The following is a 57671-nucleotide window of genomic DNA, read 5'->3' as shown; positions in this document are numbered from 1 at the left end:
ACAGCAGCGGACATAAAGCCGCACATCCTGCTATCGGATGTTGAAAGAGAAAGTGGCCAATGATGTTTGCCTGCCAGCAAAACGAATCCATCCCGCAATAAATGCCGCACTCGCACAGTGTATCTGCCAGGGTCAGCCCTGCCGCGTAGACGCCTTATTTTGGGAAAGGAGATCCAGCCGCAACAGTTCAGTGGCATACCCGCCGAATTAAGAAGTAATGCTGAATGATACCCAAAATACAGCGGCGGAGGGGTTAGGGCTGCCCGGCGTAAAAAGAAGGAAAGAAGCACAGGATGCAGAAGGCCTTATAGTACTTCACTACAACCCGCGTGAAGGATGGCAGCGGTAGCCCGCAGGCCACAGGCCGAGGACTACAAGCGAACAGCCTGACCCGAAGGGACACGCCCTGATAATAAAATAGAGGCAAAAACACCTGGGACAACCTTGAAGGCCTGTGCCATGGACAGCCTGGGTAAACATGATCTACGATCAAAGAGACCGCCAGGTCTTCAGCCAAGATGGCAATATGAGGGCAAGGAATCAATGGATGACGACAATGTACGATGCATTGAACCGCGTCACAACCACCGGCATGATCACCTATAGCGGGAACCCAAGCCAGTTGCAGCAGTACGTCACTACCCATACAGGCACTGGCACCAGCGGTACGGTGACCGTCAATGGAACGACCCCTTTTTCCCTCCCCCAGGACGTCAACCTGGTGGATCCGGCAGCCACTGGTGATTGGCGGGCGCTGAACTCCATCACGCTGGATAATGGTTTTGAAACGCAGAACACCGTGGACTTTACGGCTGAGATCGTCACGGGCACCACCACCGGCAATGCTTTTAGCAACACGCTGCCAGTCCTGGATAATCCCTTGCCCACAAACGCAAATTTCATTGCCCTGACGATGACTTTTTATGATGACTACAGCTATACTCCGGACAAGCATTTTACTTCCTTTTACAATTCTTTTCTGGATGCCGGGACCAATCAACACGCAGAGCTGCTTCCCTCCACGAGCGATCAGGCAGCCGTCCAGACCATCGGGCTTGTGACAGGGAGCAAGGTGCGCGTGATCGAAGACCCTAATGATCTCACCCAAGGGCAATGGCTGACGACCGCCAATTTTTACGATGATCGCGCCCGGGTTATCCAGACCCAGACTGACAATTACAGGGGTGCAACAGATAAGGTTACCAACCGGTATAATTTTACGGGACAAGTAATTTCGAGTTTCAATCATCATCAAAACCCGGCCGCCCTAACCAACAGCAACACGCGGATCAAGACCAACCTCAATTACGACCACGCGGGAAGGCTGTTGGAAGTCTACAAAAGTATCAACGAGGCCGACAGCACCAAAAGGCTGATTGCCCGACACGACTACGACCAGATGGGGCAGCTGAAACAAAAGCACCTGGGGCAACTTCCTGCGGATGGCAGTTTCCTGGAGACACAGGACTACACCTACAATATCAGAGGCTGGTTGAAGGGGATCAATAAGGACTATTCCAATAATGACAATAGCCACGGCGGAAACAATCGCTGGTTCGGGATGGAGCTGAGTTATGATTGGGGGTTTGGGTCCAATCAACTGAATGGAAACATTTCTGGTAATAAATGGCGCAGCAAAGGAGACGGGCAACAGCGGGCATATGGCTTTGGTTATGATGCGGCCAGCCGTTTGATGTTTGGAGACTTTAACCAGTACACGGGCAGCTCCTGGGATCGGAGCTCCGGTCTCGATTTCTCCACGGTGATGGGCAATGGCACCGACCCGAACACCGCATACGACGAAAATGGCAATATCAAGGCAATGCTGCAGTCGGGCTGGCAACTGGGGGGTAGCCATCCTATAGACTCGTTGAGCTATACTTACTATACCAATAGCAATAAGCTGAAGAACGTCATCGACGGCCGGAACGACGCGCAGACCACGATGGGCGACTTCCGCACTTCTTCGCTCAGTCCCTACAATACAGGAAAAACCAATACAGCCATCGACTATGTATATGACATCAATGGCAATATGACCAGGGACATGAACAAGGACATCGGCAACCAGTCTACGGACGGCATCATTTACAACTACCTGAACCTGCCTTGGCAGGTGAAGGTTCGCAGTGCTACAGGCACAAAGGGGACGATCACTTACATCTATGATGCGGCAGGCAATAAGATAAAAAAGACGACGGTGGACAGCGCAGGCAGTATGCAAACGGTCACCACCTATATTGGACCATTCCAGTACCAGGGCAAGCGGGCAACAGGCGAGAATAACGGCGCTCCAGCTGACACGTTGCAAATGATCAGCCAGGAGGAAGGACGCATAAGGGTCGCTTCCGATACTGCGGGCGGACAAGCAAAGACTTCTTTCAAATACGATTACTTCATCAAGGATCACCTGGGCAATATCCGGATGGTGCTGACAGATGAACAGCAAAACGATCGGTACCCAGCTGCCACCATGGAACCAGGCGCCGCGGCTACGGAAAATTTATTTTACAGCAAGCTGGATAATACCCGGACAGCTTTACCGGCGGGATACCCCTCCGATACGACAACCAACCCGAACCAAAATGTAGCACGGCTGAATGGCGGCACTACGGGACCCAAGATCGGACCGGGCATCACACTAAAGGTCATGGCAGGCGACCAGTTCAGCATCCGGGCCAGCAGCTGGTACAAGCTCAATGGTACTTCTCCCGGAACACCCGCCAATCCACTATCTGACCTACTGGCGGCGTTGATCAGTGGAGTAGGCGCTCTTCCGGGTGGGGGCCATCCTTCTTCGGCCGTGTTACAAGCCAATAGCACTCCGTTGAGCGATAATATTTCGGAATTCCTGTCAGATATGAACGCCTCTACCATTAGTACCCGTCCCCAGGCTTTTGTGAATTGGGTGCTTTTCGATGAGCAATTCAACTATGTCGCAGAAGGCAGTGGTTTTGAGCAAGTTGGTAGTGATCAGGAATTTAAGAAACACGTTCGCCTGAATCTGCCGGTCACAAAGAGTGGATATTTGTATATTTACCTTAATAATACCACACCCAATATTGATGTGTTCTTCGACAACTTACAGGTGACGCATACGCGAGGGCCTCTACTCGAAGAAAATCACTATTACCCATTTGGGCTGACGATGGCAGGGATTTCTGGTAAGGCCATTAAGAGCAACTACGCGCAAAATAAATTTAAGTACAACGGTAAGGAACTGCAGAGTCAGGAATTTTCTGATGGGACTGGACTGGAGCAGTATGATTATAGTAGTCGTATGCAAGACCCACAAATAGGCAGATGGTGGGGAATCGATACTAAAGCTGATCAAATGCGGCGAATGTCACCTTATAACTTTACATTTAATAATCCGCTTCGATTTATAGATCCTGATGGAATGTCTCCAACGGATATTGTTTTAAATGGAGATAAAAAGGGACAAGAGGCGTATTTGGCAATGCTTCATAACGCCACTGGAAATATTTATTCAATTGATGAAAATAATAAACTTATTAACAATGGGACTGATGCAGATTTTAAAGGAACTAAGTCTGCAATTTTAAGTCAAATAATCCAAAAAGGTATCGACTCGAAAGATACTTATGCTCTGAGTTTGGTAGGCAGCAATGGTGATGATAAAACTGTATTTATCGACAGTTATAGCGACAAGAAAATCGATGTTTCAGACCTAGGAAAATTAGGTGAATCAAGTACTGCTTTCCAAGGAGCTGCTATAGGACATTATTTAAACGAAGTGCAGGATGCGTCAGGAGATTTAACTTCTGCACACAAAGCCAGCTTAGTAACCGAAGGAAAAATTTATGGAGAGTTGAGCGGGGACAAGACCATAACTTCAAGAACTGAATATCCTACAGGTGCCGCAAAAGACGGATACCAGGGTGTAATTTATGAATATAACGATGCCAATAAATTTGAGCTTCAGCAAGGTGCAGTATCGAGAACAGTGACTACTAACGAGTTTAATGGCGTAAAAGTCCCTTTCCCAGTCAAAACAGTCATAACAGAGCATACTGGAGAATTGAAATCAGTTAAAAAAATTCCATAATGAAAAAAATAGCTTTCTACAGTGCTTTGACACTAATAGTTTGTAGTTGCAAAGGGCAACTGCAGATTAAGGGACGGTATGAAGGGAATGTTTATAAAGAAACCTTAAATGACAGCTTTATTAATAGTGAGCTGCGCTTTATTAATGGTAGTGATACCGTAAAGCTGAACCTGAAACTTCCTTTTGACCGGGATAAACGCCAAGTGAATGACAGGGGGATCTTCTATAATTGCCATCTTAAAAAGGATACGGTGTATTCTATAACCCTTAAGACAATCTGTGCTGCGGACATAGTTGATGTACCGGTTTGTTATTATAAGATAAATACTATTCCTGACGTGAAGGAATGTTTCCGGTTTACCGAAGTGGCGAAGACGACAGAATATAGAGATATCGGGAATTACGGTAAGTATGTAGATATGGGAGGGGTGTTGTATGAGATTGTCAGATTGAGTCCAAATAGCAGCTGCTATTTCCAACATTAATAAGCCATTTGACCTTAAGACAGGAGCCATGTGACAATAGTCTTCCCTGCATCGTGATTCGGACCGTTGGGGGCATGACAAGCAATGATGATGTTTTGGGAACGGGACTAGGAAGACATGAGTATCGGGCTGCATTTTTTGAGAATCGGATTAGAGAAGGATTGGGCGAAAAGTTTCGTTCTGATTATAGTTTCAAACGGCCGATCCACAGCGACCGCAAGGAATAGCGCATCTATTAAATGAAAGTGGCTACCCGATTTATGTGCCTCCAATCGCTATTCCCACTTCGTTAAAATATTTAAATATAAATCTTATCTGTTAATGAAACACACACAAGCTATCTTTTTCCTTTTCATGACAATTCTAGGTTGTCAAGGAACAAAACGAGTATCATAAAATATATATGTGGACGAAAAAAATAGACTTAATTACAAAATGGATATTCCTAAGGGGTACGCTATGCAAAATGTATATTATCCTGACGAACACAGGGTGACCAAAATGTTTGTATAACCGGATAGCATAGGTCTATACTTCTCTGATAATGTTAGCCCTGGTCCCGGCGCATTTTACCCTGACGCGTACAAAAAATATGGACGAAATATAGGTCTTGTTTTTTCATATGCGGATACTTTCACAATTAACGGTATCGACGAAAATGGACGGCTGTGGGAGGATAGAAAGTTGAAGTATGTCGTATATGGTTATCGAAAGATGCCCGTCAACAAGAAACAACAATTTAACAAAATACTAAATAGTATTAGCATTAAGTCGTTCTGAAGGTATTTATTAACGAGAGAGCAATTTGGTGTTTATCTATACCATCTTGAAAAAAGGATTGGCGTTATTTAGATAAAATATATACAGTCTCATTTTAACTGGTGTTAGATTGGTAATGTGATCAACCATTTCAAAACAAGGATCGCAGAAAAAAAGAGAGAGCTGTAAATCTGACGTCTCTGGTTTGAGTCATCAGGATAATAAATTATACAAGTTAACTAATTCTAATAAATATGTATTGTAGCAGACACTTTATCCGGCGTGCTCGTGTATTCAAAAACAATACCGCACTTTACATAATATTACTGATTTTCTTTAAAGCAAATGCTCAGCCCGATACAGCGCAGATCGCACACGTTAATAAAACAAATGAGAGCTACCTCTCCTTTGTAACTTGTGAAAATAAGGCCTTCGTTACAACTAAGAATGGGAAAATAGTCGTCTGGGATCTAACCTTACAGGATACAATTCATTTTGCTCCTCATGATACATCAGATTGGTTTACATGCCTTGCCCTAGATAGACAAAACCAGGTGTATGCAGGCACTAGTAGAGGGGAAGTTTACCGAATTAACACATCATCGTTAACGCCAACTTTAGTATTGAATTCAAAATACTTTGTCTTCGCCATTTGTTTCAATTCCAATAACAAAATGCTATTGGCTGTGAAATATGCTATCTATGACCCGTACAAACGTAAAAGTTGGAGCGGCTTTACAAGTCATGCTAGTGGATTAATTTATAGCAGGCAGAAGTTTTTCTCGGCACCGCAATTCGACTTTCATGATAGCAAAGATAGATGGTGGCTATGTGCAAGCCATGGGGAGTTTGGAGGGGATGTTCAAATATTTGATACAAAGAACGAGAAGATATATGATAAGAAAATTGAGAGTATAGTATTTCCGAATCTTACCCCTAAATCAGTCTTCGAAGACACTAGTGGCAATGTATATATCACATCCGGGTTACAGCACTTTATGAATTTTGGAGAAATTTATCGAATTGGGAATGACGATGTCGCAAAGAAAATATTTGACAGTGATGTTTATGCTAAAGAAGAAAAGGAATCGGACTCTGTTGGAGGGTTATTCATAGGGCCTGGGGTTTATAATAAATTTGATGGAAATATATACTTGTACACTTCAAATGGTATTTACAGGGCCATGATGTTTTCAGATGGATCGATAAAAAAGCTTGAACCTATATTGAACCCTTCGTTGCATTGGAGTAGGGAACCTCTTGCAATAGGAGTCGGCATGGCTGTTCATCAAATGGCTGTTACTTCTGATAACAAATTAATCTTTTTGACGGAAAATGACGGATTGGGAATATATGATTGGAAAAGACTAACGCTGTTGAGATAGGGAAATAGATATTTACTCTTTTCTCCGCAGCTGCAGGGACTAATTATACCCTAGACGCTAAGGGCGGATACCAAGCCTAATTATGAAAATAACGATGCTAGTATGTTTGAGCATCAACATTAAAAGCAAAATTATGAGACTATTATTTGCGGTAGCAATATTATTGACCGTCACCAGGACGAGAGCTCAAAATGATACACTAAGAAAAGAACCCGCTCCGGATTTTAAGAATGCCGGAGAACAAGAAGATTACTGGGCTAAAGAATTGTTTGAAAATAGCTATGCAAAGGAAAACTTTAGTAGATATACCGGGAAGATTGTTATTGTAAATGATAATACATTCGGGTATGGTGATAATATCATAAAAGTACATAGCACAAGCGATGAACTAAAAACCATTTTCAAATTAGGTATTATCAATTCGGCCATTTTTGGGGGCGGGGAGAATGTAAAGAAACCCAGTATTGATTCCATGACAATAGCGGAGAGAACTATTTACGGCCTTATAAGGAGTGACACTTTAGCTATTTCGGATGTGGAAGAATTAAAATTCCTTAACACTTCGTCTCAAGTTAAAAGATTCAGATTTTTGCTATGGAGACCTGGATTCGCAAATCCAACGCTGTACTTTTTTGAATTGACAAACGATAAGGCGAATAAAAAAACAGGATTGGTGAATTTTATAAGAGGATCGCAGCTGACCCTTATTAAAATGCGTTCAATATTGATTTAACGCCTGTGGTGCCAGGAGGAACGGAACAGCCACCGTCGACTCACAATTCATCCTGATCTATTTTCTTTATCGCTAGTACAATAGACCTCCAAACGTGTTTCTAATACCTCGTGTGTCCAAGCATCAGCAACTTATAGCCAGTCTATAAGGTAATGGAATTTGCCTCCGGAAAGGCTAAGAAGTAACTTCCAAACCCTTTGTTGCAAGTACTGCCGAAAAACCCTTCCACCAAATTTTTATAAGCAGATTTACCATGCCGTGATCAATAAAACGATCCGAAAGCCGTCCTACGCGCGTTTTGGATTGTGGAGCCAGGCCCGCGCTCAACATTGCTCTAATGTGGCATTAAGCCACGTCATTGGGAAAATCGGCAAGGAGCAAGTATTACAATTAGTAGACGAACCAACGCCACTCTGAAAGAACTCGTCACCAAACTATGCCACGAGCTGGCGCCCATTGCATTGATTATACGCAACCGGATAAACCCGTCGGAATGCACGGATTTTCGAGATATATAAATTTGATTTTGTACAGATATGAAAACTTATTTTAAAAACTTTGACGGTATCCGATGGTATGCTGCGGGTATCGTAATGTTCTTTCACATCTTTGCGCTTAAGCATTCTACATACGCGGGCATAGAATCTCACATTCCAATGGAAGGCATGGGAAAAGCTGGAGTGAATATTTTCTTTGTGCTAAGTGGTTTTCTTATAAGCTACCTGCTGTTGGACGAGATAGATACAACGGGGAAAATTTCGTACAAATCATTCTATATGCGCAGAGTGTTGAGAATATGGCCACTTTACCTGGTCGTTGCCTGCGGATATGTACTCTTGGCGCCACTGGTTTGTAGTCGGCTGAATGTCCCGTGTTCTACCAACTATGCGAGTGTTGTCGCTAACATGCGCTTTGTGCTAATGTTCGCCGTAAATATACAGATGATGCTGGCAGGAAGCAGTTCTGGAAGCATTCACGAGATAAACTGGTCGGTCTGCGTGGAGGAGCAGTTTTACCTGGTGTGGCCTTTCATGCTGTTTGCATGTAGAAAAAGACCTTTATTCCTCTTCATTTTTGCGGTAGCTATTGCATTTATTTCAGCAGGGATGACCAAATTGATACCTGTCATTATGAAGCACCCGCTAACGAGCGAGTCACTAGCATACATGTACCGTCTGTCAGTAACAGGCAAGATGGCGTACTTCGGTGTAGGTTTCCTAATGGCATATATAAGAAAGAGAAATGTGCCGTTGGGCTCTTTGTTTAACAAAAAATATCAGTGGATGGCCATAGGCTTGATACTTGCACGCAACTTTTATTCCAGGCTTGATATGCTCGATGCTTTGCTGTTCGGCTACCTGATCATGGCCGCATCCTCGGAAGGTTTTGTTCTCAACCTTGATAGAGTTGTGCCCAGGTATTTGGGAAAAATATCGTATGGCATATATCTGCTGCACCCTGTCATAGCGAAACTTATATTGATCTTGTATCTTAAGATGGGCATAGAGTCAACGGCGTGGAACTATGATTTCTGGTACCCCGTAAGTTGTATAACAATGTCAATATGTTGCGCATCCTTATCATACACGTTCTTTGAGAGCTACTTCCTTAACAGGAAAGCTAGATATGAAGTCGCTAGGTTCGGTATGCTGAAAGCATAGGTTCAACTAAAGACGGCACTTTTGTAATGAAACGCGCCAATGGAAAAATTAAATCAGCAAAACACTAAGAAACCGTACAAGGGCAGGGTATTACTCATACGATAGGGTGCGAGCATAAAAGCCGTCCTTCTACCCGGAGGGATTCTACGATTCATGTATAAGCCGACTATCCATGCGTACAGCGGAAGTGGCAAATGTATTGTTGAGTAGCCAGCCATTGAGCTGGATTGATCCGATATTTTAGTTAATATTCTTTCGTATGAAATATTTGTCTATAGTTCTCTTCTTTTTATCCTTTCAACCCACTAACAGGGTGATCCGGGGTAAGTTGATAGCCAACCAACCAAAATATAGCGTTGATCGTGTAGAAGTGTTATTCTACAGTCAACAGCATTGCCTCATTAGCCAATCACGCACGGATGAACAGGGAAATTTTACCTGCCCTATTAAGAAAATATATAAAGAGGTTTATATTTCCTACAAAAGAATAGGAGTTGCTGAAACATATCTATCCCGCTGTCCTGAAGTAGACAGCACATTCATTATATCCTTGCCAGTACCTTTTAAACGGGACAGCCTGGGGAAAGCAATCTGCCCTTTGTGTCTCCGGTCGGACAAAACGAAAAGGATTTTACCCGGAGAATCCGTGCAAATAGTAAGGTCAAGCTTTTCCAAGGCGCCGAATTCTGAGGATAGTGTATATTATACAGGTACTTGCGACTGGACCGAATTTGACCCTCACTATTATTGCGAAAGAGACCATATCAAATTTGGTTGCGAAGGGGGCCATTGAGGACCTATCATATTCCAACCGGCAGATATGGGACAAGGCAAAATCCACGGAAGAAAACACTCAACCCATCCCACCTGTACTGCCACCATTCGGCCCGGTGGAGACGAAGGTTTCCACTATTATATAAGGGAAGGGCGCGCGGACAACACCCAGCACCGGACACAAGAGGCTGAATGATGAGCAAAAAGATCATCAGTCTTGTTGGTTATTCCAGTTTTTTAAATAACTTAGCAACTATAAGGAAGTCACTTCCTTGTAGTTGCTTGCTGGTTCCTCAACTGTGTCTTTCCATCCTTTCATGTCATTGTCAGTCCTTGCGATTGAAGGATTTCCATTTTAAATTTAAATAGACGTCGATGTATATTAAATCATCGTAGGAGGGGTTTAATCATTTCATAAATGCTGGAGAACAAAAAGACTAATGGCTAAAAGTTCCAGGATCACATACTCGAATAAGGAGCGGCAGGCATCGCGGGACTCAAAAATGAAGCATAAATTCAATTCATTGCGAAATGAGTTGGAGGGAGGAAAGATCAGCAGCTTTGACCAGGTGTTTGCCATTGTCAGCGAGACCAGGTTGGCTACGGAATTGAATATATCCTTTTATACTTTCAGAAAAAAGATCGACGACCCCGGGGAGTTCACTATTACGGAAATGATGAGGTTTGCGGCGCTGATCGGCATCCAATATGAGATCATTCATGCCTTTATCATGGAACGGGTCAGGGCGAAGGGTAAAGTGAAGGTCTTCAAGGAGTGAACGGTGAGCTATTTAGGTTGTCGGGGGCTTTACTTCCTCAATTCGCGCAACACCTCCTTCGACACACCTAAGTAGGCCGCAATATCCCCAGGCTCCGCCAGTTTCAGCACCCAGGGTTGTGTGGCCTTCAAATGATCATACCGTTCCTGGTCGGACATGGTTTGCAGGCTGCGCAGGCGGTCTTGTACCTTCTCGTGGTACAAGCGCCGCATTTCCCTGTAATAGACGTGGCTCTCGGGAAATTTCCGTAAGGTCTGGATGATCATTGTATGGGTGAAGGTATTGCCGCTGACCTTATCCAGTCCTTTTAGATTTGAGCGGGGATGGCAACGCACCGCAAATTCGCCGGGGCCGAAAAATAGAGGAATGATCACTTTGCCGGGGACCCCAATGTCCAGGACCTCCATGATATGCCCTTTTTCGATAAAAAAGGCGGTAGGCGTTGTAGGTTTCACAGATGATCCTGGTTTTTTCCCCTGGATAAAGCCGGCCATAGAAATGAGAGTGTCACTAAGTGTTGATCGAAGCATGATAAGGTATTTATGAGCTGCATATTAGCAAACCGGGCACTCAATAATCATAAGAATTCTTATGTTTTTTTGCCTGGTAAGAATTGCTTAAGGCAGAAATGATTAGCTGAATGAGATAAGGATTTGTATTTATCCAAAATAAGGAATACGCTTACCCGGCATAATAATTTTTTGGAGGTCATTGGCTGTTCTTTATTTTACGGAACTGTATAATCGAATTAATACCTCCCTGATCCATAACCGTAGTTGTACTGACCGTTCATAGACAATCCTAATTAGTATAACCAAAGCCTTATTCAACATGGATCAACTATTCCTCATTTTTGACAATATTAAAAAATTGTCTCCCGCCCTAAGAGCCTACCTACAAAGTTGCCTGAAAAGAAAAGAAGTAAAAAAAGGCGAGATCATTCTCCGGGAGGGCCAGGTCGCCAAGCACATTTATTTCATCGAGGAGGGGATCGTAAGAAGCATCCGGTACAAAAAAAACAAGGAAAGAACGCTCTGGATCATGAGAAAGAACGACCTCTTCGTATCTGTCAGGAGTTTTTTTTCGCAAAAGCCGGCGATAGAGACGATTGAAGCGTTGAAAGATTGCGTATTACACTACATCTCTTTCGAGGAGCTTGAAAAAGCCTACGACGATTATCCTGAATTCGACCGGCATGGAAGGAAGATCCTGCAAAATTATTATGAACTGAGCGAGGAACGGAATGACATGAGGGACCAGTCCGCCTATGACCGGTTTGTATTCCTGATGACACATCAGCCGGAACTGGTGGAAGATGTCAGTGATTTCATACTGGCCAGCTACCTCTCCATGACCAGGGAGCACTTTAGCGTACAGAAGAGGCTCTATGCCAAACGGAATAAGAAGAAATAAACGTTCCTCCCGGTGCTAACGCTATCCCGTTAAGAATGTAAGAAATCTTATTTGCCAGGGATGTAACAATTAATAATTTCAAATCAAGCAAATTTTTAATTCAATTTAATCGCTTGATCATGGAGACGTTTGTTGCATCCCTGCAAAATGAGGTGCGGGATAGGCTGAATAATATCGGTCCAGAAGTGGACCGCCTGCAAGAGTATTATAAGAAAATGGAAGTGGTGGCGCATGCCATCAAGAAGCTGAGGCATCATGTTGCCCTCCATCCTTTTACAGACAAGGCTACTGAAATACAATATTTCAAATCCTGGTTACCTAGATTTGGGAAGCAATATGTCTATTTCCTGGCCTTGTTCAAGCTGGAGCATAACAGAGATATAAATGATAGCGACGACTTCCTGGAATACCTGCAAAACGAAAAGGAATCGATAGCTGAATTTTTCAGGAGCAACGGGGAATTTCACGCCTATTGCCATTCCGGAAGCAACAGGAAGGACGATGTTTTGTTTAGTCAAAATTATTTGCCGGGCACGCCCGATCTTTGGATGGTAGACGAATATTATTGTGAGGCCAGCGATATCCTGGCGCAGCTGCTGGCTTTTGAAAAATATAAAAACGTTATCAACCATGAGATCCGCCTGCTTACAGGGACAGACGAGCGCAGCGAGCCCGATGATGAGCAATGGTTGGGGACAGAGGCGGAGATCGTAGAATTGATCACCGCGCTCGTTGCCGCGGGACTGGTGGGTTCCGGGGGAAAGCCTGTTACGATGGCCCAGGGCAAGATCTGGGCAGAAAGGAAATTTAATGTTGAAATCAAAAATTTCAATGTCACAGATAACAACAACCGGAATCGGAAGAAGTCAGCTACGCCCCTGTTTGATAAATTGATCCGCGCGTATAACGACCGCAAGGATCGGCTTGACCCATAGACGATGCGATATTTTTTAATCCCTTCTTTTACAACTCTCTAAGAATCTATTTTGCTTTAGTTAAGCCTTAACTAAAGGGGTATACTCCACATTACTGCCCACATTTGTCTTGTCGAATTTATTTGATCATTAAAAAGGCAAGCAAATGTTGGAACAGATTTCCACTCAAACATTCGCCAAAGCGATCCTGGTATTGATGGGCTTTTTCTACGGCTATGTGCTGCTACTATTCCGGAAAGAGATAGCGGAAATGCTGAAAAGGAAGCGTAGGATCAATAGCAACCAGGATAATCGTGAACCGCCTTAAGTTCTTGCAGTGATAAGGTTTAAAAGGTTGAGGTTTTCAATGAGGAAGTAGCATCCTGTGTCGCTGGCGGCCGCCCGTACTTAAAAAAAAGGAGGTAGCTGAAAGGGCTGCCGGCCAGTACCAGGATCAACAGCAAATTGTAAATTTTTAAAACGACAAACACACAATGAAAAAATGGATTTCTCTATTCGGGGCTTTGATGGCGGCGCAAGTCCTGTTCGCACAGACCGCAGATGGGAACAATGGGATCAGCCAGGCCAATACGATGGTCAGAGGGTATTTCGATACGGCTACGCAGCTGATGTATGCAGTGGGTGCGATCCTGGCATTGATCGGCGCGGTGCGCGTGTACCAGCTCTGGGGCTCTCACCACGGGGAGGCGGGGAAGGCGGCTGCCGGCTGGTTCGGCTCCATGATCTTCCTGGTCGTCGTGGCTACTGTGATACGATCATTCTTCGGTCTATAATAAACAAACCATGCCTACCACTTACATCATCAACCGGGCTGTCGACAGGCCCATCGAATTTCGCGGCCTGAAAGCACAGTATATCCTGTACGCGGGCGGGATACTGGTGGGAGATATCCTCCTGTTTGCCATCCTGTACATCTGCCGGGTAAATTCCTGGGTCTGTGTCGGTGTCAGCTTCGGACTGGGCGGCGGCGGGATCACGATGTTGTACAAGTCCTGTAAAAAGTATGGCGAGCATGGTCTGGCCAAAAAGAGGGCGGCGGGAAAAGTGCCCCCATCGATCCGGTGTCATAGCCGGAGTTTATTTACTGATTTAAACAAATAATTATGCAACGAACATTAGAACAATTATTTCCCCTCCTGGAGGTTGCGGACGATTGCATCGTGTCCAGGACGGGGGACTATACGGTCGGCTATGAGCTGACGAAGCCGGAGATCTTCACCTTGTCGACCGAAGAGCTGGACGCGATCCACCAGGCCTGGGTAAAGGCCATCGGCCTGCTGCCCGTGGGCGCCATCTGTCATCTCCAGGATTGGTTCTACCAGTCGACCTATGAGTCGGACACGGAAAGGACGGACGGCAGCTGGCTGGCAAGCGCCAGTGACAAGTTTTTCGACGGAAGGCCCTACCTGGAACATAAGGCGTATCTATTCCTTACGCGGAGGGCAGGACGAAAGGCCCCCGCTCCGGCGCTGAGCACCCTGCTGCAAAGCAACCTGGTGCCGGAAGAATGCCTGGATGAGGCGGCAGCGCAGGAGTTCCTTCACCTGGCGGGGAGATTTGAAAGGATGCTGACGGATAGCGGTCTCTTACAATGCCGGCGGTTACCAGGGGAGGAGCTGTCGGGGGACGAAGCCCGTACGGGCGTCATCGAGCAGTATTGTATGCTGACGGGTCCGGCAGGGAGTCTCCGCCCCAAGCTGATACGCGACATCTCTTTCCTGCGGGGAGTGGAGATCGGAGAGCTGAAAGGCGTGCTGTATACGCTGGCCGACACACAGCATTTACCCGACCGGTGCAGCAGCCAGAGCCGGTATGCGCGGTACGCTACCGAGCGCTCGAATATGTCAATCGGTTTTGCCAGCGCCCTGGGACCTTTGCTGCCCTGTAACCATGTCTACAATCAATACGTATTCGTCGAGGATGTGACGATCACCACGGGAAAGCTGGAGCTGAAGCGCCGTCGTCTGCAATCACTGTCGGCCCATTCCCGGGAGAACAGCCTTACCCGGCAGGCAGTGGACGACTATCTCAACGAAGCGATCAGCGCTCAAAAAAAAATGGTGAAAGCTCATTTTAACGTATTCGCATGGACGGAAGATACACAGGACGTCGCAAGCATACGCAAACATGTCGCGGCTGCGATTTCCCAGATGGGCGCCTGTCCGCACGTCGAGGCGGTCAGCGCCCCGCAGATCTGGTGGGCCGGGATACCGGGCAATGCGGGTGACCTGCCTTTGAACGAGCGCTTCACCACGTTTTCCGAACAGGCTGCCGCGTTTTTTCTGCCGGAGAGTAACTACCGGAGCTCCTCCAGCTCTTTTGGCCTGCGGCTGGGAGACAGGATCACGGGGGTGCCCGTGCATACGGATCTCAGCGATGAGCCGATGCGGAAGGGATGGATCACGAACAGGAACAAGTTTGTGCTGGGAGGCTCGGGCAGCGGCAAGTCTTTCTTCACCAATCACCTGCTGCGCAGCTACCATGAGCAGGGCGCCCACATCGTCGTCGTGGACATTGGCAATAGCTACCAGGGATTGTGCCAGCTGGTGGGCGGCCATTACTTCACCTATACGGAGACGACTCCCATCCGCTTCAATCCATTTTGGCTACCGAAAGGCGTAGCCCTGGATACGGAAAAAAAAGAAAGCATCAAGACGCTGTTACTGGCGCTATGGAAAAAAGAGGAGGAGTCCTTCCTGCGATCGGAGTATGTCGCGCTCTCCAATGCCTTACAGCAATACTACGAAATGCTGGCTGCGGACGAGAAAATGTTTCCCTGCTTTGACAGCTTCTATGAGTTCCTGCAGGATAGGTTCTCTACGAAAATAAAAGACGAAGGGGTGAGGAATGAACATTTCGACCTGGACAATTTTCTCTATGTGCTGCGGCCTTTTTACAAGGGCGGTGAGTATGACTACCTGCTCAATGCCACTGAAGAGCTGGACCTCCTGCAGCAAAGGTTTATCGTATTTGAACTGGATACCCTAAAAGATCACCCCATCCTTTTCCCCGTAGTGACCATCATCATCATGGAAGTTTTCATCAGCAAGATGCGCAAGCTGCCGGGCATACGCAAAGTCATCTTAATAGAAGAATGCTGGAAGGCCATTACCCGACATGGGATGAGTGAATATCTCCGGTATTTGTTCAAGACGGTGAGAAAGCATTTTGGCGAGGCCATCGTAGTCACCCAGGAGCTGGAGGATATCATCTCCAGTCCGATTGTGAAGCAGGCCATCATCAATAACGCGGATTGTAAGATCCTGCTGGATCAAAGCAAGTTCATTCACCGCTTTGACGTGATCCGGGACGTGCTGGGCCTGACGGAAAAGGACAAAGCGCTGGTGCTGTCGGTGAACAGGAGCAATGAAGAAGGGAGGAAATACAAGGAGGTTTTTATCAGCCTGGGCAATGGGCATTCCAAGGTCTACCGGACAGAAGTCTCGTTAACCGAATACCTGGTGTATACGACCGAGGAAACGGAAAAGCTGCGGGTGCAGGCGTACGCGGCAAAATATGGGGACATGCAGAAAGGCGTTGCCGCCCTGGCCGCAGAGCTGGAAGGGAAACACTAATTCATCAAAGTAAAATGAATGTATGCAAAACAAGCAAAAATGGGTGATCATTTCTGCCGGGAGCGCGATGGCCATCATGATCGCCGCGGGGGTGATCGTATGGGATCAAAGGGACATTCCGCAAAGGAAGCCCCTCTTTCTACCGGGCGTCTACACCTGTGTGGCGCAAAATGAGTTCTGCCGGATCGCCGATACGCTTACCATCCGGCGCATGAACGTCGAGGAAGACAATTACGCAGTGACGCGCACGAGCTGCTTTACCCGGATCAGGACGGGGAAGGACGGCCCTCCGGAATACCAGCAACAAAAGTGGACGGGCCACTATGTGTTTGGAAAGTACCGGCTGGTGTCGGAGGATGGGGCTGATACCGTTTGGTTCTATCCAAAAAAGAACAGGGTGAGCAAGGCGAGTTTTTATTATGAAAAGATCGAGTAATGAAAAGGATCATCATGGCAGGGGCGGTCTGTGCAGGATTGCTCCTGGTGCCGGCCGGAAAAGCCGAAGCGCAATTCAATATCATCGGTGAGATCCTGAAAAGGGTGATCATGGCCATCGACCTGAAAATCCAGAAGGAACAGACGAAGACCATCGTCCTCCAGGACGCGCAAAAGCAGCTGGAAAATAATATGCAGGAGACAAGGCTGGCGGAGATCGCCGGTTGGGTGCAGCAACAGAAAGCGCTATACGACGAATACTATCAAGAGCTGTGGCAGGTGAAGAACGTGCTGCGCTATTATTCAGCCGTGAAGGGTATCATCGGGAAAGAAGCGCGACTGATCGATGGGTATAAACGGGCCTATGCGGCCGTCACCGGGGATACCCATTTCAGCGCGGCGGAAGTCGGGCAAATGATCTCGGTCTACAAAACGATCCTGGATGGAAGCGTGACGCTGGTGGACGAGCTGCAATCCCTGATCAATGCCTTTGTCACGCAAATGGATGACGCGGATAGGTTGGATAGGATCAACGAGCTGTCGGCAGGGATCGACCGACAATACAGACAATTGCAGACATACACACAGGAGAACATCCTCCTAAGCCTGCAAAGGGCCAAGAGCGAAGGAGACATGAACATGATAAAAGCATTGTATGGGCTATAGAACCTGGATGATGGGCTTGTGCCTGCTCGCTATGCAGGAAAGCCAGGCGCAGGGCAAGACGATCAGGGTGATGCTGCAACAGCTGGCGGCGCTGAAGGGCTATGCCGGCACGGTAGAGAAAGGCTACCGGCTCGCAGAAGATGGCTTACACCTGGTGCGGGACCTTAAGTCCGGGGAGTTCCACCTGCACCAGGTCTTCTTCGGGTCTTTGCAGCGGGTGGATGAGGCGGTACTGCGCTGGCCGGAGGCAAGTGCCTGTTACGAGAAAGCGGCGAAGAGCAAATCAGCTTTTGATGAAGCTGCCAGCATATATGCCGTCTCGGGTTGGCTACACCCCGAAGAGTTAACCTATGTCGGGCAGATCAGGACGGAGGTTGCCAGGAGAGACCAGGACGACCTGGAAGCATTGAAAACACTGACAAGTGACGGCGCGCTTGCCATGACGGATGGGGAAAGGATCGGGCAGATCGAAAGAGTAGCGCAGACCATAGGGACGCGGTTTCGGAATGTCCAGGTCTTCCTGGCTGGGCTCTCCTGGCTGATCGCACAGCGTCAAAAAGAAATGGCTTTTACGGGAACTTTAAAAAAGATGTATGGGTTGGATTAAAAAAACAGGAATGCTGCTGGCCGTTGCCTTTTGTCTCTCTGCCAACCACGCCGGGGCGCAATCGGTCGCGCAGCTGTTGGAGCAGCTAACCCTGGACATGCAAAAGCTGTCCCAGCTGAAGGCGACCCTGCAGGAAATGTATAAGGGCTATATCCAATTGGACAAAGACTATTCAAATATCCGGGACATCGTCCAGGGCAATTTCGATCTGCACAAAGCTTTCCTGGATGGACTGCTGGCCGTATCGCCGACGGTTCGACAATACCATAAAGTAGCGTCGGTCATGGATAAGGAAAGAAGCCTAGTGACGGAGTACCAGGCAGCCAGTCGTCGGTGGACGTCCAGCGGGCTTTTTTCTCCTGGTGAGCTGGATCATTTCCGGCAGCTGTATGGGACGGTGTCAGACCGGGGCAGTAAATGCCTGGACAGGCTCCTCATGGTGATCACGGCAGGGCAGCTGCGGATGTCGGATGCGGAGCGGATGCAGGCTATTGACAGGATCGATGCGGACGTAGGCGGGCTGCTGCAGGGATTGCGGCAATTCAATGACGCGCTGTCGGTGCAGGCGCTGCAACGGGCGCGGGAACAAAACAATATTAACAGTTTAAAATCTATGTATGGTAACAACCCTTGATGTGGCCGGGGACATCGGTAGCCTGCAAACGGTGCTGAAGCAGGCTTATGATACGATGATCCGGCATTGTTCGGAGCTGATCGGCATCGGGCAGGCGATCGCCGGGTTTGCCGCCCTTTGGTACATCGGCTCCCGGGTGTGGCAGCATATCGCAAAGGCGGAGCCGGTGCAGGTCTATCCATTGCTGCGGCCTTTTGGCATCGGCATCGCGATCTTTCTTTTTCCTTCGGTCATTGGTTTGATCAACGGCGTAATGCAACCCACGGTCTCAGGGACAGCAGCGCTGGAAGCAAATGCCAATCAAGCCGTGACGGTGCTGCTACAGCAGAAGCAGGAGGCGCTGCGGCAGTCCAATGACTGGCAAATGTATGTGGGGCCGGACGGGAGTGGCAGCGTGGACAAATGGGAGGAGCTATCGGGTGACGCGGATTCGGGGGTATTCTCGGGGATCTCTAACCGTGTGAGGTTCCAGATGGCGAAGGCGGCGTATAACATGAAGAATTCGGTAAAGGTGTGGCTGTCGGAGATCCTGCAGGTGCTGTTCGAATCGGCGGCATTGGCCATCAACACCATCCGGACCTTTTATCTGATCATCCTGGCCATCTTCGGGCCGCTGGCATTCGGGCTCTGTGTCTTCGACGGGTTTGGGCATATCATACGGGACTGGCTGGCGCGATACATCAACGTGTTCCTGTGGCTGCCGGTGGCCAATTTGTTCGGCACGCTGATCTCCCAGATCCAGCAGGAGATGATCCGGCTGGACATTGCACAGGTGCAGGCTTCGGGGCAGACGAGCTTCGGCCCGACGGATACAGCCTATTTAGTTTTTCTCATCCTGTCCATCGCGGGGTATTTCACGGTGCCTGCCGTCACCAACTATATCGTGTCGGGCGGAGGCATCGGCCTGCGGCGCATAACAGGCTCTATAGGTATTCAAAATTAACAACATGTTCAACAAGACAAGAAATATCGAGCGCGCTTTTCAGCTGGTGCGCCTATTCTGCCTCGTGGTAGTGCTGGGATGCCTGGTGACCACCGCCTTTATCGTGACCAGGAGCATACGGTCGGTGGAGAGGGCGCGGCAGACAGTGTATGTGCTGTCGGCCGGTAAGGTACTGGAGGCAATGGCCAGCGACCGAAAGGAAAATATCCCCGTGGAAGCGAAGGACCATATCCGTGCCTTTCATCAGCTGTTCTTTACCCTGGCCCCTGATGAGAAGGTGATCGGCGCCAATATCACCCGGGCCCTATACCTGGCAGATGCATCGGCCAAGAAGCTGTACGACAACCTGAAGGAGAACGGCTACTATGCAGGGATCATTGCGGGCAATGTAAGCCAGTCTATCCTGGTAGACAGTGTTTCCCTGGACATGACCGCCTATCCATATTATTTTAAGTGTTGGGCCACACAGCAGATCGTGCGGCCTACCAGTGTCGTGACGCGCAGCCTGGTGACGGAGGGATGGCTACGCAATTGTACCCGGAGCGAAAACGATCCGCATGGGTTCCTCATCGAGCGATGGAGCACGGTGGAAAATAGGGACCTGAAGGTGGCGGACCGGTAATGATCACAATTAAAAACTCAACAATGACCAAGCAAGGAAAAACAAAATTCGAGCAAAGAAGGAAATTCTTATTGGTGCTGCCTTTATTCGTCATCCCCTTTTTATTCGCCATGTTTTATGCATTGGGCGGCGGAAGGGGTGATAAGGCGCAACAGCCTGAGCACGGCTCGGGGATGGGATTTAATATGGAGCTGCCGCCGGCTGTCTTTGACAAGAAGGAGGCGGCAATGGATAAGATGGACTACTACAAGAAAGCAGACGCCGATTCCATACGCAGGAGGGAGCTGATGCAGCAGGACCCTTACCGGCGGCATGACAAGCAGATGGAATTGGTGCTGCCGACAAGACCTGCGAAAGATACGGTGGCGGATGGGCTGATGCGGAGACTGGATCTCCTGCAAAAGCAGATGGAGCAACCCGCGCCGGTGAAGCGTTATGTAAATGCAAAAAGACCAACTCTTGTGAAACATCGACAAGAGGCGCTGCCAGTGCTGAACGCGGCAAGACCCGATACGACCCCGCCGGCTGTCGACCCGGAGCTGGAAAAGTTGAGCGAGATGCTGGATAAGATCGCGCGACTGCAGGGTGTGGAAGAAACAGGGAAAGAGCATTTGGAATCGAAGCCGAAGGAACCGCCCGCGGATAAAGAACGGCAGACCATACAGGCGCCTGTTATGGCCGTGCCGGCAGTGGTGGAACGGGACCAGGAACTGGTAAATGGAGCCACCATTGCTTTGCGATTGACGGCGGGCGTAGTATTTAATGGACTGACGATCCCCAATGGGCAGCTGGTGTATGGGGTGGTGTCCCTGAATAATGACAGGATGCAGGTGAATATACACTCTATACGCTATGGTCAGTCGATCCTGGCCACCACCTGGCAGGTATATGATATGGACGGGCTCATGGGCATCCATATTCCGGAGGGATTAGGCCGGCAGGTTGCAAGGCAGTCAGCAGACCAAAGCATCGGGTCCCTGAATTTGGCGGCTTATGATCCTTCTATTGGAGGACAGGTGACGAATGCGGGGATCCAGGCCGCCAGGAGCTTTTTCAGCCGTAAGGTAAGGGCTTTGCGGGTGCTGGTGCCGGCGGGGTACCAGGTGTTGCTGCGGGATGCGAAGGCGGGTGGCTCGGCATTGCGGGTTTTACGCGATACGACGGCTGGGTCATTAGATGATTCAATGGAAGTGCATGCCATTGTACCACCTTCCGTGGATTCGCTGGAACCTTTTCTGCATGAAACGGTACGGGAAGGGAAGGTGAGTGTAACGTTACGAGGGATCTACCAGCGGGAGGGGGTGATGTGGTTGTACCTGGTGGTGCGGAATAGGAGCGCTGTGAATTTTTCTCCGGATCATCTGCGGTGCACCATCCAGCAGGGAAAACATATACGACGGATGGCGGTGCAGGAGCTGCCGGTGCAGCCGCTGTATAGCAGTTTGCCAGTGTCAGTAGCAAGTGGCGCCGAGGAAGTGGTGATGGTGGGAATGAAGCCTTTCCTGCTGGCGAAGGATAAGCTGTTTGTCCTGCAGATGGGAGAAAGAGCGGGCGGGCGGGAGCTGCTAATGAACATCCATGCTCAATTAATCTTACAATCAAAACAATAATATGGCACGAGTAAGAAAAGTAATCTTTCATAACCTTAAGGTATCCATGCCAGAGACGGACTACCTGCGATTAAAAGAAGAGTGCTCAAAAACCACATGCAGATCTTTAAGCGAATACGTACGGAAGCTCATTTTCGGCAGGCGTGTATCCGTGTATTACCGGAATCAATCCTTTGATGAGTTTACAGAGGAAAGCATTCAGCTAAAAAAGGCGTTGATCATTTTATGTGAACAGGGGGATACCAAGGCCCTCGAAACCGATTGGTTAAAACAGAAGGTGCAGGAAATGCAGGCGATCCTTAACAAAATTGCAGACGCATGTTCGCCAAAGTAAGAGGGACTTACAGCATACCGGTCAAGCTGCGGTATAATTTGAAAAAGGTCCTTATCGGGAAGGCTGAATGTATATACGCGGGCAATTTCCTGAAAGACCTGGATCAAATGAGTGAAAAGGATAAGCTCAACCGGTTTGTACAAAGGACCAGTCTGAATGACAGAGCGGAGAAGAACGGCGTATCCATTGCCGTAGGGTTTAAGCCTACCGAAGAACTGTCCACAGCAAGGATGATCATGCTTGCCAGGCATTATATGAAAGGGATCGGGTTTGAAGATCAGCCCTACCTGGTTTACAGGCATACTGATGTGTCGCAGCCTCATTTTCATATTGTGTCTACCACTATCCGGGCGAATGGAGATAGGATAGACTTGAGGCCGATTATATTCCATACATCGCGTGAGGTGACTCAAAGCATGGAAGTGGAATTTGGCCTTCAAAAGCTTGAAAGGGCTGAAAAGCAAAGAGAATCGTTCAAGGTGAAGCAGGCACAAACGGTGGTCTACGGCGAGTCACCGACACAAAGGGCCATAAGCGATGTGTTGAATACGGTCGTAGACCATTACAAATATACTTCGCTGAAGGAATTGAATGCCGCGCTGCGAGAGTACAACGTAATTGCGTGGCGTGGAAAAGAAACCTCTCAGCTGTATAAGTCGCGGGGTATCCTATACCAGGTATTGGATGAAAGGGGCCACCGGATCGGCTCGCCGATCAAAGCCAGTCGCTTCTTCCTCAACCCGACGCTGGACAACCTGGAAAAGAGGTTCAAGTTGAACGAGGAGCTTCGTCACGAGCATCGCGAACGTATTACGACGGCGATCGAGTGGGCTTTTGCGGGAAAAGCGCCAGACTGGCCGGGCTTTCAGCGGTCCATGGAACGGGAGGGGATCAATATTGTCGTGCAGGAAGGCAAGGATGGAAAAGATGCGGATGTTTTTTTTATAGATCACCGGGAAAAGTCGGTGGTCTCCGGGGAAAGCCTGGGGGACCGTTGGAGCCTGGGCGCCCTGCAGGCAAGATGTGCCCGGCAAGAACAATTGCAACAAGAGGAAATACAACGACAACAAATACGGATAAGATTATGAATACAGGAGAAGATGTATATGGCATGCGAAAGGTCCTGGACCTTAGCAGGTGGATCAGTCTCATGGTATTGCTGCTCCACTTTTACTTCACTTGTTATGGAGCTTTCCGGGAATGGGGATTAACGGCGCCACTGTCGGATCGGATCCTGGACAATATTGCGCGGACGGGATTGTTTGAAAAGGCTTTGTTATCTAAGCTGGTGTCATTGGTTTTCCTGGGACTGTCCCTTTTGGGTGTGAAAGGCCGAAAGGATGGTGAGTTGGGTTATAGAGGCGCTCTGGTGCTTCTATTTTCTGGGGTGCTGTTATTTTGGGGGAGCGCTGTCGTGCTTGAGCGGGAGGACGATATCGTGAATATCGCGTGTTTGTATATGGGCAGCTGTTTTTCGGGATGGCTGCTGGTGATGTCCGGGGGAACAAGGCTTTCCCGGGTGCTGGCATCTTCACTTCGCAAGGGATTCTTTCGGAAGGAAGAGGGGGGATTTCCGCAAGAAGAGCGGTTGATCGAAACGGACTTTTCTATCAACCTAAAGGCGGAGTACCGGCTGCAAGGACATTCGCGCAACAGCCATATCAACATTATTAATGCCCGGCGGGGCGTGCTGTTGATCGGGTCACCCGGATCGGGCAAGTCCTGGTTTATCATCGAGCCGGCCATGGAGCAGCTGATCGCAAGGGGATTTTCGATGCTGGTATTTGATTTTAAATACGACACCCTGACAAGGCATGCGTATGCGCTGTTCTGTAAATACCGGAAGCGTTACCCGGCTTCGGCCCGATTTTACTCCATCAATTTCACGGATGTGTCGCGTAGTCACCGGTGCAACCTTCTCGATCCGGCGACTTTGGGAAACCTGTCGGACGCCATTGGCGTGAGCCGCACGATCATGCTGGGCCTCAACAGCAGCTGGGCACATAAGGGGCAGGGCGACTTTTTCGTGGAATCGCCGATCAATTTCCTGGCGGCGCTGATCTGGTTCCTGAAGAAATATAAAGGCGGCGTTTATTGTACGCTGCCGCATGTGATCGAGCTGGCGCAGGCGCCGTATGACAAGCTGTTTACCATCCTAAACGCCGAAGCGGAGATACAGACATTGGTCAATACGTTTATCCAGGTGTACCAGAATAAGACGATGGAAGTGCTGGACAGCCAGATCTCATCCGCCAAGATCCCATTGGGTCGATTGGCCTCCCCTGACCTGTATTATGTACTGACGGGAGATGACCTTTCCCTGCAGATCAATGATCCGGCACATCCCAAAGTGTTATGCCTGGGGGGTGATCCGGCCCGGCAGGAGGCGCTGGCCCCTATCCTATCGTTGTATATCGACCGGCTGAACAAGCTGATCAACCAACCAGGACGCCATCCCTGCGCCCTGGTGCTGGATGAGTTTGCCACGGTGCGTGCGGCAAGTGTGTTAAATACGATGGCCGTGGGGCGATCGAATGACATAATCACTATGCTCGTTGTGCAGGATATCAGTCAATTGCGGATGTTATATTCCCATGCAGAGGCAAGTACGATCATGAATATGACGGGCAACCTGATTTGTGGCCAGGTGGGAGGCGAAACGGCCCGCTGGGTGAGTGAGCGGTTCCCGGCGGTGGAGCAATATAAGACGACGGTATCCGTGAACAGTATGGATACTTCTGTCAGTAAGTCGGAACAGTCCAGCCCTGCAATTTCGCCGGCCACTATTGCCACCTTGTCTTCCGGGGAATTTGTGGGTATCCTGGCGGATGACCCGGGAAGGACAATGGAATTGAAGGCGTTCCATGCGAAAGTGCTGAAGGAGGATAGCGGTGTTTCCCAGGGGGCGCTGCCGGTGGTGCGGGAGATGGGCCCGGGTGAAATTGAGGAGAATTTTCAAAGGGTGAAAAGGGAAGTGGTTGAGTTGGTGGAAAGTGAGATGAAGAGGATTGTGAGGGATCCGGGGTTGAAGGGGAAGGTGGTGCAAGCGGGGTAAGGCGACGGTTCAATGTGCATCGGCTAGAGGGATTTCTTCAACCGGCACAGAGACAGTGTTCTAAATAAAGAACCTGATGTCGACTTTAAGCTATTTGACATAATTTGAATTAAATTATATTTGTACCGGAATCAAATTAGGTATGGTTTGATTGGGAAAAGTTATTTGACATACTGATGGCCAGGGAATAGGACAAGGAGGAGCGGTTATGGTTTGATTGGGGAAAATCTATTTGAGGTACTATACCGAGCGCTGTCACATAATACGCAATAGTTGTGTTTTGCTTGGGGAAATCTATTTGACATACTCGTGCATGTTGAGGCTGCATTGTCCGAACAGTTGTGGTTTGATTGGGGAAAGCTATTTGACATACTTAACTGCAACCCCCACACTAATTTTTATACGTTGTGATTTGCTTGGGAAAAGCTATGTAGCATACTGCCCTGCACGGGATCGACAAAATTAACAGGGTTATGGTTTGCTTGGGAAGAGCTATTTGACATACTATAACAGAAGCATCCGTGCTTCCTCTCTAAGTTGTGTTTTGCTTGGGAAATCTATTTGACATACTGAGGCTGAGCGGAAAAGCGAAGGCGGCCAGGTTGTGGTTTGAATGCGAAGAGCTATTTGACACACTTTTTGCAGCAAAATACGCAAAACTTGTCCAGTTGTGGGTTGGTTGGGAAACGCTATTTGACATACTCGGCTTTTTCATTTAAGTACGCGATAACGGGTTGTGGTTTGCTTGGGAAAATCTATTAGACATACTAGAGCTGCCAACCGTTCTCCGAAATCGTCAGTTGTAGTTTGATTGAGAAACGCTATTTGACATACTGCCAATATAAGGCACGGCATATCTATGCAGTTGTGGTTTGCTTGGGAAACGCTATTTGCCATACTCTCTTGCTATCCAGGACGCGATAAGAGCAGGTTGTGGTTTGATCGGGAAAAACTATTTGACATACTGCCGGCTCATGTCTATGTGCCGCCTTTTTGGTTGTGGTTTGCTTGGGAAAATCTATTTGACATACTCGACGAAGCTGAGAGTAAGGCCTTGATCAAGTTGTGGTTTGATTGGGGAAAGCAATTTGACATACTCTTTCGATATCCAAAGCGATCTCTTACAGGTTGTGGTTTGCTTGGGAAAATCTATTTGACATACTTGGTCTCGCTGAATTGAGTAGTCATATCAAGTTGTGTTTTGCTTGGGAAAAGCTATTTGACATACTTATGCAGGGACCGCCTGGGGGACCGCCGTGATGTGGTTTGATTGGGAAAAGCTATTTGACATACTGTCTCGCCAGAGAGTAGAGTAAAAGAGAGGTTGTGTTTTGCTTGGGAAAAGCTATTTGACATACTCCCAGGCGAAGCATCGGCATGAAGACAGTGGTTGTGGTTTGATTGGGAAAAGCTATTTGACATACTTTCCAACAAGTAATAAGCAACGCCACAGCAGTTGTGGTTTGATTGGGAAAAGCTATTTGACATACTCGGAGACACATTCGACATAGACCTAGACTGGTTGTGGTTTGCTTGGGAAAAGCTATTTGACATACTGCCAGAGCGCTTCAATGCGTCCAGGACCCCGTTGTGGTTTGATTGGGAAAAGCTATTTGACATACTGCCGAGACCTGCGCCGAATTAATGGGTATGTTGTGGTTTGATTGGGAAAAGCTATTTGACATACTATTTGATTCAAAATCAATAAGATGGCCAGGGTTGTGGTTTGCTTGGGAAAAGCTATTTGACATACTGGTAGCTATTGTATTGAACGGGTTCGGGGGGTTGTGGTTTGATTGGGAAAAGCTATTTGACATACTGTACTTGTAGTATGGGAAGATAGTACCAAAGTTGTGGTTTGATTGGGAAAAGCTATTTGACATACTTGGGATGATAATTCCACCAATCCCACCAGGTTGTGGTTTGATTGGGAAAAGCTATTTGACATACTGCTTCCCCACGCAATTTCCGACCTGTTCAAGTTGTGGTTTGATTGGGAAAAGCTATTTGACATACTGTTTCCCTTAAACCATATAAACCTGTGAGAGTTGTGGTTTGATTGGGAAAAGCTATTTGACATACTTATCGGTAATTTCAAGCCCCTCCAAATTGAGTTGTGGTTTGATTGGGAAAAGCTATTTGACATACTCGCAATAAGAGGATAGTAATACCAATGCGTTGTGGTTTGATTGGGAAAAGCTATTTGACATACTCCCATCGCTGGTATCCTGGATCTCTTCATGGTTGTGGTTTGATTGGGAAAAGCTATTTGACATACTCCGGCAGCTGGGTTGCTACCTCTCGGATGAGTTGTGGTTTGATTGGGAAAAGCTATTTGACATACTCGGATCACTCGCTGGGTGGGCCTTTCGCAAGTTGTGGTTTGATTGGGAAAAGCTATTTGACATACTAGAGGAACATGCTTAAAGTCATAAGTCAAGTTGTGGTTTGATTGGGAAAAGCTATTTGACATACTATTGGATAATGTATATACTTTAGTATTAAGCTATTAGCCACTATTTATGATGAGAAAACCACTGGAAAAGACGACAACATCACTTCTTTTCCTTAAAAAAACCATTCCTAAAACATCTCTATTTGCGTGGGCCCGGCAGGCAGGGGTTTGTCTTTGGCGCCCCAAATGTTGATGATGTCACCATACTGTCTATCGGTGATTTTAATTATGCTGACCTGGCCCTTTTCCGGGGTGACCGCCTTGGTTCTTTTGATATGTACCTGAGCGCTTTCATCGCTTGCACAATGGCGACAATACACACTAAACTGGAGCATACCAAACCCGTCCTTCATCAGCGCCTTACGGAAATCGCTTGCCGCCTTTCGCTCTTTTTTTGTTTCGACAGGGAGGTCGAATAATACAAAAAGCCACATAATGCGATATGCGTTTAGCCGTTCTTGCCTTATCATGGTTCGGGCAATTCGGGGTATTGTAATTTTTTAGCCGATCCTTCAAAGCACTTGGCCAGGTTAGCTGAAACCGACTCGATTGCGACATCCAGCGGACTCATTTGCTTGTTCCAGATGCAGTCGGTGTGCAGCAATTGAAAGAATTCGTTCTTTCTTTCGCTGGTGAGGTTATGGTAATCAGGAATGGTTCGGATCTGACGATGAACGAGCCAGTCGTTGAAAGGGCGGAAAGGTTCCATGATGTCATCGGCCAAAGCGAAGCTGTTGTATTTATTATGATGATGGATACCAGTGGTGACCAATAGTCCGCTGCCTACGAGTGCTCTTGCCACCGACGCCCGAAGGATAGTGTATCCATAGTTGAGAGAAGGGTTTGGTGGCGGCCCTTCCCTGTATCGTAAAAATGTTTCTCCGAATAGCTGCTTGAAATAGATTCTGGCTGCCTGCGCCTCACAATTTGTCGTATCACCACTTGTAACCCTTTTGGCAAGATTGAGCAGCGCTATCGATCTACAGCCAGCGAATTCCAGCACTTTTGCCTGATTTAGGATCTTCGCTTTGATCGTCTGTTGCCATAATTGCTTTTTTAATGGTTCGCTGGCATTCACCTGTGCCTTAAACCTTTCCGCCTGAATGTGATGCGTATCCAGATGCAGCAACATGCTTGACGGATGATGCTTTGCATCGCAAAAGACGACTGCTATATTAAATTCAGCCAACACTTGCATGAGAGCCGTTGTAAATGTGACCTGCGGATGATCAATAATTACATAGCCAATGTCCTCTACAGATCTGGTGATCTCATCCTCCGTCTCTTTATTGAAAATCACCAACTGGCCGAGTTTGGCGCTCAGGTGATAAGGATTCGAGAAAGACAGGATGCGCTTGCTCATTTTTCTTCATTTTCAACAAACACAATAGCTCCTATAGGGGATATATAAAAATCAATCCCTTCGATCAGGGCATTGAGTTGGTTATGGTTCATTTTTCGATACGTCTTACCATCGCCAAATCTATAATCGCCGTCCTGTATTTTCATTTCACTAAGCGGCCGGGCTTCAAGATGATGTATCATCTGGATTATTCCATACTCGTAGCTCTTTTGAATCCTTTGAATGCTGAGTCCCTGGACTTTAAATAACCGGTCACTCAAGTTTTTTGTAGAAACATCTGAAAATATCTCTTGTGGCGAAACTTCGAACAGAAGCAGCTTAATACCTTGAGTTAAAACCACGTCCTTTTTATTTCTACGCAAGAGGGGTACCTGTACTGGTTTCCCTTTGATTATTTTTTCCTTATATGGGAGATACAAACCTTGTCCCTGGCCAACCAATCCAGCCAACTCGAATGTATTGACAAGCATAAAGTCCTTCTCTTTTCCATTATCATATAATGCCATCAAGTAGTTGCCATCGGTCTGCGAGTAGTACCATTTCTTATGATCTTTTACCGCGCCCGGATGCTCCTTTACAAGTATGGGGTTTTGCAGGTTGTCCGCAAAAATCTTCACTTTAAAAACTTTAGTGGCCTGCGCATTCTTATCACGTTTTTTTCTTTCTTCGCTGGGGGGTATCTCAAAATAACCCTGCTTATGTATTGTTGCCGCGCCTGTTTGGCGCGCCAGCATTCGAAGTCTGTCGTCTACGATCTTTTCGATATTCTTTTTAATTTCGTCAGCTGTACTACCCCGAAATACGAAACCTGTGCGGTATCGAATCTGGTCGTTATCTTTTTCGCCTTTTTCAAGGATAATCTGCCCGTCGGAATTGAATTTGAACTTGCCGTCTTCTTTTACCGGAACTTTGATCGCGCCATAAAAGGTGTCTTTATGCAGGCTTGCCCTAATTCCCCGACCGCGTTGGTAAATGGGCATCTTTTTGCCAGTAGCATCCAACCGGTGAGTACCATCTTCATTTTTCAAATACAGTATATCGCCTTTGTCCCGCTGTTTTTTACGTGTTTGTTTGAGGACGTTGTCCCTGTCGGCGTGACAGATGATGATCCCGTCGGCCAACTCTTGTATCGCGCTATAAAAAGCATCCGGCTCCAAATTCCACGGATTTGGAAGTTTGGGTTCTTTCCACCGGTTGTCTTCTGCTTCACGGTATGATTCCGCCAGAAGGTTGTAAATGTCCGGTCTATTCTTTTCTTTATGAAGCAATGTTTGTATGATTGCATCGATGGCATGGTGGGTATGCCGAGTCCTATTCTTTTTTTCATCACCACCCATGGCACCCCATACCCTTTTGATCTTGTCAGTGATCGAACCTTTGGTTGAACGGACACGAATGAAGAGGGTTTTAAGGAAAAGCACGCCATATTTTGCAATTAATTGTGTGTCTACCAGTTGACTATTCTTGAATCCTTCTGTTATCTGGGTGAGGGTGAAACGCTCCAGTTTACTTTTCCAATATCGGCGATGCATTTCGTAATAATGCCGGTCCTCAATCGCCTTGTCTTTAACCTCCTTTGTCGAGGCCAGGCGGCTCCGTTTTTTTGCATATTCGATCTTGTTCTCAAAATCCTCAACCAGCTTCTTCCAGTCGGACAATCTGGGCTCAATGGCAGTATACTCTCCTGTATCCTCGGAGTAATTGGGCAATTGGGAGGGGAATAGCTTATCTTTTACATGGTTGTTATAGAATTTGAACGCGATGGTTTTATTCTCCAGGCTGTCTTCGAAGGTCAGGCTTCTTGGCAAGGTATGTTCTATATCCGTCGTAAATTCGTCGAAGAGATCCGTGTCACTTATGGTTCTACCGGTATACATGCAGACATTTCTTGGTTGCTCCTTTCTCAACCGGTACCGTTCGACGTAGGTGGTCATATCGCCGGGCAGTGTCCTTCCCTGCTCAGAGAATATTTTTCTAACCTCGCGTTCATATGCATCATTTTCACGCTTACGGTCGGACTGATACCTTTCTATAGCCTTTCTCCGGTTGGCATCATTCAGCTCTCTGGCCATTTCGACGATCACATGGGTATATTCGTCAATGATATCTTGCTTGATGAGATAATTGATCAGCTTTCTTAACTCATATAAGGCTCTCATGGCCATTGGATTCCTGATACTTTCCGTAATCGGGCTATTCAGTAATTTCCTGCCTGTGACATGGCCGGTGAAAGTATCGACCTCTTTGAAAGCGGGAAGAAATGAATCGATATCGCTGGGATGGAACAATTTGTTCAATACTTTGCTGCCAGGGTCAAGATGCACGACCTGGCAGATCACGTTTTTTATGTTTTGATCCAGTCGAGGCGGCTTCAGATAAGTGAGTTCGCTGCCTTTCGCGCCTGAAAGTGCAAGCTGGTAGAGTTGTTTGACCCGCTCTTCATACGAGGATCGCGTTTCCGGGGAGAATTCCTTCCATCTGGCCTCACCAAAATAATTCAGGATCGCGGAGTTTATGTCATTTTGATCGTCCTCATCCAGCAGCGTATATTGGTTATCGCCCGCAAATCGGTGAGTGTAGGGGAGATTGTTGTAATGGTTTATCAAACCATTGGCGATGTCCGTGCAATTCTTTTCCCGACCGACACCGTCTATGGCCTCCTGAATGGCGTTGATTAATATTTCCTGATTGGCTTTCCAATCCTCGTGATTCAGGATATAAGGAACGTTTGCCAGGAACACCGCCTTGTCATACTTTTCTCCCTGCTCCAGCCAATGATTTATTTTCCGGATCGCTTTTAGGCTGAGGCTGCCATACCCTTGCTTAATGGGTACGCGTACGAATTTATCGGCGTCATTTTCGGAAAAACCCAGCTTGGCGGAGACTTTATGCCGAACAATCGCCTGATCTTTATCATTGTCCATAGCAAAGAGCCAATGCCATAGGTCATACAAGTCAATCTGTTTGTCAGGATATGGAAGCGCGGCTGGACCCTTTTGGGACTCTTCCCATTTTATTCGTTTCACGGCGGCTCCCCTCATTTGCCAGGTTCTTTCCTCGCCCAATAGGAAGATAAGGCCAGCCAGGGTGGGACAGCCGGCAATCGTTTGCCCATTCTTGTAATTAAACACCCTGTTCGGGTGATGCTTCATGAAAACTTTGCTGATATCGGAGAATTCGAAGGTCGGGCTTGATCTACGAAAGAATTTTTGCTGAGCCAACTGCCTTTCTGCAGCATTCAGCGGTTGCCAGGTCTTTCTTCCATCATCGGAGTATTTTATGTTATTGAGAATCTGCCACATCCGATACAGTTCATACTCTGGGTGGGAAACCGGACACCGTGGTTTGTCCTTTTCGTAAATGCATTTACCAATCGTTCCCTTTTGAGATCGCAGAGGACGTTGGTCGAAAATAATCCTGCGGATCGCTTCGGTTAGCGTTGTTGAAAGCCCCTGATACCCGGCGATCTCCAGGAACTCGCTTTGAAGTGTGATCCTGCTTATATTGGTGCTTTCCTCTTTCCGTCTCCTGCCTCTGCCCCCTTCGGCAATTAACTCGGATAATTTCTGGCCAATCGTTTTTCCAGCGAGCGTTTTTTCAAGTTCTCCGATCGCGGTGGCTACTTTTCCCAGTTTCTTCGGTCTTGTTGCCTTATCCTCGGCATCATTGTCTGTCGGCACTATCTCAGCCGTCTCCTGGGCTTTATCGCTTCGATTGCTGAGGTAGCCCCTCCGTTGATTTATATGATAGGCGATCCTTCCAAGTTCATGCAGAGATAGCTTTTCTTGTAAAGCATTTGCGCGCAGCTCAAAAGGATTGGCGTAGTCCGCCAGTCCGTCGTTGTTGAAATCAAGGCGAAGCCAGTTTCGAAATATGTTACTTTCCGGATATTTTTTTTCTCTGTTTCCCGCCGGCGTTTTCCATTGTTCAAGTTCTTCCATAGAAAGAGGGCACATGTTGTTCTTGATCAAGATTGCCAGGAGATCGATCTTGCGCCATCTCCGGCGGCGGTTCTTTTTTCTTGCGGACTTGTGTTTTGTTCTTTCGGCTGCCCGGGAAAACTCTATACCCTTTTCCTTTCCGACACCTTTTTCAAAAATCACAACCCCTTTATGGGTGATTTGGCTCGGATCATTATTGCCTTCAGTGTCGCGGATTGCCCAGCCAATACTGTTGGTGCCAAGGTCCAGACCTAATACTTTACTCATTTGTTGTTATGGTTTGGGTTAGAAATATGCGGTAATACCAAATAGATTGAAATAGAGGATAGCAGGAATAGACAGGTACTAATCAAGGAGAGCCTTCACCCGAGAATTTTCGCTTTTCAACGAAAAGTTGGATAAATATAAAATTTTTATTTTCTTTGTGCAAAGAGATTGTTTTTCCCAATCTTATCACAATAAGGCTAAATGCCGCAGGTGAAAACCTTTGGCCCTGCTTCGGTAGGGCCTTTTTATTCCCCTCATGCAAATGATCTGCTTATTGGATTATGGACGAGAAAACCGATCAGCAGGACAAGGAACATTATAGACATTATGAACCCCTAATTTTCTCGGACAGCCCGGCGAGAAAATTAGAAGGGAAAAAAATCTCACGTACTCCTAAACAGACAAGAGTTAAAAAAAGACGGGTTATGAAAACCCGTCTTCTATGATCAATGGCAAATCATGAAACTTTGCCAGGACGTCCAGAGCTGAATTCCCTTCGACCAGGATCTGCTGGTCATAAAACAGCCGGAAAAGGACTTCGTCTTTCGGATGAATGCGCATGATGTGTAATTCATTCCCTTTTTTGATCAGAAAGTACAACATACATAATTGTTTTAGTGGTGAAAAAATAAATCCCCTCGCACAGCACAGGAGGGGTTTGTTTTTTTTACCACGACAAATGGATTATACTTCCCAAAAAAGGAATGGCACATCGCAGTCTCCGAAAGACATTCCGGCTTATATGACCAGCTGGTCGTTGCTGCATCTACCGCAAATTACCTGGGGTACTTAACAGGTCTCCGCTGCCTTATTTTACCGCAGCTCGGAAGAGCACAAACAGAAAATCATTGCGGGATAACCGAGCGAAGCGAAGGTTACGAGCGAGGAAGAGCGAGGTACGCAGCTCTGACGAAGTTCTCAGCAGCGGGGCATTAGGTCCCACATCGTGCCATCGGTCGGAGAAAAGGAATGCAGCCGAAGAAGGTTTCTTATATCGATAGCAATCTATCCCGGAATGAATATCCCACCTGCGCACAGTATCTGCCAGGGTCAGCCCTGCCTTGGAGCCGCCTTATTTTGGGCGAGGAGATTCAGCTACAACCGCTAAATAGAAAACTCGCAGAGTAAAGAAGAGATGTTCAGTGGTACCCAAAATACAGCGGCGGAGAGGTTAGGGCTGCCCGGCCAAAGAAAAAGAAAGAGGCACAGGATGCATAAGACGTTTAACGCATAATTTTCCCTCGCGTGAGGGATGGCAGCGGTAGCCCGCAGGCCAAAGGCCGAGGACTACAAGCGAACAGCCCGACCCGAAGGGGCACGCCCTCAATACTATACTCTCTGCCTTGGCAGCGTATATAAGTTGCCGGCCAAATTTTTGTTGAATGGCTAAAAGTTCCAGGATCACTCACTCGGATAAGGAGCGGCAGTTAGCGCGGGAATCGAAAATGAAGTATAAATTCAATTCGTTGCGAAACGAGTTCGAGGGGGGCAAGATCAGCAGCTTTGACCAGGTGTTTGCCATTGTCAGCGAGACGCGGCTGGCCACGGAATTGAATATCTCTTTTTACACGTTCAGAAAAAAGATCAATGACCCCGGGGAGTTCACCATTTCAGAAATGCAGAAGTTTGCGACGCTGATCGGCATCCAATATGACATCATACATGCCTTTATTATGGAGCGCATCCGGGCGAAGGGCAAGGTGAAGCTGTTCCGGGGATGACGGCAGTCCGATCTACAGCCGATGTGTTTTCAAAAAAGCGTACAGGGTTTCGTTAAAAGCTTCCGGGGTCTCCATATTGGGGAGATGCCCTGCGGCCGGGATGACGGCCAACGCAGCCCCAGGAATCCTGTCGCTCATCAGCCTTGCGATGGGCGGGGGTGTAAAATAATCTTCTTCACCTACCACGACGAGCGTGGGGACGCGAATGGATGGGAGAAAGGACAGGTGGTCCCTCCTATCGGCCCTTCCGCGATGGGCGGCAGCGGCGCCTTCGGCTGTCGTGCTGCTCATCATGTCATAGAGATGCGTGTAGACGGGCGGGTTATTCATGGAAGCCGGAGCGATGTACTGGTGGATCGTCTCGTCCGTATGCTGCCGCATGCCTGTTGCGATGATCCTGTCGGCTTTCTGCAGGCGTTGTTGACGGCTGTCGGGGGTTTCTCCCCGTGCATCCGAATCCACGATGACCAGGGCTTTTACTTTGTGCGGGAAGATCCTGTAGCATTCCAGCACGATCTGGCCTCCCATGGAGAGGCCGCAGAAGACGGCATTGTCGATGTGAAGCGCATCCAGCAGATGGAGAATGTCCAGGGCCATTTCATCCAGCATTACTTTGCCGGGCGTGACGTCGGTGTGGCCGTAGCCGCGGAGATCGGGCATGATGAGGCGGTGTTCCGGCGCGAAGCGGGGCAACTGGTATTTCCACATCGTATGATCGAAGGGGTGGCCATGGACAAAGACGATGGGCGAGCCCTCTCCCCTATCGTCATAGTGAAGCTGTATTCCCCGTATGGATAGCTGCTGCATTTTTTGATTGTAAAACTAGCGAGAAGGGCGCGGTGAAAACAGAAGCAGATGCGGCAATTCGGGGTGTATCAGATGGGAGGCAGAAAAAAATTTTGCAACGGATAACAGACAATTAACAAAACTTCCCTTACTTCGCATTAAGTAATTTCCCTTATCCTTGGAATCCTTTCTTTCTTTTCAACCCACTTTGATTAGTTAGTAGCAACAACCGTAGACGTATGGGCCATGCCCTGCGCAACACCCTTAAACCGGCTTCTTATGCAAGGACCCCGGAGCGCAATCCTATTGCTGCTCTTCTTTATATCTTATTCCTCTTATGCGCAGGACCTGCCTGACAAGGCTGCTGCTGTCACCAATTTTCCTTCCCACTTCTTCAGCAAAATAGAGAACAGGATCGCCGGCCTGGACGACCAACTGACGCACCAGACAAAAAAATACCTGGAGCGCATGCGCAAGCGTGAACAGCGCATGTATAACAAATTATATAAAAAAGATTCGGCGGCGGCAAAGACGTTGTTTGCAGGATCGATCGGGCAGTATGATGCGCTGTCCCGAAAGCTCGTCAGTGATACTGGTGGCGGGAGCTTGCATATTAATGGGGAATACCAGGCTTATACGGATTCATTGCAGGGGATGTTGAAGTTCCTGAAGAATGACGGGGCTGCCGGCTCTCTTTCTCAGCTGAGGGCATTGGAGGCAAAAATGCAGGACGCGGACCAGATTAAGGAATTCGTCCGTCAGCGCAAGCAGCAGATCTCGCAATATGTCCAGCAGCATAGTGGTTTGTCCAATCTCCTGGGTAAGGACTACCAGGGGATGAACCAGGACATTTATTACTACTCGCAGCAGGTGCGCCAGTATAAGGAGATGTTGAATGACCCGGACAAGCTAACGAAGCAGGCGCTGGCGATCCTCGGCAAGCTGCCGGCTTTTCAGGCTTTCATGAAACAAAACTCGCAATTGGCGGGGCTGTTCAATTTGCCTTCCAATTACGGCGATCCAGCCAGCCTGTCTGGCTTGCAGACCCGCGACCAGGTGGCGGCCTTGATCCAGCAGCAGGTGTCGGCAGGTGGCGCAGGCGGTGCGGCGGCTTTACAAGCCAACCTGCAATCAGCACAATCGCAGCTGGATGGGTATAAGGACAAGCTGAGCAAGCTGGGCGGCGGCAGCGGAGATATCGACCTGCCGGATTTCAAGCCCAATGAACAAAAGACAAAGACATTCTGGAAGCGACTAGAGTATGGGACGAATTTCCAGACCACCAGGAATAATTCCTATTTCCCTACGGTGTCGGACTTCGGGCTGTCGGTGGGCTATAAGCTCAGCGACCGGAGTATCATTGGTCTGGGCGCCAGCTACAAACTGGGCTGGGGGAATGGGATCCAGCACATTGCTTTTTCCAGCCAGGGAATGGGGCTTAGGTCGTTTGTGGAGGTGAAGCTGAAGGGGAGCTTTTCATTATCGGGCGGATGGGAATACAATCACACGCGGCCCTTTGCTTCGTACCAGCAGTTGCGGCGCTGGGATGAGTGGACCCATAGCGGACTCATCGGGGTGAGCAAGACGGTGTCGATGAAGAGCCGGGTGTTCAAGAAGACGAAGGTGCAGCTGTTGTGGGATTTTTTGAGTTATCAGCAGGTGCCGAAGGGGCAGGCGGTGGTGTTTAGGGTGGGGTATAATTTCTGAGACGGTATTAATAAAAAATTGAGAGCATCATTTAAAAGGAGTATCAAAAAATGAAACATTTCGGCAACAAAATCTCTACATGCCTTCTACCTTTATTATTATGGCTATCCGGGTTTTCGCAAACAATACCAGCAACCCTGGATTTCAAATCTCCGGAGGTAGCGGCCTTCAATAGACATATTGAAACTCCCGTTTCCACCTATACAGGGGTACCAAGTATTAGTGTTCCACTGTATGAAATGAATATAAAGGGTGTAAAAGTTCCGATCACCCTGGATTATCATGCTGGGGGAATCAGGGTAGATCAGGAAGCCACAATCGTTGGTTTGGGGTGGTCATTAAATTTTGGTGGAGAGATTTCCAGAGCTGTTAGGGGTGCTCCTGACGACAAGGCATATTTTGGTGCTACCGGCACTAACAGTGTTGAAGGTTTCAATAGCTCGCCCTCTTCCTCCAATAATGATAAAAATATACGATCACAGGCTGTCTATGACGCCAAGCAGGCACTTACTATTGATTTCATGCCTGACATGTTCTATTATTCTGTTTTAGGATATTCAGGCCGTTTCATGTTTAGCCAGCAACAGAACAAGTTCATATTATTTCCGAAAGAGGATATAAATGTTCAACAAACGTCCAATCCGGTGAATTCTTACGGTATTGGGCGCGCGTTTTATTCCTGGAACCTGCAATTGCCTGATGGTACTTCTGTCGACTTTGGGAAAGATGCCGTGACTTCTCAAATTCCATCAGGTGGGACGGTAAATACAAAAAGTAGCTGGCAGATTAAAACAATACGAAATATTTACAATGACAGCATTACTTATACGTATGAATCCTATAGCTACAATGCCTACAAGTTGAATGGAGAAAGCGTGGAGCTGCTTGGAGGATCAACTACCGCAAAGGGTGTAACACAGACTGGATATTCTGATACAAGGATCAAGAGCATTCGTTTTCCTGGAGGCACGGTGAATTTTACTTACACTTCCAGGCAAGATATGCCGACGCTGGCGCTGGCGCAGATGGTTGTACTCGATAATAACAATAAAGTAATAAAAACAGTAAAATTTGATTATAGTTATTTCACAGGCGACCAGTATGATATTTTGGCAACTGTTAATCCTGTAGTTGTCAGTTATGTACCCACCTATTATAGATACTTGCGTCTGCGATTGGACAGCATAAGCATGGTTGCGGACTCGATCGCTCCATTGAAACACAAATTTGACTATTACACCAATGTGCTGATGCCATCGAAATTTACTTTTGCTCAGGACCATTTTGGATTTTATAACGGCAAGGCAAATATGGCTGAATTTGGGCTTATACCTGATCTGTATCCGTTTTCTCAACAGCAGATTTTAGGTTTTCCGGGGGGCGACAGAAGAGTTAATCCGCAGGTTAGCAACGTGTTTTCATTGAAAAGCATTACTTATCCGGAAGGGGGCAGGACAGAATTGGTTTATGAAAGTAATTCAGCTAGTCTCGTCGATATACCATTCCATTTGGTCGATTTATACCAGGATGACAACCTCAGAGATACTGCTGTTAATATTTTTGTCAGCGGATGGAGCAGGCATTCATTTTATCCATCGCCAGATAGCACAGCACCGGATGGAACCCAATATTTTATTAAGCAATTTACTATTTCCAGCAATGGTCACCCTGCTGTAGGGCTAGGATGGAATGTATCTACTAATTTTGGGACCTCTTCGTTGGAAAACAATACTCCGTATAATGTAGATAATGTTTATTGCAAACTGGAACAAATTGATCCTATGGGAAACATCACCCTGGTGCAGGATTTTAGTACTACACCTCTGGGTTCGCCTACGCCCTATCAAAGGGTCACAGGAAGTGCGACAAATTTAAATCTTAGTCCAGGGAACTATCGCTTAACCGCCAGGTTCGTATATCTCAATCCCGTTGGATCTGCTGCTGATAATCAGCCTTACAACTTTCAGCTCTCGGTAAAATGGCGTGAACTGGATACTGCTAAAAATATGGTCAATGTAGGTGGGCTGAGAATAAAAAAAATAAATAGCTATACGCAGGATAACGTGCTGGCAAGAGTCAAAAAATATACTTATACCACGCCTACCGGATATACTTCAGGAAAATTGGCATCATTTCCTCAATATGTGCAAAAAGTTACAAATAACGTTATAGCTGGATTAAGATATTTTTCAAATTCAGTTCTGCCGTTGGAAACAACCTCTGGTTCTTATTGTGGGTACCAATATGTTGATGAATACGATGTCAGCACGAGTGATTCGACGAATGTGCTTCGTACAAACTACGAGTATTCATTTGTCAGACCGACATTTGTTCAATATTTTTCCTATATGCAAAGCGCCGCCTATGCGCCATCAGAATGGACTAGGGGTAAATTAGTGTCCAGGAAGGTATACAAAGGCAATGCGATACTTAGTAAGGAGGACTATGATTACTATAGCATTTCACCTCACCTTCTTGGGTCTAATCAGGAAGATTATGTTGCAGAAATAAACACGGACTTTATCAGCTACCAGTCGTTATTTTTGACCAGTGATGGCTCTGCGCCTCGCCCTCCCGATGATTTTTATGATTCCGTTGTAATTGTGGCGATCCGGTTTGGGGCTGCGGGTGCTGTGTCTTTCTATTATGGACCATATAATATTCCTCAAGGAACAGTCCCCTATTTACGCCATTATACGGGGTTTGACAAGCCGATAACTAAAAAGAATACGCTTTATGATGACTTTGGCAATAGCATAGTTACAACGGACAGCTTTTATTATGACAAGACGCCCGGAATTTACCAGTTGACACGCACCAGAACAACAGATAGTAAGGCAAGCTTGCGGCAGTCATCTTTCCTGTACCCGTATGATTTTAATTCGATTGCACCATATTCAACGATGGGTCAACGTCATATATTAAACCCGATCATCCAAAAGATAGATTCTGTGAAAGGGGCTTTTGTGAGATCTAGCAAGACAAATTACCAGGATTGGGGTAATAATATCATAGCACCCTCCAACAGTCAATCCCAGGTATTAAATAACCCGGCAGAGACCAGAGCCCAATACATGGCAATGGATAGTAAGGGAAACCCACTTACCTTTTCCAAATCCAGCGACGAGCCTATCAGTTATGTGTGGGACTATAACCAGTTATATCCAGTAGCTGAAGTGAAAAACGGGTCTCAGGAAGATATTGCTTATTCAAGCTTTGAATTTGATGGAGCCGGCAACTGGTCAATCCCATCAACACTCAGAGATACGGTATATGCAATCACGGGAAGAAAGTCGTATAATTTGTCTAATGGCGCCATTACGAGAGCGTCCTTAACTTCATTGAAAACGTATTTTGTCTCCTACTGGACCAGGAATGCGCAAGCTTATGCCATTTCCGGTACGGTAAATGGTTATCCCATTACGGGTAAAACTGTAAATGGTTGGACTTTGTATATTCATAAGATTTCAGGACAAACGACTATTATTATATCGGGTACTGGCAACATCGACGAATTGCGCCTCTATCCACAGGGAGCACAGATGACCACTTATGCCTACGACCCCTTGGTCGGCATGACCAGCCAATGCGATATCAGCAGCCGGTTAACTTATTATGAATACGACGGTCTTCAACGCCTCCTCCGAATCCGGGACATGGACGGCAATATTGTGAAGCAATACGAATACCAGTATCAGGCGTCTACCCGTTGCGGCACCAACTGCTATATACTATCCATGACGAACCTGGCGGGCACGGGTACCCTCAGCTACCCGGTGGGCGTCTTCAATGCCAATGGCAAACTACTGGACACGGCGTCCAACCAGGCCAGATTTATTACCAGGTGGAATGCGGATACAGCCAATGCCAACAGGGGAACTTTATCCGCCGGAGGGGATTCCATGCATTTTCAGCTGACGTTAAATGCAGGAAAAGCTCTACCCGCTATCACAGGATGCAGGTTTCACAAAGTGGACCTTTCGTGGAACCAAATCGATGGGGTACGGAATATAAATGGGTGCTATGTTGATTTTGGCGATGGCGCCAGTGTTCGGCTGCCACCCAATCCTGGTGACATCATAAATCCCTTGCCTGCTAACACCATCCAGAAAGGGAGTAGCGCCTTATACCTGGTGCATACCTATGCTGACACGAGCCTGAAGACCCTGACCTTTTATCACAATGATGCGGAAGAGACCCAATACCTGGACAATGTGAATGCGTCGGCTACCAGCCTTTCCAAACTGAAAAATTTCCGGGGCAATCTTCCGCAGCACATGAAGCAGTTTGGCAGCAGCTCCTATCAGCAGGCATCCATGTCAACCGTCGCTAATGTCTCCAACTGGACATCCATTCATTCGATCAATGATTTTCACCTCAATACGGGTGATGGCGGAACGACTACCATTCAAAACCTCAGCTATCAGCAGGACTTCATGGCCGGCAACCCGGACCTTCAGTCCATCCAGCTGGCAAGGAATAACCTGGCGTGTTATTTCGACTCTACGTTTAAGATCAGCCGACTCAAAAGCGATTGGAATACCTGGTTCAAACATTTACAATTCCTGTCTCTCACGGATGCGCAGTGGAACAGAGAGGATCTGAGTGGCTTGAAGGAACTTAATTATCTCTATATCATACCCGGAAGACCTCATTATTCCAATGATCCCACGGGTAACGCGGAGATCCCTATCCCACAACCTGTGGTGGACGGCATTTTTAACCAGGTTGCATCGGGCAGCGGGCAGTCTGTGAACGGTGGATTCCTATACATCAGCTCCGGTGGATCGGGACGATCGTCCTCGTCCGATACGGCAGTCAGCACGCTGCTTGCCAAAGGCTGGACGCTTTACCTGGACGGACAACAATTACATTAAGAATATCAGGATATAAACTTTTAAGCATTACCCATGCAACTGATCAGAAAAATATTGATAAGAGGATGCGCGCTGACGGCGACCCTTGCAATTTTTAGTAATAGCCAGGCCCAGACCCCTTATCCCACCACCATCAAGGTAAATTATGTGCGGGCTTGGGATGCAAAGGCGCCGGAAAAGGATCCCGCTGCGCTGGTGTCCCTGCCGCTGACAGGCGTTAACCAGACCACCCAATACTTCGATGGTCTGGGTAGGCCCTTGCAGACTGTGGTCAAACAAATGAGCCCTTCCGGCAAGGACCTGGTGTCGCCCGTTGTCTATGACGCATTTGGAAGGGAACAGCTGAAATATCTGCCTTTCGTGGCGAATGCCTACCAGTCAGACGACCAGGTGAGCGATGGCAATTTAAAGATGGACCCTTTCCAGCAGCAAGCGGCTTTCGGGGCCGTACAATACCCCGGTGAAACTTATTACTACGGAAAGACGGATTATGAAGCGTCGCCCTTGAACCGGGTGCTCACCACCTATGCGCCCGGCAATAGCTGGGTGGGCAATAACAAGGGCGTATCCAGCCAATACCAGGTGAACACGGCCACGGATAGTGTTCGTATCTGGAATATCGCCGCTGCTGCGGGCAGCACGCCCACGACCACTGCTATGTATGGAGCTGGTTTGTTGTTTAAAAATGGAACAACCGACGAGCAAGGGCACCAGGTATGGGAATACAAGGACAAGGAAGGGCATGTCGTATTGAAAAAGGTGCAGCTGTGGAACACGCCTGCAGCAGGGCATAGCGGCTGGCTTTGTACTTACTACGTTTACGACGACCTGGACAATCTTCGTTTTGTCATCCAGCCCAGGGCAGTAGAGTGGCTGGGGGCTAATAGTTGGGTTTTCGGCGGTACGTATGGTCCCCTGGCAGTAAATGAGCTTTGCTTCCGGTATGAATATGACGGCCGCAATCGGATGATCATTAAGGATGTCCCGGGTGCAGGAGAGGTATGGATGGTGTATGATGCCCGGGACCGGCTGATCATGACACAGGATGGCAACCTGCGGACGCAAAGTCCGGCGAAATGGATGGTGACGGAGTATGACAGTCTTAACCGCCCCTGGCGGACCGGTCTTTTAACAGATGCCAATGACCGGACCTATCACCAGACCCTGGCATATAATAGCGTTAGCTATCCCAATACCGCCTCGAATTATGAAGTGCTGACACAGACCTTTTACGATGACTATGCATGGGTCAGTAGTTCTGGTTCCGGCTTAAGCGCCACCATGGCTGCCAACCGTACCCAGGATGCCAGCTTGTTCTATACCGCTTATAACACATCGCCGGCCTATGCGGTGCCAATGACCTCTTATGCAATTACCACCGGCATGACTACGGGAAGCATGACAAAAGTACTGGCTTCCTCGCCAGCGCAATACCTGTATTCGGTGAACTTTTATGACGACCATGGACGGGTGATCCAGGCGCAGAGCACCAATTACCGGAACGGGATCGATACCCTTACCACGCAGTATGATTTTAGCGGCAAAACTTTGCGGACATTGTTGGGGCATAAAAAGGCAGGAACGTCTACCCAGTACCATACCGTATCCACAAAAATGAGCTATGATGCTGCCGGCCGATTGAAAAACATACTCAAGAACATTGACGGCACAGGCGATCAACTGATCGACAGCGTGCAATATGACGAGCTGGGCCAATTAAAGAACAAATACCTCGGCAACCAGGTGGACAGCCTCGCGTGTGCCTATAATATTCGTGGCTGGCTGACCAGCATCAACAAGAATTACCTCACGAGCACGAGCGCTTACTCCCGGAATTACTTCGGGATGGAACTGGGGTATGACAAAGCCACCGATGTTACCGGCAACACCTATGCAAATCCTGCACTCAATGGAAATATCAGTGGCACGATCTGGAAGGGGGGAGGCGACGGTATTAATAGAAAGTATGATTTTACGTACGACAATTTGAATCGGCTAGCAGGCGCCGACTTCAACCAGTATACCGGCAGCGTTTTCAATAAATCCGCTGGTGTCGACTTCAGTGTCAGTGGCCTGTCTTATGATGCCAATGGCAACATCCTCGCCATGAAGCAGCGGGGTCTGACTGTTACCACTTCCTCAACCATCGACTCCCTCTCATATTCCTACAACTTCAGCGGCATCAGCAACCGGCTCCTAGGGGTAACGGACGGCACCAATAACCAAAACTCTACCCTGGGAGATTTTCACTACAATCCCAATGGAAAAGGGTCCGTGGATTATACGTACGATCAGAACGGCAACATGATCACGGACTTTAACAAAGGGATCAGCCCCATTACCTACAATCACTTGAACTTACCACAAAAGGTACACATCAAGAGCAAAGGCGACATCATCTATACCTACGATGCGGGAGGCAATAAGCTCGCCAAAGTGACGATGGACAGCCTGTCCAAACACGCCACGACCACACTGTATATGAACGGCTTTGTGTACCAGCAGGGCGACACGATCATCACTCCCAATACCGGCATTGACACCTTGCAATTTGTCGGTCATGAAGAGGGAAGAGCAAGGTGGGCTTTCCATCGGTATGTCAACGGATCTACAGGTTACAAATGGGAATATGACTTCTTCGAGAAGGACCACCTGGGCAATACAAGGGAAGTGTTAACGCAACAACGCGACACCGCGCAATACATGGCCACCATGGAGGCGGCGTACAGGGCTACAGAAAACAAGCTATTCTACAATATACCGCTGACGAATGTATGGAGCTATTATGTCAATGGAAGTTCCGGGCCTAACCCCTTCGGCACCGCCGTCACCAACCCCAATGACTCGGTCTGCCGGATCAATGGTAATACGCCGCATGAAGGACCGGCGATCATCCTAAAAGTGATGGCGGGCGACCTCTACCGGGTGGGTGTTAATTCTTTCTGGAAATCCGGACAGACCTCTACGGGGACGACGGATGCTACGACAGATGTACTGAGCTCACTGGCTAATGGTATTATTTCCATGGTAGGAGGCGCCAAGGGAGATTATGGTACGCTGAGCAATAGTTCGACCAGTCCGTTGCTGGGCGGTGTCAATGCTTTCCGGAATGACAAGAACCCCACACCTCCCGTATATCCGAAAGCCTATTTGAACTATATAGCCCTGGATAACCAGTTCAATTATGACCAGTCCGCCAGCGGGGCGCTGGGCGTGGGAGCGGCAGACAATCTGATGTCGCTGGCCACGGATACTATCCGGATCAAAAAGAACGGATATTTGTATATTTACCTGCTGAATGAGACGAAGAATGTCTCGGTGTTCTTTGATAACCTAAGCGTAACGCATTATACGGGACCGTTGCTGGAAGAGACGAATTATTATCCGTTTGGGTTGGCGATGGCGGGGATATCGGATAAGGCATTGAAATCACAATATGCTGAAAATAAAAACAAGTTTGTCGGCCAATTACTTGATGACGATCTTGGTTTGGATTGGTATCAATTTAGATACAGAAGTCATGATCCGCAAATTGGTCGGTTTTTCCAAATCGACCCACTATCAGCTAATTACGTATACAATAGCACATACGCGTATGCAGAAAATAAGCCTATAAATGGAATCGATTTCGAAGGCTTGGAATGGTGGGGTCCTTTATTAGCATTAGCAGAAAATAATTCTGTCATCACACGGGGACCTGTATTGGAAAATGTAGTTAGGACAGGAGCTGATTTGGCAAAAGAAGCCGCAGAATCTACTCAGGAGCATCACGTTATGCCTCGACAATTAAAAAAAGATCCAACCGTAGAAGTAGCTAGAGACGAGGGTTTCAAATTTGAGGGTAAAGAGAATAAAGTTGATGTAGAAAGGTTCAGTAAGTCGACAGGGCAAGGACGCCATGGGAATCATCCGGATTATAACAAAGAAATGGCCAGAAAGTTAAACGAATTTAGAAAAGATAACCCTGATGCAAGTCCGCAAGAACAACTGGATTTTGTTAGAAACGCAGTCAAAGAAACGAAAGATTTAATAAACAATAACCCTTTAAAGAAGATAAATGATCTATTCAAGGATGTTAAGACAACAAATGCTCCAGATGCAACGAACGTTAATAGGATAGACCCTAATGCGCCGAGAATAATAAAAGTCAAAGTTTATCAACCACTTTTTCCTCCTAGAGTTACTTAAACTAAAAGATTGGTAGCCGGTTTTATATTACATCCTGTTAGGTTTATTGAAATGATCGCAGCCTTCAATTGCTCACTGATGTAAAAATTACTATCAAAGCTGCTTATTTCAAATAAATCGAGCGATTTATCGAAATGATCGCTTAATTTTATTTTCTCTGCCCAAAGAGTGATTGATTTACCCGGATTGTTTTTTTTGATTTCACTTTTCTGGAATAAATAATCTTCTTTAGAGGAAACGGCAGTATATCCTAAGTTGTGAGTATAATTAAAATACGTAAAAAAGGTAGATGCTGGGTAATCAACGAGGTCCGTTAAGTTGGAAATAATATGCATCCAATAGTATTCATAGAAAGTTCGTTTATAGGAAACTTTTGAAGGATAAAATCGGTGTGATACGAGGCTGAAATTTTCTAGCAATTCTTTAAACCTACTACTGATCAAAAGCCCTCCATTGATTGGAGCAACACTTAAAAGATCGGTTAATTTTGCCTTTCCTTTGACAACGAAATAGTCCAAATTTGGCACAAAATCAGGAAAGTTGTATACACATCTTGATAAGGCGTATACAGAATTACCTGCTTTGTAATCATAGTCTGGCCCCATTTCTTGTACTTGCGGGTATTGAGAACCTGTTTCAATGGTATTGCATGCAGGCTCTATGATATAGTAAGACATATACTTCTTAAAGGATATAATTTTTTATTTCTTTTTCTAGTGCGAAGATACCAGATAAATGTGAATCCTACTCGTGAGGAAAATTCTCAATAATTCGGTTAGCATGGGTAAGACCTGGTCTCCGTGATGTGTAATTCAGCTCCTTTTTGATGAGTAAGTATAACATACATAATTGTATTTGTGGTAAAAAAAATAAATCCCCTCGCACAGCAAAGGAGGGGTTTGTTTTTTTGCCACGACACATGGTTTATACTTTCCAAAAAAGCAATGGCACATCGTAGGCTCCGAAAGACATTCCGGCTTATATGACTAATAGGTCGTTGCTGCATCCGCCGGAAACAGCCTGCATTCACTTAACCAGGTCTCCGCTGCCTTATTTTACCACTGTTTGGAGAAGCACAACCAGGGAGTAGCGCGGTAAAATTCAGCAGCGGGGCATAAAGCAACACATCGTGCCATCGGTCGGAGAAAAGAAATGCAGCCCAAGAAATTTCCTTACATCGATTGCAATCTCTCCCGCAATAAATACCGCACCTGCACACAGTACCTGCCAGGGTCAGCCCTGCCGCGGAGACGCCTTATTTTGGGCGAGGAGATTCAGCTACAATCGCCAAATAGAAAACCCGCTGAATGAAGTTCCAATATTGATTGGTACCCAAAATACAGCGGCGTAGCGGTTAGGGCTGCCCGGCGAAAAAAGAAGGAAAGAAGCACAGGATGCAGAAGACCGTTTAACACTTAACTGCTACCAGCGTGAAGGATGGCAGCGGTAGCCCGCAGGCCAAAGGCCGAGGACTACAAGCGAACGGCCTGACCCGAAGGGGCACGCCCTGAAAAACATACACCAGCACATCTATTACTCCACTCAGTCACCACTTCCTCCACCATCGATTCCCTAACCTATTCCTATAACTACAGCGGGATCAGCAATAGGCTGCTGGGCGTAACGGACGGCACCAACAACCAAAACTCTACCCTGGGGGATTTTCATTACAATCCCAATGGCAAAGGGTCCGTGGATTATACGTACGATCAGAACGGCAACATGATCACGGACTTTAACAAGGGAATCAGCCCCATCACCTATAATCACCTGAACCTACCACAAAAGGTACATATCAAGAGTAAAGGCGACATCATCTATACCTACGATGCGGGAGGCAATAAGCTCGCCAAAGTGACGATGGACAGCCTGTCCAAACACGCTACGACCACGCTGTATATGAATGGCTTCGTGTACCAGCAGGGAGATACGATTATCACCCCTGCCGCTGGCATTGACACGTTGCAATTCGTAGGTCACGAAGAAGGAAGAATAAGGTGGGCTTTCCATCGGTACGTCAATGGCACGACCGGCTACAAATGGGAATATGACTTCTTTGAGAAGGACCACCTGGGCAATACAAGAGAAGTGCTGACGCAGCAGCGCGACACGGCACAATATATGGCCACGATGGAGGCGGCGTACAGGGCTACGGAAAACAAGCTATTCTACAATGTACCGCAGTCCAATGTATGGAGCTATTATGTCAATGGCAGCTCCGGCCCCAATCCCTTCGGAACGGCCGTGACCAACCCGAATGACTCTGTCTGCCGGATCAATGGCAATACGCCGCATGAAGGACCGGCGATCATCCTGAAAGTAATGGCGGGTGATTTGTACCGGGTAGGCGTCAATTCTTTCTGGAAGTCCGGACAGACATCCACAGGCACGACGGATGCCACGACAGATGCACTGAGCTCACTGGCCAATGGTATTATCTCTATGGTAGGAGGTGCCAAGGGTGATTACGGTACGCTGAGCAATACTTCTACCAGTCCCCTCCTGGGTGGCGTCAATGCCTTCCGGAATGATAAGAACCCTACGCCGCCTGTGTATCCGAAGGCCTATTTGAACTATATAGCCCTGGATAACCAGTTCAATTATGACCAATCCGCCAGCGGAGCGTTGGGCGTAGGAGCGGCAGATAACCTAATGTCCCTGGCGACGGACACAATAAGAATAAAGAAGAACGGATATTTTATATTTACCTGCTGAATGAGACGAAGAACGTCTCGGTGTTCTTTGATAATCTAAGTGTAACGCACTACACAGGGCCATTGCTGGAAGAGACGCAATATTATCCATTTGGGCTGACGATGGGAGGGATATCGGATAAGGCGTTAAAGGCGAATTATGCGGAGAATAAATATCGGTATAATAAAGGATCGGAGTTGCAGAATAAGGAGTTTTCGGATGGAAGTGGGTTGGAAATGTATGAGACGCAGTTAAGGGAATTGGATCCTCAGTTGGGTAGATGGTGGCAGATAGATTCCAAAATCGATCAAGGATATGAGGGAGTAACACCATATGGGGCTATGAATAATGATCCCCTTCGATATAATGATCCTTTAGGGGATGAAGGAGAAGCTTGTTGCAAGGCATTTTGGAATGGAGTGAAATATGTGGCAACTGGTCTTTATAACGCTGCAGTCACGGATGCTCGGATAATAAATACATATGTAAACCCAGTAACTCCATTTGTAGAAACGGTTACTGGTAAGAGTGTTGAAAGTAACTTTTCTGCGAATAAATCTAGAGTTGCATCAGGGGCTGAAGCGGCAATAACTTTAATACCTCTGGGAAAAGTTGTAGGTGCCGTTGCAAAAGCTAGCGAAAGGGCAATTGCAAAAACAGGAGAGAAAGCAGCTGAAAAGGCGGGAGAAAAGGTAATTGAGAAGTTGCCGGATAACGCAAATGTCGTTCGAGGTGGCTTAAATACGCCCGAGTCGATTGCGAAAGGAACAGGTACGCATCCAGAAGGAGTTACAGGAATTTCAGTTGAGTGTGGAACGTGTTCAGTTAAAGAACTAGCAGCACCCCTTCCCCATAATAAAATTGGGACCACAACTGTAGGTGAAGTACGAGCTGCAGGTGGAGATGTCATCAAGACGTCAGGGAAAAGTCCTAATCACGCTACTTTAACTGGCCTTTCACCAGAAAAGACTAGTGAATTATTTACTCCAATAATATTTAACCCGAATAAGCTATAATAATGAAACCACATATCAAAATATATGCGGATTTTAATAATGCCGACAGTAAAGGTAGAGTTAGGTTAACTTCAGACGGAACTTTTAGAGACCTCGAAAGACTGAACATTAAATTGAAGTCAGGCCTTGAAATCTTGTTAGACGATGACGAAGGGTTGGCGACTTCTGGGGTGGTTCTATTTTCAGACGAGGAAAAAATATGGGTAGCAAAAATCAATTGGGACGATCTAAAGTAATATTGCTCCTTCACTCGTAGACTTCTCTTCTAGGTCCAACGGTAATGATCGTGACGACAAGGCGACCGTCATGGATCTCGTAGATAACGCCGCGGTAATCGCCGATGCGAATGCGCCAGGCATCACGTCCTTTTAGCTTCTTGCAGCCGGAAGGCCTGGGATCCTGTTCCAGTTACTTCAGAAAAGGTTAAGGTAGCAGAAAAAACGGATCATATTTCCGGAGGAATAAATGCGAAAGTGGCACCGGTTTTTGCTATCGGGATCATTGGATTTGCTCAGCCGGAAATAGGTATTCCTCTGGCAGTTTCTTATTTGACGGGAGTTCCTGTGTCACCTTCTCCCCAAACTATGGCAACCACAGCAGCAGCAGAAGGAACGACGGCACTGGATCAGATTCCTATAACAACTGTACAAGTGCTAGAAGTGACGGAGGCTTCGGTTGCAAAAGCACTTGAAGGTTCGATAATGCAAATAACACAGCCTTCTGTTTCGTTGCCGGTGGTGCAAGAATATTTAGCGCAGCTTGCCAAAGGACGCGTGGCGCCGCACATCAAAGTTGACAGCTATGTTATAGTGGATGGTAATCGTGTTTATATTGCGGGAGGCGTATTTGGAACAGAACCAGCAACGACTCCTGGAGTAATGGCGCCAAGTTTGGCTCCTCTTAAAAAGCCATTTCAAGAAATTAAACTTGATAAAATTGATTGGGGAAACCGATAATATATGAAAATACCATTTGCAACGAATGATTTTTTAGAAGTTCCATTTACATCATTAGCGGCTGTAAGCTTAGATGGACTCAACCTTCATAGGGTTATATTAGAAGGGATGGATATGAGCAATTCTAGTCTTATTAGCTGCAATCTTAGAGGAGCGGTATAGGTAAAGTCTAATCTAGCCAATAGCAACTTGTCCAAAGCTAATATCATCACAGCGTACTTTATGGACGCAATACTTAAGAATTGCATTTTAGACGGAAGTGCAGCAAGCGGATGCACTTTTACAAATGCGGATTTGCGGAATGCGTCATTGCAAGGTGTTAATATAACTAATGCAGATTTTAGTAATTGTCGTTTGCAAGGCAGTGTACTGAAATGCATTGGGATAGAAAAGGCATTATTCAAAGGGGCCTTTTATGATAAATTTACAATTTGGCCAGAATATTTTACCCAGAAGAAGCAGGATGTATCGAAGTGGTAATTTGACATTGTTTGGATCATGGACTAGGATCATTATATACACAAAGGCATTGTCGATCTCTAATTTTATCGGACAGCACGGCGAGAAAATTAGCAGCGAGAGAACCCCGTCACAATTGAAAAAAAGGAAAGGCGCATCGCGGGGACCGAAAGACCTTCCAGCTTATATGGCCTGCAGGTCGTTGCTGTATCGGCCGCAATTAACCTGGGGGACCTAACCAGGTTTCCGCAGCCTTATTTTACCGCAGTTGAGAGGAGCACCATCAGGGAGCGGGGCGGGAAAATAGTGCGGCGGAGCATTAAGCAGCACATCGTGCTATCGGTCGGAGAAAAGGAATGCAGCCCAAGAAATTTCCTTACATCGATTGTAATCTCTCCCGCAATAAATACTGCACCTGCACAGTGTATCTGCCAGGGTCAGCCCTGCCGCGGAGACGCCTTATTTTGGGCGAGGAGATTCGGCTACAACTCCCAAATAGAAATCACGCTGAATAAAGTTCTAATATTGAGTGGTGACCAAAATACAGCGGCGTAGCGGTTAGGGCTGCCCGGCGAAAAAAGAAGGAAAGAAGCACAGGATGCAGAAGACCGTTTAACACTTAACTGCTACCAGCGTGAAGGATGGCAGCGGTAGCCCGCAGGCCTTAGGCCGAGGACTACAAGCGAACAGCCTGACCCGAAGGGGCACGTCATGAAAAGAATCTACATAACTATTACCCCATGAGTCACCACTTCCTCCACCATCGACTCCCTCTCCTACTCCTACAACTTCAGCGGCATCAGCAACCGGCTCCTGGGCGTAACGGACGGCACCAACAACCAAAACTCTACCTTGGGGGATTTTCATTACAATCCCAGCGGAAAAGGGTCAGTGGATTACACGTACGATCAGAATGGCAACATGATCACGGACTTCAACAAAGGGATCAGCCCTATTACCTATAATCACCTGAACCTACCACAAAAGGTACATATCAAGAGTAAAGGCGACATCATCTATACCTATGATGCGGGCGGCAATAAGCTCGCCAAAGTGACGATGGACAGCCTGTCCAAACACGCTACGACCACGCTGTATATGAACGGCTTTGTGTACCAGCAGGGCGACACGATCATCACACCCAATGCTGGCATTGACACCTTGCAATTTGTCGGTCATGAAGAAGGCCGGGCAAGATGGGCTTTTCACCGGTATATCAATGGCTCTACAGGCTACAAATGGGAATATGACTTCTTTGAGAAGGACCACCTGGGCAATACAAGAGAAGTGCTGACGCAGCAGCGCGACACGGCACAATATATGGCCACCATGGAGGCGGCGTACAGGGCTACAGAAAACAAGCTATTCTACAATATCCCGCTGACCAATGTGTGGAGCTATTATGTCAATGGCAGTTCCGGGCCTAACCCCTTCGGCACCGCCGTCACCAACCCCAATGACTCCGTCTGCCGGATCAATGGCAATACGCCGCATGAAGGACCGGCGATCATCTTGAAAGTGATGGCGGGCGACCTGTACCGGGTAGGCGTCAATTCTTTCTGGAAGTCCGGACAGACCTCTACGGGGACGACGGATGCCACGACAGATGTACTGAGCTCACTGGCTAATGGTATTATCTCTATGGTAGGAGGCGCCAAGGGAGATTATGGTACGCTGAGTAATAGCTCGACCAGTCCATTATTGGGTGGTGTCAACGCCTTTCGGAATGACAAGAACCCTACACCCCCTGCGTATCCGAAGGCCTATTTGAACTACATAGCCCTGGATAACCAGTTCAATTATGACCAGTCCGCCAGCGGGGCGTTGGGCGTAGGAGCGGCTGATAATTTAATGTCCCTGGCGACGGATACAATCAGGATCAAAAAGAATGGATATTTGTATATTTACCTGCTGAATGAGACAAAGAGTGTCTCAGTGTTCTTTGATAATCTAAGTGTAACGCATTATACGGGGCCTTTGCTGGAAGAGACGCAATATTATCCAGGTGGCCTAGCCATGGCAGGGATATCAGACAAAGTATTGAAATCGAATTACGCTGAAAATAGGTATAGGTTCAACGGGATGGAGCTACAGAACAAAGAGTTCAGCGATGGATCAGGGTTAGAGGAGTACGATTTTGGAGCTAGGAACTTTGACCCTCAGCTAATGCGTTGGTGGACGATCGATCCTCAAGCGGATCAAATGCGACGGTTCTCACCTTATAATTATGCATTTGATAATCCGATTCGATTCATCGATCCTGACGGGATGGCTCCTGAGGATTGGGTGCATTATCATGATGCACATGGAGATGCTCACACAGATTGGGTAGCGAGCGTCCATGATCAGGCGGGGGCAGAAGCTTGGGCTGCCGGGCAGGATAAAAATAATACGGATGTTAAAGATATAGGCACCTCAGGGTACCAAACCAATGGTCATACTGAAGACGGCCAGTCTTCAACTACGTATAAATTAAATTCTGACGGAACAGCAACGCGTTTGGGAGAGGGAGAACTGAAGCCTAGTACAACGACGCCAGATCTTGCGAACGTAGAACCAGCAGGTGCCGCTCCTTCCCCTGCTGCAAATGCTCCTTCACATATAGACGGCGGGCCATCCCCTGGCGGTATTATGAAAGCGGGATTGGCTACTGCGGGTGTAATTGCCTTAGGAGGAGGCGCGGGATTTAATCCCGTTGCCGACGGTGCTGCTGGCGTGGTTATTACGGTCGCTGCTATAGCAGCAACAGCAAATTTACTGTGGGATGCACTGCATAGTGAGCAGGTTCCAAGTATCACCATTCCTCCTTATCCGGGAAATAATCCTACAGTTCCACCTGGCGAAGGTTGGCAATGGAGAGGTAAGGAAGGATCAACTCCAGGTTCAGCTGATGGTAGTTGGTATCACCCTGACAATGGTAGCCTTTATCCAAATCTTGAGCATCCTGATCCAATAGGCCCTCATTGGGATTATCAAAAACGGAAAGTTCCAGGAAAGTGGAGGTTATATCCTGATGGATCAAATGAATGGGTGCCCCCAAGATAATTTAAATTATATGATAGAAAAGATTGATGTAACTGGAGACGGTTCAAATGCTTACATACGTAAGCAACTTTTAAGAGGCAGATCACTTTCTGATGGGTTGAAAAACTTACCAATAGAGAAGGGAACTGTTTATGCCTTCGTTCCTTCAGAAATAGAACTTGACAAATTGTATAGATTCGAAAATGGGGGAATATATTCTTCAGATGAGGAGCTAAGAAACCGTACTGCCCGATTTTCGGCGATTAGAAATGACGCGTTGACGCCTATTTCTGTAGAAATTGAGCGACTCATCACAACCGAAACGAAACATTGTTGTCTTTTTGAAGATCCGGTTTTATGGCCTAAAGACGAGGAGTTAAAAAATAACGGTATTGAGTTTGTGTGTCTTGGCGATAAGCAGGTATTTTATTTTTTTAATAGAAATAATACTGACCTTGAAAAAATAAAGCAAGCTATTCTTGTCAGCGATAGCTATGTTTTCACCTGTGCGTTGAGTTCATTGGATATCAATTTGCAATCGGCTTTTTCTTCTTCAAAAGAAATAACTACTGAATTGCTAGACGAGTTTGTGCGGAATGTGTTTGTGTTTTTTATTGGCGCCTACGATGGAGAGGGGTATCTTATGTGGGTTAAAAAGGTTTAGTAAAGAAAGGCCGAAAGGGCTTTCTCTTTTTAAGGCGCATATACTTCCCTGGCTTTACGGTATTGTAAACTGTTAGTCGATGAACACTTCCCAGGAGCATTTACCGGAGCAAAAGCAAAAGCAGCTGAGAGAGATCGCCGGGATCATGGTGAAGGCGGTGAATCCTGAGAAAGTGATCCTGTCCGGCAGCCATGCGACGGGCCGGTGGGTGGAGCACCGGTATACGGAGGGCGGCATAACTTATGAGTATATCAGTGACTATGACATCCTGGTCATTACTAAATCCGGCGAGACCCGCAAGGACTATGAGGTGCAAGACCTGATCGAGAACCGCTGCTTGTACAAGACGCCGGTCACGGTGATCACCCACGACATTGATTTTGTGAACAAGATGCTGACCGAAGGCCAGTACTTTTTTACCGATATTGAGAAGGAAGGCATCCTGCTCTATGATGCCGGCAACACGCCGCTGACGGAACGCAATCCGTTAAGCACTGCGGAGGCAAAAGCTATTGAGCAGCAATACTTCGAGCCGTGGTATGGCGCGGCAAAGGAGTTCTACATTGATGCACAGAACGCATACCAGCGGGGTAGTTGTAAAAATGCTGCTTTTTATCTTCACCAGGCGACCGAGAGCATCTACAATGCGATCATCCTGGTACATACCACCACCAGCCGTACATCGAGACCACGGTGGAAGATATCGAAGCGGTGTTTAGCCCCTTGAAAGATGCCCAGTTCAGCAAGAGCGACGAACTGACCAAGGCCACCCGTGGGTTTTTAGAATTACTCAAAGTGATCTTGCCGGAATAGGGCAAGGTCAGCTTTTACCGCGCGGGAGATCCGGGGTCAGCTGCGGATCAACCCCTGCAACCTGAAGCGCTACCTGGTGGAGCTGGAACGCTACGGCTACATTAAGGGCAGCGGCAACCGTTACCGGGGAAGCTACGAATACTCCATCACCAACGTGCAGGAATACGAGCAGCTGAAATCGAGCGTCGACCAGCATCTGAATTTATACCATAACTACAATTTTATACAATGGTTAAAAGTAATGACAAATATAATGTGCAAGATAATCGGCTAAATATTGGGGACAGAGAAATTGTGTTTGATGACGTGATTAAAGATGTTCTTGAAATATCAGATATGCTGATACTTCTCATGCTTAGACCTGATGGGGTGTTCCATAATGAAAATGTGTTTGGCATTAGCCTTACAGAAAAGAAAATCAGGTGGCAGATTGCTAAATTAAAATATGGGTCGGAAGATTACTGCCCTTTTGTAGGCATTAAATTTTATGATAATCAACTTTATCTCAATAACTGGTGCGGTATATATTTAATAGTGGACCCCCAAACAGGGCAAATATTGGAAAGGAGTTTGCCTGCGAGATCTTAAAGGGTTAGGTAGAGCTTAACCGCTATGTTTTTTCATTGTGGAGCCTTTACTCATAGACGTCTCTCTGCGATGTCCGATGGTAATGACAGTGACGACAAGGCGGCCGTCATGAATCTCGTAGATAACGCGGTAATCGCCGACGCGAATGCGCCAAGGCATCGCATCCTTTTAACTTCTTGCAATCTGGAGCCTATTTTGGGGAAGGGCATTCAGCTACAACTGCCAAATAGAAAACCCGCTGAATGAAGTTCCAATATTGATTGTTGGCTATAACCGAGCGAAGCGAAGGTTACGAACGAGGTATCCGAGGAAGGGTCCAACAGTGTTGGAACCAACGAAGGATACGGGCGTAGCCCTCGAGGGACGACGTTCTGACGAAGTTCTACAGCGGCGGAGCGGTTAGGGCTGCCCGGCGAAAAAAGAAGGAAAGATGCACAAGATGCAGAAGACCGATTAACACTTAACTGCTACCAGCGTGAGGGATTGCAGTGAAAAGCCCGCAGCCCAAGGGGCGAGGACTTGCAACGGAAAGCCTGACCCGAAGGGGCACGCCCTGAAAAAAAACTTATCAGCACCTTTATTACTCCAATAAGTCATCACTTCCACCATCGACTCCCTCTCCTACTCCTACAACTTCAGCGGCATCAGCAACCGGCTCCTGGGCGTAACGGACGGCAC

At 47.3% G+C, this 57671-nt stretch carries 44 protein-coding genes and 1 pseudogene; 36 read left to right on the top strand and 9 right to left on the bottom strand.

The genetic code is table 11. The features are described 5' to 3' along the window. The first annotated feature begins 478 nt into the window (after positions 1–478). From Q4E93_RS21985 to Q4E93_RS21960, 6 genes are all read left to right on the top strand, one after another. Positions 479–4069 carry an RHS repeat-associated core domain-containing protein gene (locus Q4E93_RS21985; RefSeq protein WP_303588941.1) on the top strand — a complete coding sequence of 1197 codons (3591 nt, stop codon included), beginning with the start codon at positions 479–481 and terminating at the stop codon, positions 4067–4069. After that, positions 4069–4554: a hypothetical protein gene (locus Q4E93_RS21980; protein WP_303588940.1), complete on the top strand. Its 486-nt coding sequence runs from the start codon at positions 4069–4071 to the stop codon at positions 4552–4554. Before Q4E93_RS21985 ends, Q4E93_RS21980 begins: the two co-directional genes overlap by 1 nt. Positions 4555–5567: 1013 nt before the next feature. Further along, complete coding sequence (locus Q4E93_RS21975; RefSeq protein ID WP_303588938.1) at positions 5568–6698, top strand: ligand-binding sensor domain-containing protein; 1131 nt, start codon at positions 5568–5570, stop codon at positions 6696–6698. A 133-nt stretch (positions 6699–6831) separates the two neighbouring features. Beyond that, positions 6832–7431, top strand: a complete 600-nt coding sequence (locus Q4E93_RS21970; protein WP_303588937.1) for a hypothetical protein — start codon at positions 6832–6834, stop codon at positions 7429–7431. A gap of 536 nt (positions 7432–7967) precedes the next feature. After that, positions 7968–9092, top strand: a complete 1125-nt coding sequence (locus Q4E93_RS21965) for an acyltransferase family protein (protein WP_303588935.1) — start codon at positions 7968–7970, stop codon at positions 9090–9092. Positions 9093–10369: 1277 nt separating this feature from the next. Continuing rightward, complete coding sequence (locus tag Q4E93_RS21960) at positions 10370–10645, top strand: hypothetical protein (protein ID WP_303588934.1); 276 nt, start codon at positions 10370–10372, stop codon at positions 10643–10645. A 29-nt stretch (positions 10646–10674) separates the two neighbouring features. Here the strand turns inward: Q4E93_RS21960 and Q4E93_RS21955 are convergent, their stop codons facing one another. Next, positions 10675–11100: a cyclic nucleotide-binding domain-containing protein gene (locus Q4E93_RS21955; protein WP_303588932.1), complete on the bottom strand. Its 426-nt coding sequence runs from the start codon at positions 11098–11100 to the stop codon at positions 10675–10677. A 376-nt stretch (positions 11101–11476) separates the two neighbouring features. On the opposite strand from Q4E93_RS21955, the gene Q4E93_RS21950 reads away from it, so the two are divergent. The 15 genes from Q4E93_RS21950 to Q4E93_RS21880 all read left to right on the top strand — a co-directional run bounded on the left by Q4E93_RS21950 (position 11477) and on the right by Q4E93_RS21880 (position 25474). After that, positions 11477–12058, top strand: coding sequence for a Crp/Fnr family transcriptional regulator (locus Q4E93_RS21950; RefSeq protein WP_303588930.1), 582 nt, complete (start codon positions 11477–11479; stop codon positions 12056–12058). Between the two features lie 119 nt (positions 12059–12177). Next, positions 12178–12993, top strand: coding sequence for an RteC domain-containing protein (locus tag Q4E93_RS21945; RefSeq protein ID WP_303588928.1), 816 nt, complete (start codon positions 12178–12180; stop codon positions 12991–12993). 145 nt (positions 12994–13138) lie between these two features. Continuing rightward, positions 13139–13300 carry a hypothetical protein gene (locus Q4E93_RS21940; RefSeq protein ID WP_303588926.1) on the top strand — a complete coding sequence of 54 codons (162 nt, stop codon included), beginning with the start codon at positions 13139–13141 and terminating at the stop codon, positions 13298–13300. Positions 13301–13466: 166 nt separating this feature from the next. After that, positions 13467–13766 carry a DUF4134 domain-containing protein gene (locus Q4E93_RS21935; RefSeq protein ID WP_303588924.1) on the top strand — a complete coding sequence of 100 codons (300 nt, stop codon included), beginning with the start codon at positions 13467–13469 and terminating at the stop codon, positions 13764–13766. A 10-nt stretch (positions 13767–13776) separates the two neighbouring features. Further along, on the top strand, positions 13777–14094 hold the full coding sequence (locus Q4E93_RS21930) for a DUF4133 domain-containing protein (RefSeq protein ID WP_303588922.1): 318 nt from the start codon (positions 13777–13779) through the stop codon (positions 14092–14094). Positions 14095–14096: 2 nt separating this feature from the next. Then, positions 14097–16568: a TraG family conjugative transposon ATPase gene (locus Q4E93_RS21925; RefSeq protein ID WP_303588920.1), complete on the top strand. Its 2472-nt coding sequence runs from the start codon at positions 14097–14099 to the stop codon at positions 16566–16568. Positions 16569–16590: 22 nt separating this feature from the next. Beyond that, positions 16591–17004, top strand: a complete 414-nt coding sequence (locus Q4E93_RS21920) for a hypothetical protein (RefSeq protein WP_303588918.1) — start codon at positions 16591–16593, stop codon at positions 17002–17004. Then, complete coding sequence (locus Q4E93_RS21915; protein ID WP_303588916.1) at positions 17004–17669, top strand: DUF2059 domain-containing protein; 666 nt, start codon at positions 17004–17006, stop codon at positions 17667–17669. Before Q4E93_RS21920 ends, Q4E93_RS21915 begins: the two co-directional genes overlap by 1 nt. Further along, entirely contained in the window at positions 17659–18276 is a 618-nt protein-coding gene (locus Q4E93_RS21910) for a hypothetical protein (protein ID WP_303588914.1), read from the top strand. Before Q4E93_RS21915 ends, Q4E93_RS21910 begins: the two co-directional genes overlap by 11 nt. Then, a complete protein-coding gene (locus Q4E93_RS21905; RefSeq protein ID WP_303588912.1) occupies positions 18263–18910 on the top strand; it encodes a TerB family tellurite resistance protein in 648 nt (215 codons plus the stop codon). Before Q4E93_RS21910 ends, Q4E93_RS21905 begins: the two co-directional genes overlap by 14 nt. Further along, positions 18894–19853, top strand: a complete 960-nt coding sequence (gene traJ / locus Q4E93_RS21900; protein WP_303588910.1) for a conjugative transposon protein TraJ — start codon at positions 18894–18896, stop codon at positions 19851–19853. The genes Q4E93_RS21905 and traJ overlap by 17 nt, the downstream gene beginning before the upstream one ends. Positions 19854–19857: 4 nt before the next feature. Beyond that, positions 19858–20475: a conjugative transposon protein TraK gene (traK, locus tag Q4E93_RS21895; RefSeq protein ID WP_303588908.1), complete on the top strand. Its 618-nt coding sequence runs from the start codon at positions 19858–19860 to the stop codon at positions 20473–20475. Between the two features lie 23 nt (positions 20476–20498). Next, the gene (gene traM / locus Q4E93_RS21890) at positions 20499–22085 is read left to right on the top strand and encodes a conjugative transposon protein TraM (protein WP_303588906.1); all 1587 of its coding nucleotides are present in this window, start codon (positions 20499–20501) and stop codon (positions 22083–22085) included. A 318-nt stretch (positions 22086–22403) separates the two neighbouring features. Next, entirely contained in the window at positions 22404–23507 is a 1104-nt protein-coding gene (locus tag Q4E93_RS21885) for a relaxase/mobilization nuclease domain-containing protein (RefSeq protein ID WP_303588904.1), read from the top strand. After that, positions 23504–25474 carry a YWFCY domain-containing protein gene (locus Q4E93_RS21880; RefSeq protein ID WP_303588902.1) on the top strand — a complete coding sequence of 657 codons (1971 nt, stop codon included), beginning with the start codon at positions 23504–23506 and terminating at the stop codon, positions 25472–25474. The genes Q4E93_RS21885 and Q4E93_RS21880 overlap by 4 nt, the downstream gene beginning before the upstream one ends. A gap of 2583 nt (positions 25475–28057) precedes the next feature. On the opposite strand, the gene cas2 is transcribed toward Q4E93_RS21880, so the two are convergent. The 4 genes from cas2 to Q4E93_RS21860 form a co-directional block, all read right to left on the bottom strand. Continuing rightward, positions 28058–28363: a CRISPR-associated endonuclease Cas2 gene (cas2, locus tag Q4E93_RS21875; protein WP_303588900.1), complete on the bottom strand. Its 306-nt coding sequence runs from the start codon at positions 28361–28363 to the stop codon at positions 28058–28060. 32 nt (positions 28364–28395) lie between these two features. After that, the gene (gene cas1 / locus Q4E93_RS21870) at positions 28396–29292 is read right to left on the bottom strand and encodes a type II CRISPR-associated endonuclease Cas1 (RefSeq protein WP_303588898.1); all 897 of its coding nucleotides are present in this window, start codon (positions 29290–29292) and stop codon (positions 28396–28398) included. After that, the gene (gene cas9 / locus Q4E93_RS21865; RefSeq protein WP_303588896.1) at positions 29289–33500 is read right to left on the bottom strand and encodes a type II CRISPR RNA-guided endonuclease Cas9; all 4212 of its coding nucleotides are present in this window, start codon (positions 33498–33500) and stop codon (positions 29289–29291) included. Before cas9 ends, cas1 begins: the two co-directional genes overlap by 4 nt. Before the next feature lie 423 nt (positions 33501–33923). Next, positions 33924–34103, bottom strand: a complete 180-nt coding sequence (locus Q4E93_RS21860; RefSeq protein ID WP_303588894.1) for a hypothetical protein — start codon at positions 34101–34103, stop codon at positions 33924–33926. A gap of 779 nt (positions 34104–34882) precedes the next feature. Here Q4E93_RS21860 and Q4E93_RS21855 point away from each other — a divergent pair. Then, entirely contained in the window at positions 34883–35221 is a 339-nt protein-coding gene (locus tag Q4E93_RS21855; protein WP_303588893.1) for a hypothetical protein, read from the top strand. Positions 35222–35233: 12 nt separating this feature from the next. On the opposite strand, the gene Q4E93_RS21850 is transcribed toward Q4E93_RS21855, so the two are convergent. Continuing rightward, positions 35234–36028: an alpha/beta fold hydrolase gene (locus Q4E93_RS21850; protein WP_303588891.1), complete on the bottom strand. Its 795-nt coding sequence runs from the start codon at positions 36026–36028 to the stop codon at positions 35234–35236. 258 nt (positions 36029–36286) lie between these two features. On the opposite strand from Q4E93_RS21850, the gene Q4E93_RS21845 reads away from it, so the two are divergent. Genes Q4E93_RS21845 through Q4E93_RS21835 form a run of 3 tightly spaced genes read left to right on the top strand, consistent with a single transcriptional unit; the run spans position 36287 to position 46779 of the window. Then, positions 36287–37714, top strand: a complete 1428-nt coding sequence (locus Q4E93_RS21845) for a hypothetical protein (RefSeq protein WP_303588889.1) — start codon at positions 36287–36289, stop codon at positions 37712–37714. A gap of 50 nt (positions 37715–37764) precedes the next feature. Next, positions 37765–42591, top strand: a complete 4827-nt coding sequence (locus Q4E93_RS21840) for an RHS repeat domain-containing protein (RefSeq protein WP_303588887.1) — start codon at positions 37765–37767, stop codon at positions 42589–42591. Positions 42592–42624: 33 nt separating this feature from the next. Beyond that, positions 42625–46779 (top strand): DUF6443 domain-containing protein, encoded by a 4155-nt coding sequence (locus Q4E93_RS21835; protein ID WP_303588885.1) that lies wholly within the window; start codon positions 42625–42627, stop codon positions 46777–46779. Here the strand turns inward: Q4E93_RS21835 and Q4E93_RS21830 are convergent. Beyond that, a complete protein-coding gene (locus Q4E93_RS21830) occupies positions 46776–47456 on the bottom strand; it encodes an imm11 family protein (RefSeq protein ID WP_303588883.1) in 681 nt (226 codons plus the stop codon). The two genes, Q4E93_RS21835 and Q4E93_RS21830, sit on opposite strands and share 4 nt — an antisense overlap. 1045 nt (positions 47457–48501) lie before the next feature. Between Q4E93_RS21830 and Q4E93_RS21825 the strand changes: the two genes are divergently transcribed. The 3 genes from Q4E93_RS21825 (at position 48502) to Q4E93_RS21815 (ending at position 50725) form a co-directional block, all read left to right on the top strand. Continuing rightward, on the top strand, positions 48502–49494 hold the full coding sequence (locus Q4E93_RS21825) for a hypothetical protein (RefSeq protein WP_303588881.1): 993 nt from the start codon (positions 48502–48504) through the stop codon (positions 49492–49494). 62 nt (positions 49495–49556) lie between these two features. Beyond that, positions 49557–50489 (top strand): RHS repeat domain-containing protein, encoded by a 933-nt coding sequence (locus Q4E93_RS21820; RefSeq protein ID WP_303588879.1) that lies wholly within the window; start codon positions 49557–49559, stop codon positions 50487–50489. 2 nt (positions 50490–50491) lie between these two features. Continuing rightward, positions 50492–50725, top strand: coding sequence for a hypothetical protein (locus Q4E93_RS21815; protein WP_303588877.1), 234 nt, complete (start codon positions 50492–50494; stop codon positions 50723–50725). 10 nt (positions 50726–50735) lie between these two features. Here the strand turns inward: Q4E93_RS21815 and Q4E93_RS34490 are convergent, their stop codons facing one another. After that, entirely contained in the window at positions 50736–50897 is a 162-nt protein-coding gene (locus tag Q4E93_RS34490) for a type II toxin-antitoxin system RelE family toxin (protein WP_368501900.1), read from the bottom strand. Between the two features lie 65 nt (positions 50898–50962). Between Q4E93_RS34490 and Q4E93_RS21810 the strand changes: the two genes are divergently transcribed. The 8 genes and pseudogenes from Q4E93_RS21810 to Q4E93_RS21785 all read left to right on the top strand — a co-directional run bounded on the left by Q4E93_RS21810 (position 50963) and on the right by Q4E93_RS21785 (position 56993). Then, a complete protein-coding gene (locus Q4E93_RS21810; RefSeq protein ID WP_303588876.1) occupies positions 50963–51445 on the top strand; it encodes a hypothetical protein in 483 nt (160 codons plus the stop codon). Positions 51446–51448: 3 nt separating this feature from the next. Next, the gene (locus tag Q4E93_RS21805; RefSeq protein WP_303588875.1) at positions 51449–51607 is read left to right on the top strand and encodes a pentapeptide repeat-containing protein; all 159 of its coding nucleotides are present in this window, start codon (positions 51449–51451) and stop codon (positions 51605–51607) included. An 18-nt stretch (positions 51608–51625) separates the two neighbouring features. Continuing rightward, positions 51626–51691: pseudogene (locus tag Q4E93_RS34575) on the top strand (hypothetical protein); the annotation flags it as partial. Then, positions 51668–51925: a pentapeptide repeat-containing protein gene (locus Q4E93_RS34485; RefSeq protein WP_489670901.1), complete on the top strand. Its 258-nt coding sequence runs from the start codon at positions 51668–51670 to the stop codon at positions 51923–51925. The pseudogene Q4E93_RS34575 and the gene Q4E93_RS34485, both read left to right, overlap by 24 nt. An 831-nt stretch (positions 51926–52756) precedes the next feature. After that, a complete protein-coding gene (locus Q4E93_RS21800; RefSeq protein ID WP_303588873.1) occupies positions 52757–54949 on the top strand; it encodes an RHS repeat-associated core domain-containing protein in 2193 nt (730 codons plus the stop codon). 10 nt (positions 54950–54959) lie between these two features. Further along, positions 54960–55592 carry a hypothetical protein gene (locus Q4E93_RS21795; RefSeq protein ID WP_303588872.1) on the top strand — a complete coding sequence of 211 codons (633 nt, stop codon included), beginning with the start codon at positions 54960–54962 and terminating at the stop codon, positions 55590–55592. A 79-nt stretch (positions 55593–55671) separates the two neighbouring features. Further along, entirely contained in the window at positions 55672–56319 is a 648-nt protein-coding gene (locus Q4E93_RS21790) for a nucleotidyltransferase domain-containing protein (protein ID WP_303588871.1), read from the top strand. A gap of 314 nt (positions 56320–56633) precedes the next feature. Next, positions 56634–56993 carry a DUF7957 family protein gene (locus tag Q4E93_RS21785; RefSeq protein ID WP_303588870.1) on the top strand — a complete coding sequence of 120 codons (360 nt, stop codon included), beginning with the start codon at positions 56634–56636 and terminating at the stop codon, positions 56991–56993. A 15-nt stretch (positions 56994–57008) separates the two neighbouring features. On the opposite strand, the gene Q4E93_RS21780 is transcribed toward Q4E93_RS21785, so the two are convergent. Then, entirely contained in the window at positions 57009–57152 is a 144-nt protein-coding gene (locus tag Q4E93_RS21780) for a type II toxin-antitoxin system RelE family toxin (RefSeq protein WP_303588868.1), read from the bottom strand. Positions 57153–57671: the final 519 nt, after the last annotated feature.

Origin of the sequence: Flavitalea plasmicola (genome assembly GCF_030546645.1) — a bacterium.
In the GTDB taxonomy this organism is placed as follows: Bacteria; Bacteroidota; Bacteroidia; order Chitinophagales; family Chitinophagaceae; genus Puia.
This window is presented reverse-complemented; position numbering and strand designations above follow the sequence as displayed.

Coding starts and splice junctions, on each gene's coding strand:
- Q4E93_RS21985 (WP_303588941.1), top strand. CDS start 479: ATGATCTACGATCAAAGAGACCGCCAGGTCTTCAGCCAAGATGGCAAT.
- Q4E93_RS21980 (WP_303588940.1), top strand. CDS start 4,069: ATGAAAAAAATAGCTTTCTACAGTGCTTTGACACTAATAGTTTGTAGT.
- Q4E93_RS21975 (WP_303588938.1), top strand. CDS start 5,568: ATGTATTGTAGCAGACACTTTATCCGGCGTGCTCGTGTATTCAAAAAC.
- Q4E93_RS21970 (WP_303588937.1), top strand. CDS start 6,832: ATGAGACTATTATTTGCGGTAGCAATATTATTGACCGTCACCAGGACG.
- Q4E93_RS21965 (WP_303588935.1), top strand. CDS start 7,968: ATGAAAACTTATTTTAAAAACTTTGACGGTATCCGATGGTATGCTGCG.
- Q4E93_RS21960 (WP_303588934.1), top strand. CDS start 10,370: ATGAAGCATAAATTCAATTCATTGCGAAATGAGTTGGAGGGAGGAAAG.
- Q4E93_RS21950 (WP_303588930.1), top strand. CDS start 11,477: ATGGATCAACTATTCCTCATTTTTGACAATATTAAAAAATTGTCTCCC.
- Q4E93_RS21945 (WP_303588928.1), top strand. CDS start 12,178: ATGGAGACGTTTGTTGCATCCCTGCAAAATGAGGTGCGGGATAGGCTG.
- Q4E93_RS21940 (WP_303588926.1), top strand. CDS start 13,139: ATGTTGGAACAGATTTCCACTCAAACATTCGCCAAAGCGATCCTGGTA.
- Q4E93_RS21935 (WP_303588924.1), top strand. CDS start 13,467: ATGAAAAAATGGATTTCTCTATTCGGGGCTTTGATGGCGGCGCAAGTC.
- Q4E93_RS21930 (WP_303588922.1), top strand. CDS start 13,777: ATGCCTACCACTTACATCATCAACCGGGCTGTCGACAGGCCCATCGAA.
- Q4E93_RS21925 (WP_303588920.1), top strand. CDS start 14,097: ATGCAACGAACATTAGAACAATTATTTCCCCTCCTGGAGGTTGCGGAC.
- Q4E93_RS21920 (WP_303588918.1), top strand. CDS start 16,591: ATGCAAAACAAGCAAAAATGGGTGATCATTTCTGCCGGGAGCGCGATG.
- Q4E93_RS21915 (WP_303588916.1), top strand. CDS start 17,004: ATGAAAAGGATCATCATGGCAGGGGCGGTCTGTGCAGGATTGCTCCTG.
- Q4E93_RS21910 (WP_303588914.1), top strand. CDS start 17,659: ATGGGCTATAGAACCTGGATGATGGGCTTGTGCCTGCTCGCTATGCAG.
- Q4E93_RS21905 (WP_303588912.1), top strand. CDS start 18,263: ATGGGTTGGATTAAAAAAACAGGAATGCTGCTGGCCGTTGCCTTTTGT.
- traJ (WP_303588910.1), top strand. CDS start 18,894: ATGGTAACAACCCTTGATGTGGCCGGGGACATCGGTAGCCTGCAAACG.
- traK (WP_303588908.1), top strand. CDS start 19,858: ATGTTCAACAAGACAAGAAATATCGAGCGCGCTTTTCAGCTGGTGCGC.
- traM (WP_303588906.1), top strand. CDS start 20,499: ATGACCAAGCAAGGAAAAACAAAATTCGAGCAAAGAAGGAAATTCTTA.
- Q4E93_RS21885 (WP_303588904.1), top strand. CDS start 22,404: ATGTTCGCCAAAGTAAGAGGGACTTACAGCATACCGGTCAAGCTGCGG.
- Q4E93_RS21880 (WP_303588902.1), top strand. CDS start 23,504: ATGAATACAGGAGAAGATGTATATGGCATGCGAAAGGTCCTGGACCTT.
- cas2 (WP_303588900.1), bottom strand. CDS start 28,363: ATGTGGCTTTTTGTATTATTCGACCTCCCTGTCGAAACAAAAAAAGAG.
- cas1 (WP_303588898.1), bottom strand. CDS start 29,292: ATGAGCAAGCGCATCCTGTCTTTCTCGAATCCTTATCACCTGAGCGCC.
- cas9 (WP_303588896.1), bottom strand. CDS start 33,500: ATGAGTAAAGTATTAGGTCTGGACCTTGGCACCAACAGTATTGGCTGG.
- Q4E93_RS21860 (WP_303588894.1), bottom strand. CDS start 34,103: ATGTTGTACTTTCTGATCAAAAAAGGGAATGAATTACACATCATGCGC.
- Q4E93_RS21855 (WP_303588893.1), top strand. CDS start 34,883: ATGGCTAAAAGTTCCAGGATCACTCACTCGGATAAGGAGCGGCAGTTA.
- Q4E93_RS21850 (WP_303588891.1), bottom strand. CDS start 36,028: ATGCAGCAGCTATCCATACGGGGAATACAGCTTCACTATGACGATAGG.
- Q4E93_RS21845 (WP_303588889.1), top strand. CDS start 36,287: ATGCAAGGACCCCGGAGCGCAATCCTATTGCTGCTCTTCTTTATATCT.
- Q4E93_RS21840 (WP_303588887.1), top strand. CDS start 37,765: ATGAAACATTTCGGCAACAAAATCTCTACATGCCTTCTACCTTTATTA.
- Q4E93_RS21835 (WP_303588885.1), top strand. CDS start 42,625: ATGCAACTGATCAGAAAAATATTGATAAGAGGATGCGCGCTGACGGCG.
- Q4E93_RS21830 (WP_303588883.1), bottom strand. CDS start 47,456: ATGTCTTACTATATCATAGAGCCTGCATGCAATACCATTGAAACAGGT.
- Q4E93_RS21825 (WP_303588881.1), top strand. CDS start 48,502: ATGATCACGGACTTTAACAAGGGAATCAGCCCCATCACCTATAATCAC.
- Q4E93_RS21815 (WP_303588877.1), top strand. CDS start 50,492: ATGAAACCACATATCAAAATATATGCGGATTTTAATAATGCCGACAGT.
- Q4E93_RS21805 (WP_303588875.1), top strand. CDS start 51,449: ATGAAAATACCATTTGCAACGAATGATTTTTTAGAAGTTCCATTTACA.
- Q4E93_RS34485 (WP_489670901.1), top strand. CDS start 51,668: ATGGACGCAATACTTAAGAATTGCATTTTAGACGGAAGTGCAGCAAGC.
- Q4E93_RS21795 (WP_303588872.1), top strand. CDS start 54,960: ATGATAGAAAAGATTGATGTAACTGGAGACGGTTCAAATGCTTACATA.
- Q4E93_RS21790 (WP_303588871.1), top strand. CDS start 55,672: ATGAACACTTCCCAGGAGCATTTACCGGAGCAAAAGCAAAAGCAGCTG.
- Q4E93_RS21785 (WP_303588870.1), top strand. CDS start 56,634: ATGGTTAAAAGTAATGACAAATATAATGTGCAAGATAATCGGCTAAAT.
- Q4E93_RS21780 (WP_303588868.1), bottom strand. CDS start 57,152: ATGCCTTGGCGCATTCGCGTCGGCGATTACCGCGTTATCTACGAGATT.